Raw genomic sequence first — 57,671 nt, 5'->3', positions numbered from 1 at the left:
CGTTGCTTATCAAGAGCAAATGACCGAGATGCTGATTGCTAATCTGCCCGCTTTGCTGAAAGGCAATCCAACCATGAGCATAGCGCCACTGAGTTGGAAAAATGCCAAAGGCGAAAGTACCTTCACTCTGAACATCGCGCTGACTGATCCGGCACAAGCCAAAGCTGGTAGTGAGCCGATGCTGGCGCAATCAGTGAAAAAAGTCGATGCAACATTGACTATTCCAATGGCTATGGCCACGGAACTAACCACTCAGGCCGCACGCCTGCAAGGTTATAACCAGGAAGAAGCACAAAAACTGGCACAGCAGCAAGTTCAGGGCATTGCGGCCATGGGCCAGATGTTTAAACTGACGACCACTAAAGATGATGTTATTAGCAGCAGCTTCCACTTTGCTGATAACCAGGTCGATTTGAATGGTCAGAAGATGTCACTGCAAGAATTCGTGGGCCTGTTTGGCATGTTCGGTGGCGCACCGGCTGAAGAAGATTCCGGCACGGAATCTGAAGAGGTGCCCGTCGCACCAGCTGCACCAGCGCAATAAATATTGAATCTTAACACCATGAATAAACGGGGCCAGATGGCTCCGTTTTTTTATCTGAAAATAAGTCGTTTCTAACCAATAAGCAGTACATGCTCGTTTTATTAAAGAGAGAGATAACACAATAACTTATGTTATATTTTTCTCCAAGACAAGGCATCGCCTGTGATCCCTCCTAAATCTGGCCTCCCACTTTATAGTGCGAACAACATCAATCTGGAAGAAAATTCTACGGTTTATTTTTCTGTCAGTTCGCAACAAAAAAAATTAGTCAAAAAAATAACTCAGATAACAAACGATCAATTTATAATCGAGTTATATATGAAAATGAGATCTCCTGCCGAGAAACAGGCTAATGTACCCATCGTCAACCACGTAACACTCTCATTTACTTTAAATAAAGACAGTTTTGTTATTGATAGCACCACAAACCTGATAAGAAATACTCTTGCTGCCAATAAGTCTACGGCAAAGAAATCTACCCCTGTGCATTCGAAGAAAAAACACACAAAAAAACCATACACCTGCACTAAGAATATCAGTATAAAACATGAGTATTTTATCAAAGCAATCTGTCGGTACTTTCTTGTTTATAGAAAGAAAAACCATCATGAAATACTTGATATCTTGCTTTAAGATAAAACTATGAATAAGGTTTTATGCATGTTAACCCGCACCAGACAATAGTGGTTCGCCCTAAGTTCAGGCCGACCCTCGGCGGATCAGCACCGGCGGTAATATCACGTTTTGTAATTGCAAATCTACCCCGGCAATACGCTGAAGTAACCGCTGCCCGGCGCTGTAACCAATCTCTCTGGCGGAACTAGTGATAAAGGTCAATGGTGGTTCGGTCAGCTCTGCTGCTGGCACATCACCAAAACCAATCAATGCCACTTGCTGATCGAGATAAGTATCTACTCCCGCACTGCCAATCGTCCTGCCAGTGCGTAAAATACCAAAATAGGCTCCCAGTGCGATGGATGCCTGATGGCAGACAATCGCACTGACATTAGGGTGACGCCGTAATAGCTCTTCTGCTGCATCAGCCGCCGCCTGTTGCTGACCATCACATTCGACCACCCATTCCGAACGAAACGGTAGCCCATACTGCACCAAAGTGGCACAAAAGCCCCCGAGCCGCTCAGCGCGCGTCAGCGAGTGCGAATGCCCCCCCAGATAGGCAATTTGCCGATGACCACGGCCAATCAGAAACTCGGTCGCCATTTTAGCGGCTTGCATATTATCAGGGCGCACCACATCGACACCGTCCAGCACATTGGAACGGGCGGCACAAATCAGTGGAATATCATGCTCAGCCGCCTTTTCTTGTAGCCCCATCTCCCGCTTGGCCCCACCGCCCAGCACCAAACCATCGACGCCTTGGTCGATAAGGGTGTCAAAACAACGCAGCAATCCCTTACCGTCTCGGCCACTTTGCGTCAGGAATAACAGCTTGCCCTCGGCTTCAATCGCCTCACTTAATCCCGCGGTCATTTCCGCATAAAAAGGATCGCCAATATCACGCACAATCAGGCCAATGACACCTGACTCCCCGCCGCGTAACTGTGCCGCCTGGCGGTTACGGACATAGCCTAACTGTTCGATTGCCTGATTAACCCGCTCGGCTGTCGCCGGAGAGATCCGCCCTTTGCCACTGATCGCTAACGAAACAGTCGCCACAGAGACGCCAGCAAATTTAGCTACATCGGTGATTGTCGTTTTTTTAGTTGTCATGCCAAAAAATAAGCCAAGTTAAACGTTTAATCTGATGATTTACTCTAATACAAAAATAGGATCAGTAATTGTGACTTATCACTCATATTATCTGGGTTAAACGTTTTATCTTATTTTACCTCCAGACAGGGAGGCGAAATAGTCGCCATTATCCATCAGCAATGGCGTTTTTAACATCAGGTATGTGCCAGTACAGGAGTCACTATGTCAGCGGCAAAAAAACAAAAAATTACGCTGTGGGAGTTTTTCCAGAGTTTAGGGAAAACCTTCATGCTACCGGTCGCCTTGCTCTCCTTCTGCGGGATCATGCTGGGTATCGGCAGTTCACTTAGCAGTAAAGATGTCATCACCCTATTGCCCTTTATTGGTCACCCGGCCTTCCAGCTATTGTTTACCTGGATGAGTAAGGTTGGTTCATTCGCCTTTAGCTTCTTACCGGTCATGTTCGCCATCGCGATCCCACTGGGTATGGCGCGTGAAAACAAAGGGGTGGCAGCATTCTCCGGTTTCGTTGGTTTTGCCGTACTGAATCTGGCAACTAACTTTTACCTGACCACCAGCGGCGTATTACCGACAACTGACCCACTGGTCCTGAAAACACATAACATTCAGAACATATTGGGCATCCAGTCCATCGATACCGGTATTTTAGGCGCGGTGATCGTGGGGATAATTGTTTATTTACTGCATGAACGTTTCAATACCATTCGCTTACCTGATGCATTAGCCTTCTTTGGTGGTACCCGTTTCGTGCCGATCGTCACCACCGTGGTGCTCGGCTTGGTGGGTTTGTTGATCCCACTGATCTGGCCTTGGTTTGCACTAGGCATCAATGGCTTAGGCCGTTTGATTAACGGCGCTGGTATGTTCGGGCCGATGATTTTCGGCAGCGGCGAGCGCTTATTGTTGCCATTCGGCCTGCATCATATCTTAGTGGCATTGATCCGCTTCACCGAAGCGGGCGGCACGATGGATGTGTGCGGTCATAGTGTTAGCGGCGCGTTAACTATTTTCCAGGCGCAATTATCTTGCCCTACCACCACCGGTTTCTCTGAAAGTGCCACTCGCTTCCTGTCGCAAGGTAAAATGCCCGCGTTTCTCGGCGGCCTGCCAGGTGCAGCACTGGCAATGTATCATTGTGCTAAGCCAGAAAATCGCCATAAAATTAAAGGGTTGTTGATTTCGGGTGTCGTTGCTTGTGTTATCGGCGGCACCACAGAACCCATTGAGTTCCTGTTCCTGTTTGTTGCCCCGTTCCTGTATTTGATCCATGCCATCCTGACTGGGCTGGGCTTTACTGTGATGGCACTATTAGGGGTGACCATCGGTAATACTGACGGTAATATCATTGATTTCGTGGTATTTGGCATTCTGCATGGTACCGCAACCAAATGGTACTGGGTGCCTGTCGTTGCCGGGATCTGGTTTGTGGCTTACTACTGTATTTTCCGTTTTGCTATTCAGCACTTCAATATCAAAACACCGGGTCGTGAGAATGAAACCACCGCCAGCAGCAATGCAGAAAAAGCAGCCAGTGGCGCTGTTAGTGGTAAATCCGGCTATAACTCCCCTGCTATCTTGGCTGCTCTGGGTGGTGCCGATAATATCGTCTCATTGGATAACTGTATTACGCGCTTACGCATGTCGGTTAAGGATATGAATTTAGTAGATAAAGAGGCATTGAAAGCCAATCGTGCCATTGGTGTCATTCAGCTCAATGACCACAACCTTCAAGTTGTTATCGGCCCACAAGTGCAATCAGTGAAAGATGAATTAGACTCACTGATAGGGAATGGTCAATTTGCCATGTCATAAGAAGCCAAACTCAGTGAGTGAAGGGTTGACCGCACCTCGGGGCGCTCCGGCGACTGCGTCGCTACGACCCCAACGGCACGTTTCCCCTTCATTTAACTTTCTATAAATAGGTTTGTCATTAACTGCCACGGGGTACTCTGATACCCCGTTTTTTCATAAGCGAGATGCTGATGTTTGATTTCTCCACCCCCGTCGATCGCCACGGCACCTGGTGTACCCAGTGGGACTATATTGCTGACCGCTTTGGTGCTGCGGATTTGCTGCCCTTCACTATCTCAGATATGGATTTCCCTACCGCTCCGGTTATTTTGCAAGCACTCAATCAGCGCATCGGACACGGTGTGCTGGGGTACAGTCGCTGGCAACATGAAGATTTTCTCGGCGCAATCCGCCACTGGTATCTGCAACGTTTTCATTGTCATATTGATACATCAATGGCGGTCTATGGGCCGTCGGTCATCTATATGGTGGCCCAACTGATTCGCTGCTGGTCGGCACCCGGTGATTTCGTCGTCACCCACACCCCCGCTTATGATGCTTTTTACAAAGTGATCCTCGGCAATCAGCGCCAATTACTCAGTTGCCCGCTGCATAAAGTCGATAATCAGTGGCAGTGTGATATGGCACATCTGGAAGCATTACTGGCGCGCCCGCAAACCAAAATATTGTTACTGTGCAGCCCGCATAACCCAACTGGCAAGGTCTGGACAGCAGCAGAACTCACCCAAATGGCCGAGTTATGTGAGCGCCATCAGGTCAAGGTTATCAGTGATGAGATTCACATGGATATGACGTGGGGTAATCAAGCGCATACGCCATGGAGTCAGGTGGGGCTAACACCCTGGGCCTTACTGACTTCGGGTTCCAAGACATTTAATATTCCGGCGCTCACGGGGGCTTACGGTTTTATCAGTGATACTGAAACTCGTGAAACCTATAGCCAAATGTTAAAGGGCCGTGATGGCCTCTCTTCTCCTGCTGTTTTAGCTATCGTGGCGCACATTGCGGCCTACCGCCAGGCTGAACCCTGGTTGGACGAATTACGCAATTATCTGCAAGCCAATCTGGCTTATGTTGCTCAGCGATTGAATGAAGCATTTCCCACATTAAACTGGCAGCCACCGCAGGCAACCTATTTGGCGTGGATAGATTTGCGACCATTAAATATTGACGATAATCAATTGCAGAGCGTGCTAATCGAGCAACAGAAAGTCGCCATTATGCCCGGCTTTACTTACGGTGAAGAAGGCCGTGGCTTCCTACGCTTTAATGTCGGTTGTTCGCGCAGTAAAGTTGCAGCCGGAATGGATAAACTCATTAATGGGATCCGGTTTTTACAGGGCGAATAGCAAGTTTGCGTCGGTTATAACTGGTTGTTAATCTGGCGAATAAATATAAGAATGTGGCTCCCCAGTGGAATGGCCGCATTCATTTATTTATAGGAAACAAGGACTTGTACCTAGAATAACAACCATGAATTTTATAACTGCTCGTTATGGTGAGTTCATTTTTCATCGACTGGATTCTTCGATCGACGATCATGATTTCATTATAATTTTCTCTGAGGCTGTCATTATTGATGAAGGAGGAAGAGGATATGCAATCAAAACACCTCGATTTTATGATACTGCAGCGTAAAAAAGAAGGAATGAAACGCGCCAAAGCTGCGTTTGTTGCAGCGGAGAAAAATGGAACATTACAAGTGTTGAAATCGCCTTTCTCTCCACAGTAATACGATTTACAGGCACCTTTTGCAGGATAAAAAGGTGCTAAAATGAGAGTTTCATCACTTTTTTATGTAACGCGGTGGATATTTTCACTGATTTGTTTTTATAATGTTCTGCACTTAATCCATAATAATCCAGTGAGTGCACATATGATTGACCCCCGCCTTCCTTTGACTGACATTCATCGCCACCTTGACGGCAATATTCGTGCGCAAACTATTTTGGATCTGGGACGTCAGTTCAATCTGTCGCTGCCTGCTGATGAGTTAGAGGCTCTGCGCCCGCATGTTCAAATCACTAAAACCGAACCTGATTTAATTAGCTTCCTGCAGAAACTGGATTGGGGCGTCGCTGTTTTAGGCTCTTTGGAAGCCTGTCGCCGCGTGGCTTATGAGAACGTCGAAGATGCCGCCAATGCGGGCTTACATTATGCCGAGCTGCGTTTCTCTCCGTTTTATATGGCGATGAAGCATCAGCTACCCGTCGCCGGTGTAGTTGAAGCCGTTATTGATGGCATTCAATCTGGTTGTCGTGATTTTGATATGGATATTCGTCTCATTGGTATTCTTAGCCGCACTTTTGGTGAGCAAGCCTGTCTGCAAGAGTTGGATGGTTTGCTGGCGCATCGTGATGCTATTACTGCGCTGGATCTGGCGGGTGATGAGCTGGGTTTCCCTGGTGGGCTATTCCGCAGTCACTTTAACCGCGCACGCGATGCCGGTTTGCGGATTACCGTCCATGCCGGTGAAGCCGCTGGCCCTGAGAGCATCTGGCAGGCTATTCGCGAGTTAGGGGCGGAACGTATCGGTCACGGTGTTAAAGCTGTAGAAGATATCAAACTGATGGATTATTTGGCTGAGCATAATATTGGGATTGAATCCTGTCTGACATCCAATATCCAAACCAGCACCGTGGCATCACTGGCCACTCACCCATTAGCCACCTTCTTGCGCCATGGCGTATTAGCCTCTATCAACACTGATGATCCTGCGGTTCAAGGAGTTGAAATAGCTAATGAGTATCATGTTGCCGCACCAGCCGCTGGCCTGACGCCACAAGAAATTCGTCAGGCGCAAGAAAATGGCCTGACAATGGCCTTTATCAGTGAGCAAGAAAAGCAGGCCTTGCGCGACAAAGTTCGCAACTAAACAGCAGGATATAAAAAAGCGCGTATCACTAAAAAGTTCTACGCGCTTCGAGTCACTAACAAAGCCAAATGAAGGGGAAACGTGCCGTTGGGGTCGTAGTGGCGTGAGCCACCGGAGCGCCTCTGGCTACGGTTACCCCTTCGATAACTGAAGTTGGCCAGTTACAATGTCTCGTGTGTTTTCGCAGTGAGCATTTCCGCATTCTCTCTGGCGACCCGTTTGGCGTAGCGCTGCGCCAATACCGCACAAACCATCAATTGAACCTGATGGAATATCATCAACGGCAATACCATAACCCCCACGACCGAGGCAGGAAACAGCACATTAGCCATCGGAATTCCATTAGCCAGACTTTTCTTCGAGCCGCAGAACACAATGGTAATTTCATCAGCAGTGTTGAAGCCCAACCAACGGGCAGCCAACGTATTGACGACCAACACCAATGTCAGCAAAACCATTGAACAAACCAATATTGCCAGCAAAGACCAGCCGTCGATTTGGTGCCAAATCCCCTGCACTACCGCCTCACTGAAAGCAACATAAACCACCAATAAAATTGATGACCGGTCAGTGATATTAACCAGTTTCTTATGACGCTCAACCCATTTAGCAATCAGTGGACGTGATAAGTGACCGACAATAAACGGCACCATCAATTGCATGATGATAGATCCGATAGCATGCAAAGTATCAGTATCGCCCCCCTGGGTATGCATCAGCATTCCCACCAGAATCGGTGATAAAAACACACCGAGAATACTGGACGCCGATGCACTACATATGGCAGCGGCTACATTGCCCCCGGCTACTGAGGTATAGGCGATGGCCGATTGCACCGTCGCTGGCAATGCACACAGATAGAGGAACCCCAGATACAGCGTTGGCGTTAGCACCCCAGGAACCAACACATTCATCCCCAATCCCAGTAGCGGAAACAGAGCGAACGTGCTGAGGAATACCACCAAATGCAGTTTCCAATGCCCCATGCCGGAGACTATCGCTGCGCGGGACAGCTTGGCACCGTGCATAAAGAACAGTAATGCGATAGCTGCCGTCGTCAGGTGCTCAAACCATACTTTGACCTCACCCTCACAAGGGAAAATCGAGGCAATTATAACGACCAGTATGAGTACCAATAAGAACTTATCGATTCGTAAGCGTTGTAACCAAGACATGCAAAAGTATTCCTTCAATATACCCTTCGCTCTAGAAGCTGCGGGGGTGTTAGCTACGCTTACTCACCCGAATCACTTACTGATGTAAGCTCATCGGGATTTGTTCGCTTGCTGCCTACCCGCAACTCCAATAGCTTTGGGTATAGTTTAAAAAAAACGCAGAGGTCTAACTCAATTTGCCGTGACAACTGGCAGCGTTTTTTTCTGTTGATCAGAGGCAATGCCCAACTCAATCAACTCCATCACCGTAATCGCTTCAGATGCTGGCACCGGATTGGCTGCCGTGCCCAAGATGGCTTCACGGATCCCAGCATAGTAAGCAGGATAGTTACCCGGTATTGTCAGCAAAGGTTTCTCGGCCAGCACACCATTATGTGACAGTGTCACGATACCATCGCGCATGTCATAGCCCCAGTCAGCCTGCGGTAAACGCTCGCCAGCTTTTAGTCGGTCTTCCTGTGGGTCTAAACCAAATTTAATGTAGCTGCCTTGCATACCGTGGACGATATAACGCGCAGTTTCTGCCGCCGCCAAAACCGTGCCATGTAACACCACACGTTGATCCGGATAGCTGAGAATGGCATGGAAGTAGTCAACCGACTGCGCCCCTGGACGTAGCATTCCTAAATCCACATTTAAGCTGTCTGGCAAACCAAAGAGTTGCAGCGCTTGATCCAGTAAATGCGGCCCCAGATCGTACCAAATACCGCTGCCAGCACCACCATCCTCACGCCAGCGCTGGCGGATTTCAGGACGATAACGGTCAAAGTGAGATTCAAAATAGACGACTTTCCCCAGCGAACCTTCCGCCAGTAGTGTTTTTAATGTCAGAAAATCACTGTCCCAGCGGCGATTGTGGAATACGGATAATAGCAGCCCGGCTTCGTCAGCCTGTTGCTTCAGATCTCGCGCTTGTGACAGTGTAATGGTAAACGGTTTATCGACCACCACATGTTTACCGGCTGCCAGAGCCTGTTGAGCCAAAGGGAAATGGGTATCATTGGGGGTTGGAATAACGATGAGATCAATTGAAGAGTCATTAAATAAGACTTGCGGGTCAGCAACGACAGTCATTGACGGCCAATCTGCATGAACTTTACTGGCATCACTGCTAGAAACCCCCGCCAGTTCCAGCCCAGGCGTCCCAACTATCAGTGGAGCATGGAATGTTTTACTGGCGTAGCCATAACCCAGTAAACCCACTTTTATATTTTCAGCCATCACATATTTCCTCTTGCCCGGTATCACTCGATACAATCGATTTGACACTATGATGATTCCCGCGACAAGAGGTAATTTTTTGCTTCACAGGATAAGCGGTATTAAACCCGTACCATGCCCTCGGCATTCTCGCGCCATTCGGGATGGCGTAAGCTGCGTTGTGGGTAATTGGTTTCAATGCTGCGACGCCTGAAATCACTGGGGCTAACCCCCACACGTTTGCGGAATACTCGGGAAAAGTAAAGCTGGTCGTCATACCCCACCACTCGACCAATAGTCGCGATCGGCTCTTGCGTGGTTTGCAGTAATAATTTAGCGCGGATCACCCGCTGGTCTTCGCGCCAGCGCAAGATATTAATCCCCACTTGCTCGCGAAACAGGTGCGCCAAGCGTGACGGTGACAAACAGACATGGCGGGCAACTTCATCAATGCGCAACTCACCGGCTAAATTGCCGGTGATAAATTGGCAGGCCTCGATCACCCGCGGATCCATAATACGTTGCGGGCTGAGAGGATCTTCTTCCATTGCACGCAGCAACAGCCGCTCCAGCAAGTTCATCCCTAACTCTTCACCAAAGCGCCGCCCAGATTTTTGCGTCTGTTCTATATTGGCAAACAGGCGATCAAATTCCAGCAGCAAGTTATTGTTGGGTAAGGATAAACGCCCTACTTCATGGGTTTTACTGTGCCACTCCAACCAATCTGCCCAATAGGCCCGAGGCCGGAAATAGACCCAGCGATGATACCAACAATCACTGTTCGGTGAGCGGCCATAATAATGTGCCACTTTAGGCGGAAAGAGCAGCAAATCACCGGGATTACTGTAAAAGGTGTTTTCACCATCAAAAATCTTGCCCTGACCCTTAATGGTCAGATTCAAGATATAACCTTTCATGCCGCCGGGCCGGTCGATGAAAAAATCGAGTGGTCCATCAGCCAGAATCGGGGTTAATCCAGCCACCAGATAAGCGTTAAAGGTGTAGCCTGGCAGCAAGGGATTAGGTTGCGGTTCCTGAACCATTCGATGGTACATTGAGTCTCCTTGGTGTCATTTCCTAATTGGTATTCGCCTATACCCATTTATATTTGAGTTTATCGGGCAGATTTCAAATCTGCCCGATAGTGATCACAGAATTGTGAGCCACGGTGGATTTTTATGGACTTTCCTGTCATCCGTGCGTTTATACCGTCCGTTTAGCTAGCTGTTTGTAACGGTCGAAGATAACCGCTGCCAGCAGGATCAAGCCACGCACCACATATTGTGAGAACGGAGAAATATTCAGTAGGTTCATGGCATTTTCCACTGTCCCCAGAATCAAAATACCGGCGATAACATAGGAGATTTTGCCAATCCCACCTTTGAGCGAGACCCCACCGAGCACACAAGCGGAGATGACTATCAACTCATAACCAATTGAGGTCATCGGCTGACCACTGGTCATACGTGACGCCAGAATGATCCCCGCAGCGGCGGATACCAAACCAGACAACACAAAGATAATGATTTTGGTGCGTACCACCGGCACACCCGCTAAGCGCGCAGCATCTTCATTGCCGCCGATCGCCAGTGTATTGCGGCCAAAGGTGGTTTTATTCAACAAGAAACCGAACAGCGCCAGACAAGCAATAGTGATCCAGATCGGAGCGGGCAAACCCAGCCAGTTGGTGTAACCGAGCGCGAAGAAACGCTCATCTTCGATACCCACCGCTTTACCATCAGAAATGATGTAAGCCAGGCCACGAACAATCTGCATGGTCGCCAGCGTGGTGATTAGGGCGTTGATTTTTAAGCGGGCAATGACAAAGCCGTTGATCAGACCACACAGTGCGCCCAGTAACAAACCCGCCCCCACCCCCAGCCATAAGCTTTCGGTCATATTGATGACCACCGCGGTGGTGACCCCCGCACAAGCAATAACCGAGGCGACGGATAAGTCAAAATCACCGGATGCCAGGCAAAACAGCATGCCACACGCCACCATTCCGGACATCGAGATAGCCAGCCCCAACCCTTTCATGTTGATAAAGGAGCCAAAGTTAGGCACAAAGATGACACAGCCAATAAACACCACGGCGAACACCACCAGCATGCCGTAGCTATCCCAAATACGAGACAGACCCAATCCCCCTTTAGCCGGGGCCTCTTGCGGTGGCTGAGGTGATGCTGGGGTTTTCTTATCTGAACTTAACGTCACGCTGGACATGGATGTATTCATTATATTCTCCTTCACAATCAGGCCACCGCAGGTGCGGTATCCGTCGCCATATTTGGGGTACGTAGCATCGCCAGACTGAGCGCTTGCTCTTCAGTGGCATAACCGTGATCTAACTCTCCGGAGATGGCCCCTTCACGCATCACCACAATTCGGTCTGCCAGCCCAAGAACCTCTGGCAAATCACTTGACGCAAACAGCACAGCAATGCCCTGTTTCGCCAGTTCATAAATCACGTTATAGATTTCATGCTTGGCCCCAACGTCAATACCGCGTGTCGGTTCATCCAACAGGATCACTTTCATATCCTCAGATAACCAGCGGCCCAAAATGGCTTTCTGCTGATTTCCTCCGGAGAGATTCATAATCAACTGCTGAGGGCCAGGGGTTTTGATATTCAAGGACTGAATGCGTAGTGCGGCGTTCTCTTGTTCCCAGCGATTGTTAATCAGGCAGCCGGCGGTCAGTGTTTTGCGGCGGGCGCTGATATTGATATTGTCCTGCACCGAATGCACTGGAATGATACCGTCGGCTTTGCGATCTTCCGGGCACAGCATGACGCCGGCGGTAATGGCATCAATCGGGGAGCGAATAGTAAGCGGCTTGCCATCCAGTAACACCTGCCCACTGGTCAGTTTGGTGCCACCAAATAGCCCTTTAAGTAATTCGCTGCGCCCGGCACCGACCAGGCCAAACAAACCAACAATCTCACCCTGATGCACGGTTAAGCTAATAGGCGATTTCACGCCGATGGCTTTTACATCTTGCAATGTCAATCGTTCAGGGCCGATTTCACGCGGCTGGTAACCATAAATATCCCCCAGATTGCGCCCAACCATGGCTTGTACCAGCGAATCATTATTCACCTGCGCCATATCAGCAAAAGTGCGCACGTAGCGGCCATCTTTAAACACGGTAATGGCATCACTCAGCGCAAAGATCTCCTCCATGCGGTGAGAGACATACAAGATGACGCGCCCTTCAGCACGTAACTCACGGATCACCCGAAACAGTTGCTCGATTTCCCGTGCAGAAAGCGAACTGGTCGGCTCATCAAAGGCGATGATTTTGGCATTACGCGCCAGCGCCTTGGCAATTTCCACCATCTGCCATTGGCCGATGGAGAGATATTTGAGTGGAGTATCGGGGTCAATATCCAGCCCCAAATGTTTGAGTTGTAAGCTGGATTCATAACGTAGCAATTTACGGTCAACCATGCCCATCTTGGTGGGCAATTGGCCCAAATAGATATTTTCTGCCACCGTCATTTCCGGAACCAAATGCAGTTCCTGATAAATGATGGCCACTCCCGCATCCAGCGCTTCGGTGGTATTGGTAAAATGAACCGCTTTACCTTTAATGTGAATCTCCCCTTGAGTCGGGGTGTAATTGCCGCTGAGAATTTTTAGCAGGGTCGATTTTCCTGCGCCATTCTCCCCCATCAGGGCATGGATTTGACCGGCCTGACAGGTAAAGCTGATATCATCCAGCGCTTGCACACCGGGGAAACTTTTTCCGATGCCACAAAAAGCCAGATAAGGTGACTGTTCGGCTTCCAGCTCGGCTTGTAACGCAGAATGGAGTGCTGACATGATGGCTTCCTTGATAAAGTTTGGGTTGCACCGGGGCTAAATTTCAAACGGCCCCAGTGCGCCATAGCGTGCAGTGGAATTACATCAAGCCTTTCTTCTCTAACTCGGTTTTGAAGTTATCGCGGGTGATCAGCACCACATCAGTTACTTCAGTAAATTTCGCTGGCTCAACATCTTTGGTCACCCAGTCATGCAGCATCTGAATACTCTTGTAGCCATGGATATCAGGGCTTGGTAACAGAGAGCCATAGAAGCCCGTCGCCTGACCTTTGGACAGTTCGCTGACCGCATCAACCCCATTGATACCAATGCCGATCACATTCGGAGCCTTAAAGCCCTGACCTTCAGTAGCACGCACCCCACCCAATACGGTGTTGTCGTTCATCCCGACAATCAGCCAGTTTTTCACTTCAGGATGCTGCACTAACATCGAGTTAGCGGCATCGAATGCCCCTGGGATATCATTGGATTTGGTGGGAACTTTGTAGATCTGTTTTTCCGGGAAGCCCGCAGCTTTCAGTGCGTCCATTGAGCCAGAAGTGCGACGACGTGCAGTGTCCAGCTCATCAGAGGTAATCGCCATAACAGCAGTTTCCCCCGGTTGCCAGCCACGATTGTTCATCTCTTTCCACAGTTCCTGACCCTGACGTTCACCAATTTTGGTCGCCGCCATCATCACCAATGGTACGCTCTCCATGGGTTTGCCTTTGGCATTAACGAATTGATCGTCAACCGCGATCACTTTCAGGTTATAACTGCGAGCCTTAGCTTCAATGGCTGGCCCCAGTTTTGGATCTGGAGTACAGATAACAAAACCCTTCGCACCACTGGCGGCCAGGCTGTCGATGGCATTCAGGGTTTTTTCGCCATCAGGCACGGCAATTTTTATCACTTCAAAACCTAAATCTTTGCCCGCTTTATCGGCGAACTTCCATTCGGTCTGGAACCAGGGCTCTTCAGGCTGCTTGACCAAAAAGCCTAACTTCATGCTCTCGGCAATAGCTGAATGTGACATAACTGCCGCTAACCCAACCACTGCCAGCGCCTTAGTTAATTTATGCATAGTGTTCTCCGGTCTTTTTTTGTAGGAACAGACGTTTTTTGTGTGTTTACTCGTCAACCACCACAATCAATCGATTTTTAGTGGAAACGTTATCAGTCGTGTTTTTTAACTTCTGAGCGGTTATATGCGTTATTTAAAGCCACCTAACCTCATCACACCCGGTAAGACGGTGACAGTATTAACGTTAATTACGTGTCAGAATGTAGAGCGCTATCACATCCAGGGATTACAGTTTATTTATCCATGTATTCAGCAAATTTAACCTATTTCTAACTTTTGACTGACATCACAAAAACGCTATAGGAAGCAGAAAAGTACATACTTCCAGCTATTGGCTCCTCACCTGTTGCTACCACTCACTCCTATCTTTGTTAGCAATTTAATGAGTCAGGAGCAACTACCATGGCAGGCGACGTTATATCGGCAGACCGCCCTTTATCAGCAAAAGAGGCTATCTCGCTCGGGTTGGATTTTGGCAGCGATTCCGTCCGGGTATTGGCGGTGAATTGTCAGGATGGCACCGAGATAGATACTGAAGTTGTTTACTATCCGCGCTGGCAGCAAGGCCTCTACAGCCACGCGGCGCAAAACCAGTTCCGCCACCATCCCCTCGACTATATCGAAGCCATGGAGCAAGCTATTTGCCAAGTGGTGAGCCGCCTGTCAGTAGAACAACGCCAACAGATTATCGGTATCGGTGTGGATACCACCGGTTCCACCCCCGCACCGATAGATGCACAAGGTCAGATATTGGCATTGCGCCCTGATTTTGCTGACAACCCCAACGCCATGTTCGTATTATGGAAAGATCACACCGCCATAGAAGAAGCTGAGGAAATCAACCGGTTATGTCGCAGTGGCGAATTTGAGGATTATTCGCGCTATATCGGTGGGGTTTACTCTTCGGAATGGTTTTGGGCGAAAATTTTGCATGTCACACGCGCCGATAAAGCGGTGCGAGATGCTGCGGTGTCATGGATTGAGCTATGCGACTGGGTTCCCGCACTACTTTCAGGCACCACTGCCCCGAAAGATATTCAGCGTGGTCGGTGCGCTGCGGGGCATAAAAGCTTGTGGCACCCATCGTGGGGAGGATTACCACCGCGTGAATTCCTGGCCGCACTTGATAGTCGCCTTATCGAAAACCTCCAATATCCAATGTTCACTGATACCTATACCGCTGAACGTCCGGTCGGCCTGATTACTACTGAATGGGCCGAGCGTTTGGGGCTGCCTGCGACGGTGGTTATCTCCGGTGGTGCATTCGATTGTCATATGGGTGCCGTCGGTGCCGGTGCTCAACCTTATACTTTAGTTAAAGTTATCGGTACATCCACTTGTGATATTTTGATTGCTGATAAAGAGTTAGTCGGTGAGCGGGCTGTCGCCGGGATTTGTGGACAAGTAGAGGGTAGCGTGGTTCCCGGTTGGATTGGTATGGAAGCGGGCCAATCAGCATTTGGTGATATGTATGCCTGGTTCAGCCGTTTATTGAGCTGGCCTCTGCATCAAGCCGCACTGGCGCAGCCAGAATTACAACCACAGCTCAAACAGATTGAATCTACCCTGCTGGCTTCACTGACGGCTGAATGGGCTAAAAACCCCTCACTTGATAATCTGCCAGTGGTATTGGATTGGTTTAATGGCCGCCGCACCCCGAATGCCAATCAGCGCCTAAAAGGCGTTATCACTGATCTCAATCTGGGAACTGATGCTCCCACGCTGTTTGGCGGGTTTATCGCCGCCACCGCATTTGGTGCCCGCGCGATTATGGAATGCTTCGAACAGCAAAATATTCCGGTGGAAAACGTGCTGGCATTAGGCGGCATTGCGCGCAAATCGCCGGTTATCATGCAGGTTTGTGCTGATGTTATGAACCGACCGATCCAGATTGTGGCATCTGATCAATGTTGTGCCTTGGGGGCGGCGATTTTTGCCGCTGTTGCCGCTGGTGTGTTTGCTGATGTGCCAACGGCGCAACAGCATATGGCGTGTCAGATTGAACGTACCCTGACGCCCAATGCCGCACAAGTTGCCCGCTATCAACAGCTTTATCAACGCTATCAACAGTGGTGTCTATCTGCTGAACCACACTACGCACCGGTAACCGAAGCGTGATTAACCGGCTGATTTATCACTTTATGTTGTATAAAAATTGATTAAATGGAGTATCCGATGGACGTATTCAAGCAATCAGAAGTGTGGTTTGTGATAGGCAGTCAAAACCTGTATGGCCCTAAAACCCTGCAACAAGTGATGGATAATGCCCATCATGTCGTCAATAGCCTCAATAGCGAAGCGGGCTTGCCGGTCAAACTGGTGCTTAAACCTTTGGTGACCACGCCAGATGAAATTACCGCGTTGTGTCGTGAGGCCAACTACGCTACCGCCTGTATTGGTGTCATGACCTGGCTGCATACCTTCTCACCGGCCAAAATGTGGATTGGCGGGCTGAGCATTCTGAATAAACCGTTGCTGCAATTCCATACTCAGTTTAATGCTCAGATCCCATGGGAAACCATGGATATGGACTTTATGAACTTGAACCAAACGGCTCATGGTGGCCGTGAGTTTGGTTTTATCGGCGCACGTATGCGCCAGCAACACAGTGTTATTACCGGCCATTGGCAAGATAAAGCAGCTCATCAACGAATTGGTCAGTGGATGCGCGTGGCGGCTGCCAAACAGGAAAGCCAACAACTGAAAGTTGCCCGTTTCGGCGATAATATGCGCGAAGTGGCGGTGACTGAAGGGGATAAAGTTGCCGCACAGATCCAGTTTGGTTACTCGGTGAATGCCTATGGCATCGGTGATTTGGTCACCGTAGTGGATGCGGTCAGCAAAGGTGACATTGATACCTTGGTTGAAGAGTATGAAGCCACTTACCGGCTAACAGATGCCGTGCAACTGAATGGCAATAAACGCGAAAATCTACTCGATGCCGCGCGTATTGAATTGGGTATGAAGCGTTTTCTGGAACAAGGTGGTTTTAAGGCTTTCACCACTAACTTTGAAAATCTATATGGATTAAAACAGTTACCGGGCTTGGCGGTGCAACGCCTGATGCAACAAGGTTACGGTTTTGGTGGCGAAGGCGATTGGAAAACCGCCGCATTATTACGCATTCTGAAAGTCATGGGTACCGGTCTAAAAGGTGGTACCTCCTTTATGGAGGATTACACCTATAACTTCCAGCCGGGTCATGATCTGGTGGTGGGTTCCCATATGCTGGAAGTCTGCCCATCTATCGCCAAAGAAGAAAAACCGCTGTTGGACGTACAGCATTTAGGTATTGGCGGTAAAGCCGACCCCGCCCGGTTGATCTTCTCAACTCCGGCAGGCCCGGCACTGAATGCCAGCTTAATCGATATGGGGAACCGCTTCCGCTTGTTGGTCAATGTGGTTGATACCGTCGAGCAACCGCATCCATTGCCAAAACTGCCGGTAGCCCGCGCTATTTGGCAAGCTCAACCTTCACTGGCAACCGCCGCCGAGGCCTGGATTATCGCCGGTGGCGCACACCATACCGTGTTCTCACAAGCTATTGGGGTGGATGAATTGCGTTTGTATGCTGAAATGCACGGTATTGAATTCCTGCTGATTGATAACGACACCACATTGCCAGCATTCAAAAATGAAATTCGCTGGAATGAAGTCTATTACCACCTGAATCGCTGAGGAGATTTAACAACCTCTTTGTGACCACTGGCATAGCCAAATGAAGGGGAATCGTGCCGTGGGGGTCGTAACGGCGTAAGCCGTCGGAGTGCCCCTAGGTGCGGTAAACCCTTCACTCACTGAACTATCAGCAGCTTTGTGTCAACCACCCAGGGGCTTAACCGCCCCTTTATTTACTCGGTCTGTAAGCGCCACAAACGCGCATAGGTACCGGACTGATTCAACAACTCTTGATGGTTACCCTGCTCTAAGACCTGCCCCTCTTTTAACACCAAAATACGATGACATTGGCGCAAGGTGTTTAAACGATGTGCGATGCATATGACTGTGCGATTACGGGTGATTTCCGGCAACTGGCGCATAATCGCCGCCTCAGATTCATAATCCAGCGCACTGGTTGCTTCATCAAGAATCAGTATTTTGGGATCCGCCATCAGTGCTCTGGCTAACGCTACCCGCTGCCGCTGCCCACCCGATAACAAACTGCCGCGTTCACCGACTGGCGTGTGATAACCCTGTGGTAATGCGACAATAAAGTCATGTGCACCGGCTAAGCGGGCAATCTGCTCAACGTGAGTATCATCAGCATTTGGCCGGCATTGACATATGTTGTCACGTATCGATCCGGAAAATAGTACGCTCTCCTGCAACACCACACTCATCTGACAGCGCAAGGTGGTGGCATCCGTAATAGCTAAATCCTGCCCATCGACCAGAATTTGCCCGTGTTGCGGCGTATATAATCGTTGAAGTAACTTGGTTAATGTGGATTTTCCGCAGCCAGACGGGCCGGTAATACCAATAAACTCACCACCAGCAATATCTAAATTAAGATTTTGTATCACTTCGGCGGTATCGGGTCGGTAACGGAAACGTACCTGTTTAAAAACCAGCCCCCCTGGGCTATTCGAACTGGATAACAACCCAGCACTACCCGGTTCAGTGGGGTAATCCAGAATAGTGCCAATCCGTTTTAGCGCCACCTGGGTATGCTGAAAATCTTGCCAGATTTGCGCCAACCGCAAGATAGGTTGAGTGACATAACCCGAAAATAACGTAAACGCGATAAACTGGCCGGGGCTAAGCTCTCCGGCCAAGACCAACGTGACGCCAACCCACAACAAAATCGCCGAGGTCACTTTATTAATTAAACTGATACCTTGCTCAGCAATATTGGCGGCTCTGGCACAAGCAAATGAGGCACGGACATAGTTTGCCAATGAATGCCGCCAACGCCGATTAAACTGGTGTTCGGTGGCAGACGTCTTGATGGTTTCCAATCCACTAATAGCTTCGGTGAGAAATGCCGTATTCTGTGCACTGGTTTCATATTGGCGTTCCACCCGCTTGCGCAACATTCCGCCCGCAGCCCACCAAAACAGCAGATAACAAACGAGGGAGAACAAGACTATCCATGTCAGCGGTTGGCTATAGCAAAACATCACGGCGATAAAGGTAGTGACAAAAACCAAATCCAGCAGCATGGTTAAAGCAGAACCGGTCAGAAAGCTGCGAATTTGCTCCATTTCTCGCACTTTAGCGATGGTTTGACCGGTTTGTTGTGAAGCGAAGTAACCCAGTGGCAACCCCATTAAATGACGATAAAGCCCGGTATTAAGCTCGGCCCCCACTCGGCTGGATAGATGTGAAAACAACCACCCGCGTAAAAAGGTATAACAGGGTTCAACAATCGCCAGCGCAATCATGGCAATACCCAGCACCATCAAGCTGCCCATCCCACGGCTCACCAACACTTTGTCGATGACAGTTTCAAATAGCATCGGCGTCACCAGCAAAATGCCCTGCAATAGCAATGATACCAAAATGATATTACGCAACTGATGGCGATATTTGGTGATAACCGGAATAAACCAGCTAAAACCAAAGGGTATTTTCTTTTGCTCTTGCGGTTCAGCTTTCGCCAATAATATGGCCTCGCCACACCACAAGCTGGCAAGTTCCTGCCGGCTTATCTGTTGTTGCTGACCATCAGCACCACAATAAACTCTTGCCCCCTGTTCATTCAGGGCCAATAACACGTACCACTGAGCATCACAACTGAATAGAAGAGGCAGCGTCAGATTGTCCAGACGCGAAAAGGGATAGCTCACCGCTCTGGCCCGTAAGCCAATCCAATTTGCACAGCGGCATAGGGCAATATTATCGATATCTTGGGGCGCTAATCCGACTTTGTGTGCCAGGTGTGAAGATTCGACAGCCAAATCAAAGCATGCCGCAGCACGGGCCAGCGCCTCCAACGGTTGATTAACCTGAGTCGTGGTTGAATTCATCATTATCAACGCTCCCTCATGGCTTCAGCTTGGTACTGTTGCAATGGACTGAGTAAATAATCGATAACGCGACGGCGACCCGTTTTAATCTCTGCGCTGACAGCCATACCTGCCGATAAACGCACTGGTTTCCCCTCGACGATCAAGGTGTCGCTATTGAGCCGAATACGTGCCGGAAACACCAAGCCTTGCTGCTGATCTTCCATGGCATCACGGGAAATATGTTTGACTTCACCAGAAAGTGTGCCGAATCGGGTATAGGGGAAGCTGTCTATTTTGACTTCCACCGTCTGACCGGGTAGTACAAAACCGATATCTTTATTGAGGATCATCACATCCAGTTCTAGCTGATGACTTTCCGGAACCAAGACCATGAGCGGTTGAGCGCTGGTGACGACACCGCCCAGAGTATGTACGGTGGATTGCTGTATCACACCGGCAACGGGTGCACGTAAGGTTTGTTGCCGCTGTTTTTCCATTAACTTCACCAACTCTTGCTTTAGTTGGTTGATAACTTCGTGAGCCTTATTCAACTGCTCCTGATAACTTCGTTTCTTCTCAGCTAAATAGTGCAATCGGACTTGTGCCAGATTGCGCATTTTAGCGCGCAGAACCGCTTGCTCACTCTCTAAACGATTGGCCTCCGCGTTCGCATTTAGCCACTCCCGTTCTTGTATCAATACCTCTGTTTCAGCAATTGCCTTGGACTTCACCAGAGTTCGTAATGCCTGCAATCTTTGATGAATATTGTTCATCAAAGCCTGGTGATGAGTAATATTGCTACTTCCAGCCTGAATATAAGCCTGATTAACCGCTCGCTCGCTGTCTTGACGTGCCAGCTCGGCGTTAACTTCGTCATATTCTTTCGCCAACAAGGATTTAGCCGTCATGACTAAATTCTCAGGGCTATTATCGGGATAAATGAAATGCGTCAGAGGGTTATCAGTGAGCAGCGCCGACATGCGCGCGGCCTCCAGCGAACGATGCATTAATTGTTGATTGATATTATTAACTTCTGCATCGACGCCAATGGGATTGAGTTCTAACAGCACCTGACCGGCAACCACCCTGTCACCATCATGAACGTTGATGGCCACCACAACACCAGGCTCAAGTGACTGAATAACCTTGGAATGCTCAGCAACAATCACTTTGCCATTGGCTGAGGCATGAATATCCAACCTTCCGGCAATCGACCAAACCAGCACCAATATCAATGTCAGTGCTAAAAACCAGGCAGTACGCCGTGCCAATGGCGCTGCCGGGCGTTCTACAATATCCAGATAAGCCGGAAGAAAGTCATATTCGTCGCGGGTTCGTTGCGCTGCGTGATGGCGTTGCCAGCGTTTTTTTATACCGTCGAACATGGCTAATTTAGCCAAAAATTGCATCAACTTCATTTTGATTCCTCATGGCTAAAGTCGGCTTGCTGTTGCCAGAGTTGGGCATAGATACCGTTTTGTGCCAGCAGTTGATCATGATTTGCCAGCTCGGCCACCCAGCCTTGTTTTATGACAGCAATACGATGACAGTGCCGTACCGTCGAAAGGCGGTGAGCAATAGTGATAACAGTACGGTTAGCGACGATACGGGCCATATTTTTCTGAATTTCAGCCTGCGACTCATCATCCAGAGCACTGGTTGCCTCATCAAAAATCAACACGCGGGGATTGGCCAGTAGAGTACGGGCAATCGCAATACGTTGGCGCTGCCCTCCGGAGAGGGATGCCCCACCTTCAGACAGCACGGTGTCATACCCGAGCGGCAAGGCCAGAATAAAAGCGTTTGCCCCCGCCAGACAGGCCGCATCAACGACGTCACTCAGTGAAGCGGTTGGCCGAGAATAGGCAATGTTTTCACGGACAGTGCGGTTAAACAGGTAATTTTCTTGCATGACGACACCGACTTGACGGCGTAGATATTCAGGAGAGAAATGGCCTATAGGGTAGCCATCAATATTAATCACCCCCTGTTCAGCGATATACAGGCGCTGTAACAGCCGCGCGACGGTACTTTTGCCTGAACCTGACGGGCCGACCAGCCCGATATGCTCTCCCGCGCGCAGTGATAATGAGAAATGACGCAATACGGGATCCAGATCCGGGCGATAACGGAAAACCACCTTGTCCAGGGTGATATCTCCGTCAATTTGGCGATGAGAAGGTGCGACACCCGTGGCTTGCTCCACCGGCAAACTTAAAATGTCGGATATCAGCATCAGCCCAACTTTCGCCCGTATACTCTGCTGCCATAAATCAACCAACTTACTCATTGGCATTAATGCTTGTACCGCCAGCATGTTGAAGGCAATTAATTGCCCGATACTGAGTTGTACAGACATGACTTGATATGCCCCAACAACAATAACCAGTGTCCCCGCCAGTTTTTGTAGCAATTGAGCGCACTGGCTGCTGAAGTTTTGCAGGTTTTGTACCTGAAAATTGGCTTGAGCATAATCCCGCGTTTGCGTCTCCCAGCGCTGCTGCATTTGCGGCTCTAACGCCAGGCTTTTAACGGTTTCAACCCCTGAGACAGTTTCGGTTAAAAATGCGCCATTCTGAGCCGCGCAACAGCACAACACTTCGACTTTCTTTTGCAAGGGACGGGTGGTTAATGCCGCTAATAACAGATATAGCGGCAGTGTAGCCAGGATGATTAATGTCAGAAGTGGTGAAATACACCACATAACAATAAATAAGATCAGGGTAAAAACAACATCAACACATAGGGTAAGCGCTGAACCAGTAATAAACTCACGGATATTATCCAATTCACTGACTCGCGCCACAATATTCCCCACATGGCGTTGCTTAAAATAACTTAACGGCAATTTAATTAAGTGATTAAATAGCTTGCCACCCAATAAAATATCCACGCGTGTTGTGGTATGACTAAAAATATATTCACGTAAAAACTTCAATACGACCTCATAAACTCCTGCCACCAATAATACGATAATTAATACGTCGAGAGTCGTTAATGCATTATGCACCAGGACCTTATCCATGATGACCTGAAAGAAAAGCGGAGATATCAAGGCCAGAAACTGCAACAACATTGATAATACCAAAACCTGAAGCAGTGGTTTGCGGTGACGCAGTAAAACCGGAATAAACCAGCGGATATCAAAGCGCGAATGACTACAATAGAGTATAACACCGCCCCAGATACAACTAAGCTCTTGATAATTTATTATTTTCGGCTTATCACTGTCAGGGTATTGCAGCAATGCCTGGTTATCGTTCAAGCGGGCCAATAGAATAAACCTGCCCTGAACGTCCCGAAATGCCAGTGGTAATTGCGTTGGTTTTATTTTATTTAATGATTGTTTTTTTACTTTAAAATGAGTCGATGTTACGCGCGATAATTGCGCGACAGACACTTTTAGGGCGTCAAACGTGACCCTTGTTGAGATATCAGTGACCGTATTCCTGCCAAACATCTCAACGGATTCTGCATTTATTCCCGCTAACCGAATTAATCGCGCCGCACACACTAAAGCAGAATGAATATGATTTCCCATAAATTACACTACCTATAATTTTACTGTCAAAAACAAATAATTGTTTATGAAGCCATAGAATATAACCACGGGATTGTAGGGTTTCCTTTATACACCACCACTATAAAGTAAGAATCTATAATAAAATTCATCTCAAAAATTCTTTAAATTCATTTAAAAAAATAGAATTAACAAAATTAAAACCTAAAAAGCCCCGCCAATATGGCGGTTACAGCGTAAATATTAAACACACGGGTATTATTGTCAGTCGGTCGCTCACATTTATTGATTTGTATCGCCAATTTCTTAGCGCTTTGTGTGATAATTTCGCCGTGATTTAATCATCGAAAACAGGAACTTTCGCACCATGACACCGACACTGTCTTCATCTGCCGATGCTCTCCCTTCGCTATCAAATATGAGTTCTGAAACAGATTTGCTCCCCATTCAGCAAATTGCACAACAATTAGGCCTGAGCGCCGATGATTTAATCCCCTATGGGCATCACATGGCGAAAGTCGATATCCGTGCATTACGGCACGGCGGCCCACAAGGCAAACTGATTCTGGTTTCCAGTATTACGCCGACGCCGCTGGGAGAAGGTAAAACTGTCACAACCATTGGTTTAAGTCAGGGAATCAATCAGTTAGGCTACCGTGGGGTGGCTTGTATCCGTCAACCGAGTCTTGGCCCGGTTTTTGGTGTTAAAGGAGGCGCGGCAGGCGGTGGTGCAGCACAAGTGCTACCCATGGAGAAATTGAACCTGCATCTGACCGGTGATATCCATGCTATTAGCGCAGCACATAATCTGGCAGCGGCGGCGCTGGATGCACGTCTGTATCATGAACAGCGCTTGGGCTTGGCTTTTAGTCAACAAACCGGTATGCCACGGCTTAATATTGATGCTCAACAGATCCTCTGGCCGCGAGTGGTTGACCATAATGATCGGGCGCTGCGCCATATTCAGGTCGGTGTGGGCGGCGGCACTCACGGTGTAGAGCGGTACGATCATGTGGAAATTACGGCGGCATCAGAACTTATGGCTATTCTGGCGTTGTCAGAAAGCTTGCATGACATGCGCCAACGTATTGGCCGAATAATTTTGGCCTACAGCACTGGCGGTCAAGCCATTACGGCTGATGATTTGGGGGTGGCGGGTGCCATGACGGCGCTAATGAAAGAGACCATCCACCCAACCCTGATGCAAACCAGTGAACAGACACCGGTGCTGATTCACGCCGGGCCATTTGCCAACATTGCCCACGGGAATTCTTCAGTGCTGGCTGACCGTCTGGGATTGCAGTTAGCAGACTATGTGGTGACAGAAGCGGGTTTTGGATCGGATATGGGCATGGAGAAGTTCTTCAATATCAAGTATCGCCAATCTGGTATTGCGCCATCCTGTGTGGTTCTGGTCGCCACATTACGCAGCCTGAAAGCCAATAGTGGCGTTTTTGATATCAAACCGGGCCAACCTCTGCCTGCTGAAATTATCAATACCAACATTCCTTTATTAAGCCAGGGTTGCGCCAATCTAAAATGGCATATTAATAATGCCCAAAGCTATGGCTTACCGGTGGTGGTAGCCGTCAATTGCTTCCCTGACGACAGCGCAGAAGAACTGACCTTTTTAGCCGACTATGCACTATCTGCTGGCGCAGTTGCCTGTGAAATCAGTGAGGCTTTTGCTAAAGGTGGCGCGGGCACCACCGCCTTGGCTCAGCGGGTTATCGATGCTTGCGCTCATGCATCTTCCCCGGCACTGGCGTACCCTGACAGTGCCTCATTGGAGCAGAAAATAGAGGTTCTGGCACAGCGCTATGGCGCTAGTGAAGTCACTTTCACCCCACAAGCACGTCAGCAGCTTGACTCAATAACTGAAGCCGGTTTTGGTCATTTACCGTTGTGTATCGCCAAAACACCGTTGTCCCTCAGCGCAGATGCCAGCTTGAAGAATGTTCCACATGACTTCGTATTACCGGTTACAGCCTGTGCGGTGTCAGCCGGTGCTGGATTTGTGCGCATTTATGCTGGGGATATTATGACCATGCCGGGGCTGGGAACACAGCCTGCGTATTATCATATTGATATAGATGACGAAGGGTGTATTCGCGGGTTAAGCTAGACTGATACCAGAAAGTTAATAGATCAATAAGGCTTATTATGTCCCAACCTAATGAATATCAACGTATTGGCGGCTGGTTACTGGCCCCGCTGGCTTATTTGATTGTGACATTGCTCAGTGCCAGCTTAATGTTGGCACTCTATGCTATGGCGATTTTCACGCCAGAATCCAGAGAGTATCTGGTGACCAATTCACAGGCATTTACCCTGCAATGGTATTTCTCCGTGGTCACCACGCTCGTAATGTGGATTTATACCTTATGGGTCATCTGGCTGTTCTGTAGCCGCTCACAACGTTTCCCTAAATGGTTTATTCTCTGGCTATTACTGACTGTATTATTGGCATTAAAAGCTTTTGCTTTCTCACCTATCAGTGATGATATCGCCTTACGCACCTTGGGTTGGCCCCTGCTGGCAGCGGCGGTTTTTGTGCCTTACATGAAACGTTCGCAGCGAGTGAAGCATACTTTTATTGAGCATTAAGCCAATTGCGCACCTTTTCTTCCTACGATAGCGGATAAAAAGGTAATAACCTTGCTCTTCATCTGTTGTTCTTAAGCCGCCAATTTTGGATAATAGGCGGCTTTACTTTTTTTAGGCCCCGTAATGACTTTTAGGCTCCGCAATGACTGAATACCTACTGCTGTTTGTCGGTACTGTTTTGGTAAACAACTTCGTTCTGGTCAAATTTCTTGGCCTGTGCCCTTTCATGGGTGTCTCCAAAAAACTGGAGACCGCCATTGGTATGGGGCTGGCGACCACTTTCGTACTGACATTGGCCTCAGTTTGCGCCTGGATGGTCAACAGCTTTATTTTGCTGCCACTTGGGTTGGTCTATTTACGGACACTGGCCTTTATTTTAGTCATCGCGGTGGTGGTACAATTTACTGAGTTGGTGGTGCGCAAAACCAGCCCGGCGCTTTACCGCTTGCTGGGGATCTTTTTGCCGCTCATCACCACAAACTGTGCGGTGTTAGGTGTGGCCTTGCTCAATGTCAATCAATCACACAATTTTATGCAATCGGCAGTCTATGGCTTCAGTGCCGCGGCCGGTTTCTCTTTAGTCATGGTGCTATTCGCGGCTATCCGCGAACGGCTGGCTGTTGCTGACGTTCCCGCCCCCTTCCGTGGCTCGTCCATTGCCCTGATAACCGCAGGGTTGATGTCATTGGCCTTTATGGGCTTTACCGGATTGGTGAAGTTCTAATGATGTCGTTATGGATTGCCATTGGTGCATTAAGTACATTGGCGCTGATTTCCGGCGCAGTGCTTGGTTTTGCTGCCCGCCGTTTTCAGGTTGATCAAGACCCGGTTGTCGAGCAGGTCGATGCCATTTTACCGCAAAGCCAATGCGGCCAATGTGGCTACCCCGGCTGTCGCCCGTATGCCGAAGCGGTTTCTGCTGGCGGTGAGAAAATAAACAAATGCGCTCCGGGTGGCGAGCAAGTGATGCTCAAGCTGGCCGAGTTACTGGCTGTAGAGCCACAACCGTTGGATGGTGACGAAGCTGCCGCCCACCCGCAGCGCAAAGTGGCTTTTATTGATGAAGCAAACTGTATTGGTTGCACCAAATGCATTCAGGCCTGCCCGGTTGATGCCATTGTTGGCGCGACCCGTGCAATGCATACGGTTTTGCCGGACCTCTGCACCGGTTGTGACCTGTGTGTTTCGCCGTGTCCGACCGACTGTATTGAAATGATCCCGGTTGCTACCACCACCGCCAACTGGAAGTGGGATTTAAGCACCATCCCAGTTAAGAACCTTCCAACTCAATTAGCTGCCTCGCAGATGATTCCGGTGAAAATGATAGATGTGGAGCAACATGTTTAAGCTGTTTACTGCCCGCAAACACGACAATATCTGGGATTTCGATGGCGGCATCCATCCGCCAGAAATGAAGCTGCAATCAAGTCGGGTTCCGATGCGTATCGCATCGTTGCCGGAGCAGTTAATCGTTCCTTTACAACAACATCTGGGGCCAGAAGGCGAACTGCGCGTCAGCACCGGTGAGCGGGTGTTAAAGGGCCAACCTCTGACGGTAGGTCGTGGCCGTACGGTACCAGTGCATGCCCCCACCTCCGGTGTCATCACAGCAATTGCCCCACATACTACCGCCCATCCCTCAGGTCTGGCAGAGCTGTGCGTACACATAACTCCCGATGGTGAAGACCGCTGGCGCGAGCAACAGCCGTGGGCCGATTACTCGCAGCGGGATAAAACTGCCCTGTTGGAGAGGATCCATCAGGCGGGTATCGCCGGTTTAGGGGGCGCGGGGTTCCCTACCGCCAGCAAATTACAGGGCGGTTTGAACAGTGTAACCACCCTCATTATTAACGCCGCTGAGTGTGAACCTTATATCACTGCCGATGATCGCCTGATGCAAGAACATGCCTCAGAAGTGGTCGTGGGGACACAGATTTTAATGTACTTGTTGCAGCCGCAGCAGGTGCTGATTGGCATTGAAGATAATAAACCTGAAGCTATCGCTGCCCTAAAACAGGCATTACGCGGTCAGGATAAAATACAACTGCGGGTGATACCCACTAAATATCCGTCAGGTGGGGCCAAGCAACTCACCAAGATCCTGACAGGTAAAGAAGTGCCTTTCGGGAAACACTCGTCATCCATTGGCGTATTAATGCAAAACGTCGGGACGGTGGTGGCCATTAAGCGAGCGATTATCGACGACGAGCCATTAATCGAACGCGTGGTGACATTAACCGGCGATGCATTATCAAAACCAGGTAATTTCTGGGCCAGAATTGGCACGCCCGTGCTGCATTTGTTGAAACTGGCCGGTTTTACACCGCAAAACCAGCCGATGGTGATTATGGGCGGCCCATTGATGGGCTTTACTCTACCCAGTCTGGATGTGCCGATTGTTAAGATCAGTAACTGCATTTTGGCTCCCACGGAAGCTGAAATGGGGCTATCTGAACCTGAACAGTCGTGTATTCGCTGCGGTTTATGTGTCGATGCCTGTCCGGCGGGCTTATTGCCTCAGCAACTCTATTGGTTTAGTCGTGGCGAAGAGCATGAGAAAGCGCGCAATCATAATTTATTTGATTGTATCGAATGCGGTGCCTGCGCCTATGTTTGCCCAAGTAATATTCCTTTGGTGCAATATTATCGTCAGGAAAAGGCCGAAATACGCACACTTGATCAAGAGGCCGAACGTGCTGCACAAGCGAAAGCACGTTTTGAAGCCAAACAAGCACGCCTTGAGCGGGAAAAAATCGCGCGCGAATTGCGTCACAAACAAGCCGCTGTCAAGCTGACAGAGGTAGACCAACAGACGGTTGAAGCGGCAGTCAGTCGTTTAGCGCGTGAATCTAATAATACAGATTTAACTATCAATGTGACCCTTGGGCAAACACCCGATAATAGTGCCGCTATTGCTGCGCGTGAGGCTCGCAAAGAACAAGCCCGAGCACGCCAGGCAGAGAAAAAACTGGTGGTCACCGAACCAGAAACTGATGCTATTGACCCACGTCAGGCCGCAGTTGCCGCTGCCATTGCCCGCGTGAAAGCTAAAAAAGCAGCACAAGCACAGCTTGAGTCAGAACCGGTGAACAGCGCAAGTGCAGTGCCAGAGGAAGATCCGCGCAAAGCTGCCGTCGCGGCAGCCATTGCTCGCGTGAAAGCTAAAAAAGCGGCGCAAGCACAGCTTGAGTCAGAACCGGTGAACAGCGCAAGTGCAGTGCCAGAGGAAGATCCGCGCAAAGCTGCCGTCGCAGCAGCCATTGCCCGCGTGAAAGCTAAAAAGGCGGCACAAGCCACATCAGCCGTTAATCCGGACTAGATCAAAACTGACGCCCTGCCTGCCGGCAGTTGAGCGTCAGTTCACTGACATCAGGTAAGTATAAGTAGATGAAATGTCGCGCAGTTTAGATTCAGCATGGCAGCTATCAACTTCAATCACTTCCATTTCTACACCACCGCCAAATTCATCACGCAGTTTAGGCAGCACTTCGTTAAACAAATATATTGAGAACTTTATGCATTCTTTGACACTGCCCTGATGGGAAATCGATAAGAACTCTCCCGCCGGGATTGAAAGTGCATCGACCTCGCGGTGTCCTTGAATTTCATTTCGTTTTTCTTTATCAATTGCCGTCGAGTAATACATACTTTTCTGCCCTTGCTGGCCCTTATTGGCAGAAAATAGGGAGTATACCCGCTGACAAGAGAAGTTAACTTCCTTGAAGAAATCGAGCAAAATTTCATCTTTCATTGCCATGCAAGAGGAATGCTGCCCACTACAATGGTTGTGTTCATCAAAATCCAATTGCCGTGTAAAACCAACTAATTCTTTCTCTGGTAACGATATTCGCTTGATTTCCGGCGTGTAGTTCTCATAGAAATTGAATCGTGAAAGCATTCCCTGCACATCCCAATGCTGCATCTGACGGAAACTATTGGGGGTAACACCAAAGCGCTTCTTAAAGGTGCGCGTGAAGGTCTGTTGTGAGTCGAAACCCAACTCATCAGAAATCTCAATGATTGGCCGACGTGAGATGCGCAGAGCAACAGCCGCGCGCGTCAGCACCCGCCCCCGTATATAGGAAGCTAATTGTAACCCAACAATACTTTTAAATTTCCGTTGTAAGTGCCATTTCGAATATCCGGAAATCTTCGCCACATCATCCAGTGTGGGCCGTTTTTCTAAATTAATTTCAATCCATTCAATTAATTCATCTATAAACAATATGTCTTCGTTTACCATTTCATTGTTCTTTAAATATATAATTATATTGCATACTACATTAATCTATCATTATGCCAACGCTTTTCTCAAATCTAATTTTTACCGTTAATAAAACGTTAATTTACAATTAATTACAAGAAAAAATCTTTACAGCTGATTATTATTATCGCGATCTGCCGCCCTGCCTGTCGCTTAAGTCTAATTACACCTACAGGTAATAATCCTGCTTTCACTATTTGCTTGTAACTACCCTGATATAAATTGCAAGTTAATTCTTTTGATTAGCCATATTTATTAACCCGCCTATTTACTTAATAGGTCAGCAAATGATGAATAATAACCCTATCATTAAGGCGTATTACACTTTGTCTGAATAGGGTAGAATACGGCACCAATATTATCCCCCTGACGGCTGAGTGTATTGACGCCCGCAAGCATTGACTTGCCCGCGCGACGCCTGCGTTTGATAATCCTGATAAGTATTTGACATATGGTTGCAATTTCATGAAATTCAGGCCTGTAACATCGACCCAGAACAAAGGGTTGCAGATAGCCAGTTCCCCTTTTACGCATAATCAACGTAGCACCCGCAGTATTATGCTGCTGGTAATTTTAGCCTGCATTCCGGGGATTATCGCCCAGACCTGGTTCTTTGGCTATGGCAGCCTGATTCAAGTCGCACTCGCCATGGCAACTGCCGTGCTGGCCGAAGGTGCTGTTTTGCATTTACGTCAACAGCCGGTGCTGACACGATTACAGGATAACTCTGCCCTGCTCACTGGCTTATTGTTAGGCATCAGTCTGCCGCCACTTGCCCCCTGGTGGATGATTGTGCTGGGTACTGCATTTGCCATTATCATTGCCAAACAACTTTACGGCGGTTTAGGTCAGAATCCGTTTAATCCTGCGATGGTCGGCTATGTTGTACTGCTGATTTCATTCCCGGTACAAATGACCAGTTGGCTTCCTCCTCTGCCATTACAAGGAACGCCGGTTGGATTCTATGACAGCTTATTCACCATCTTTACCGGATTCACTCAAAGTGGTGCTGATATTCATCAACTGCAGATTGGCTATGATGGGATAAGTCAGGCCACACCTCTCGATAGCTTTAAAACGGCACTGCGTTCCCAACCCGTGGAACAGGTTCTACAACAACCGATCTTTGCTGGGGGGCTGGCGGGCATTGGTTGGCAATGGATTAACCTCGGTTTCCTGGCGGGCGGCCTGTTGCTACTATGGCGCAAAGCCATTCACTGGCATATTCCGCTAAGTTTCCTGCTGGCGTTGGCAGGCTGCGCCGCTATCAGTTGGATGATTGCGCCACAGAGCTTCGCGCCCCCTATGTTGCATCTGTTTTCCGGTGCCACCATGTTAGGTGCTTTCTTTATTGCCACCGATCCGGTCAGCGCCTCGACCACACCCCGCGGTCGGCTGATTTTCGGGGCTTTGATCGGTATTTTGGTGTGGCTGATTCGCGTTTACGGCGGTTATCCCGATGGGGTAGCATTTGCCGTGCTGTTGGCCAACATCTGTGTTCCGCTGATTGATCACTACACTCAACCACGCGTTTATGGTCATCACCGTAAGCAGAAATAAGGAGCCGTTATGCTAAATACCATGAAGCGTCACGGTATCACTCTGGCATTGTTTGCCGCAGGTGCCACCGGATTGACTGCAGTGGTTAATTCGTTAACCGAATCTACCATCGCCCATCAGGCGGCACTACAGCAGAAAGCCTTATTGGATCAGGTCGTTCCGGCTGAGAATTATGATAATGACATGCAAGCTGAATGTTACGTTGTCACTGATTCCGCCCTCGGTAATATGTCCCCTCACCGCCTTTATCTGGCGCGCAAAGAGGGTCAGCCGGTTGCTGCCGCCATCGAAACTACCGCGCCAGATGGCTATTCCGGCGCGATCCAACTCTTGGTCGGAGCGGATTTTGACGGTAACGTGCTGGGTAGCCGGGTGATTGAACATCACGAAACCCCTGGCCTTGGTGATAAAATTGATATTCGTATCTCTGATTGGATCAGTCATTTCAGCGGCCAACATGTGGATGGTGAACAAGATAAGCGTTGGGCAGTGAAAAAAGACGGCGGCGACTTTGATCAGTTTACCGGTGCGACCATTACGCCAAGAGCGGTGGTTCGGGCGGTGAAAAATACGGCGCTATTTTTAGAAACTCTGCCGGCAAAACTTGATAGCTTGCCCGTCTGTGGAGAAACACAATGAGTGAAGCAAAAGACTTATTAGCCCAAGGGCTATGGAAAAATAACTCGGCTTTAGTGCAACTGCTGGGCCTGTGCCCACTGTTAGCCGTTTCATCGACGGCAACCAATGCGCTCGGCCTGGGTTTAGCCACCACGCTGGTCTTGGTGTGTACCAACACCGCCGTATCGGCGCTACGCCGCTGGGTGCCGAATGAAATCCGTATTCCTATCTATGTGATGATCATTGCTTCCGTGGTCAGCACGGTGCAAATGCTGATTAACGCCTATGCATTTGGCTTATATCAGTCTCTTGGGATATTCATTCCATTGATTGTGACCAACTGTATCGTGATTGGTCGAGCGGAGGCGTATGCGGCGAGAAATCCCGTCGGGTTATCGGCGCTGGATGGCCTAGCAATGGGGCTGGGGGCAACATGCGCATTATTTGTCTTGGGTTCACTGCGTGAAATTTTGGGCAACGGTACCCTGTTTGATGGCGCAGATATGCTACTCGGTCATTGGGCAAAAGTGCTGCGCATTGAAGTCTTGCATCTGGACAGCCCATTCCTGTTAGCCATGTTGCCACCGGGTGCGTTTATCGGCCTGGGTCTGCTGTTAGCCGGGAAATATGTCATTGATGAGAAAATGAAAGCGCGCAAAGCCAGAGCCTTGGCTATCACACCGCAACTTCAGGATGGAGTGGCAGAGAAAGCCTTATGAATCAAGAGAAACGTGTTGCTATTTTGACCCGCCTGCGGGATAACGATCCACATCCAACGACGGAGTTGGTTTACAGCACGCCGTTTGAGTTGTTGATTTCCGTACTTTTGTCGGCGCAAGCAACCGATGTCAGTGTCAATAAAGCCACAGCGAAGCTCTATCCAGTGGCTAATACTCCGCAGGCCATACTGGATCTGGGGGTTGATGGTCTCAAGTCATACATCAAAACTATAGGTTTGTTTAACACCAAAGCTGAGAACGTGATTAAAACCTGCCGGATATTGCTGGAAAAACATCACGGCGAAGTGCCAGAAGATCGCGCAGCACTGGAAGCACTACCGGGTGTTGGCCGTAAGACCGCCAATGTAGTGCTAAATACCGCCTTTGGTTGGCCGACGATTGCCGTTGATACACATATATTTCGTGTATGTAACCGCACCGGCTTTGCCCCAGGTAGCAATGTTGATCAGGTTGAGGCCAAGTTACTCAAAGTGGTTCCCGCTGAATTTAAACTGGACTGCCACCACTGGCTGATTTTACATGGCCGCTACACCTGTATTGCCCGCAAACCCCGCTGCGGTTCGTGCATTATTGAAGATTTGTGCGAGTTTAAAGAAAAAGTCTATCCTGAACATTGATGACTAAATCTGATTGAATTACGCCAAAAGCGTGCCAGTGATCACCATAGAAATGGCTAAAGCAGCGAATCGTTTTTTGAAAGGAGCGGCAATGTTGTTTTGTTATCTTTCCTATAAATTATTATAGGAGCAACATTTAATGGCAACATTCAGTATTCAAAAGACAGCCTGCTTTTTTCAAAAATTGGTAGAAAGTGGTAATAAGGTACACAAGAATCTAATTAGGGGATTTTCCCAACAAATTGTCAAGATTACTCAATCATCCGGAAAGCGTGAATTACCTAACTTGCAGGGAAAACGCGCCTCGGTTGAGCAACATTCCTCATCCCTCTCACTTTCTCCTATGCCCCAAAATCAGTCCTCGCCGCTATCTCGGGATATAGCTTTACAACAGCAGAATGCGCCGAAGCAACCGGCATGCTCTCTGGCTGATGCTCTTGCGGTAGTCAAGCTGAAGAGTTCGAAAGCAGATATTGTGCCAAAAGGTCCAGAAGATAAAAATGTGCAAAACACCCTACTCCAGGAACTGAAAACAAAATTTGCTACGGATAAAGGTAAAACAGATCAAGTTACCGATGATATCTCAGATAAGCCGTTAGATTGGATTCAACAGGAAATCGCCCAGCTAACAGCAGAATACAATCGCGATGAACCTATACGACGAGAAGCTGAAGCAGCGGTGGATGCCAAAGTTGCCAAGGCGCTCGAAGCAGAGGCGCAGGAGGCAGCAAATAAAGCCAAAGCTGCGATGGAGCTTGTGCCAAAAAACGTTGTTTTCAAGCCTGGCGATAATGGCGCACCGCCTCCTCCACCGCCTCTCCCACCGTCTTCATTTTTGACTCCATCGCGGGGTATTGAACTGAAGCCGCAGGATAAAAGCAAGCAGCAAACTAGCACCTTAGTTAAGGCACTCCCTAATGACCTGATGCAGGAATTGAAAGCAAAATTAGCCAAAACTCGAGATCAAAGCGATGATATTCCCAATCGCAGTCCCAATAAGAAACAACAGGAAGTTCGAGATGAGATGGCTAAGGGGAGAGAAGCATACAACCGTGAGGAGCCTAACCGATTAGCAGCAGAAGCCAAAGTGGATGCCAAAGTTGCCGAGGCGCGAGCAAATGAGTTGACCCAGCAGGCTGGAAATAAAACCAGCACCGAGGCTGAGCAGTTTAAAGTTGATCTCAAATTTGATGCAAACGGCGTTCCGACTGCCGCGCCGCCACTTCCTCCTTCATTTTAACGCCCGCTCTTTAGTGGCGGAATGTTAAAAATTTTGTGTCGTTCCAGCAACATACAATCAGCAAGGAATGACACAAAATTATGAATGCGCTCTGTTTGATTAATGAGTAATCATTCTTGTGATAAGCCCGCTCTATGCCGCGATTGTGGTATTCGATTAGACGCCAATGCCCCACCCCACTAGACTTGTGACAAAATAGAATCAAACAGTTAATTATTTTGTTACCTGTTTGAAACAAAAAACACCTGCGGCGTATCATCATGAAATTTAAATCAGCCATAAAACCCTACACCGGCGCTGCTGGTGGCTGGGGTTCTCTTGAAGCCACCACGCGCTTTGTTCTGGACAGCAAGCAAGCACTAAAGAATATTCGCAACTTGCTGCGCGTTAACCAAGTCAAAGGCTTCGACTGCCCAGGTTGTGCCTGGGGAGATGACAACCACAGCACCTTCAGTTTTTGCGAAAATGGCGCTAAAGCAGTCAGTTGGGAAGCCACCCGCAAGGCGGTGGAACCGGCGTTTTTTGCGGAACACAGCCTGACCACTCTGCGCCAACAGAGTGACTATTTCCTTGAATATCAAGGGCGAATTACCCACCCCATGCGCTATAACTCCCAGACTGACCGTTATCAACCCATCAGTTGGGAAAGTGCTCTTGAGTTAATTGCCAAGCATATTAATGGATTGGATAACCCAAATCAGTTGGAGCTATATACTTCAGGCCGGGCCAGTAATGAAGCCTCCTACCTTTATCAGCTGTTCGGCCGTATGTTGGGAACCAATAATTTTCCAGATTGTTCAAATATGTGCCATGAAGCCAGTGGTACCGGGCTGAAACAGAGTATTGGTGTCGGTAAAGGCACCATTCGTATGCAGGATTTTGAACTGGCTGACGCCATTTTTGTCTTCGGACAGAATCCGGGCACTAATCATCCGAGGATGTTGCACAGCTTACGCCATGCCAAAGATCGCGGCGCACGAATCGTCAGCTTCAATACCTTGCGTGAACGTGGATTGGAGCGCTTTGCTGACCCACAAAACCCGATTGAAATGTTGACACCTAAATCATCCCCCATCAGCTCTGCCTATTTTCAACCCAATCTTGGCGGTGATATGGCAGCGGTGCGCGGTATGGTGAAAGCCCTGCTGGAAACCCATCGTCAGCAACTGGCACAAGGGTTACCCGGTTTATTGGATGAAGCGTTTATTGCCGCGCACACTCAAGGAATTGATGATTATCTGGCGGCGGTTGATAAGACGTCATGGGCGCAGATTACCCAGCAATCGGGCTTAACCGAGGCACAAATACGTCACGCAGCAGATATCTATCAGCATGCAGAGCGCGTTATCCTGACGTGGGCAATGGGTATCACACAGCATAAACATTCGGTGATAACCGTCAGGGAACTGACCAACCTGCAACTGCTGTTTGGTCAGTTAGGCAAACCCGGTGCGGGGTTATGCCCAGTGCGTGGTCACAGTAATGTGCAAGGCAACCGCACCATGGGCATTGATGAAAAACCCTCTGCTGCCATGTTGACGCGCTTAGGCGAACATTTTGGTTTTACCCCGCCGCAAGCCGCCGGACATAATACCGTGGAAGCGCTTGAAGCCATGCTGCGCGGCGAAGTCAAAGTGTTGATTGCTCTTGGTGGTAATCTGGCAGCAGCGGCTCCCGATACCGAGCGCACCGCGCAAGCACTGCGCAGTTGTGAGCTAACAGTGCATATCAGCACCAAATTGAATCGCAGCCACCTGATAACCGGAACCGAAGCCTTGATTCTTCCGACGCTGGGCCGTACTGAACGTGATATGCAAGCTACTGGCTCACAATTTATTACTGTTGAAGATTCATTTAGTATGGTGCACGCCTCGGAAGGGGTGGGGAAACCGCTGGCCGATACTCAACACTCTGAGACAGCCATTGTCTGCGGCATTGCCAATGCTGTTTTTGCTCAGCAGCCTGCCGAGGGGAACACGCTGGATTGGCTGGCATTAGCCGACGATTACAACTTGATTCGTGACCATATTGCGGCCACCACTCCCGGTTTTGATGACTTTAACGCCCGTTGCGAACAACCCGGTGGTTTCTATCTGGGCAGTGCCGCTGCCGCAATGCAATTTGCCACTCCCAGTGGTAAAGCCGAGTTCTGTGCAGCAATGCTTCCTGATAGCCTGGTTCCGCAGACTGCCGGTGAGCAGGCGCCGTTTGTGCTGCAAACTTTGCGTTCACACGATCAATACAACACCACTATTTATGGCCTCGATGACCGCTATCGCGGAGTGTATGGTCAACGGGAAGTGCTGTTTATTAACCCGCAAGATTTGGCCGCACTGGCATTAGAAGATGGCGATTTAGTTGAAATTGAAACGCTGTGGAATGACGGGATCACACGAAAAGTCAGTGGCTTCAAGCTGGTAAGTTACGATATTCCCCGTGGAAATCTGGCTGCTTATTACCCTGAAACCAATCCGCTGGTGCCGTTATCCAGTTTTGGTGATGAAACCCACACGCCAACCTCAAAATCCGTGCCAGTGACAGTGCGCCGCTGGCAACAACCACAAACATTGCGTATTGCTTGAATACCGTCATGAAACTGGCCCTGATTCGTCGGGGCCAATTATTGTGGATCACGGCTGACAAAAAGCACCAGACATACCCATGTCTCAGACTGCTGACAACCCCCGACAACTCGACCTTGCAAGGTGGGAACAGGTAGAAGAGTAAAGCGTCCGCGCCAAGGACGGCGCGGTTCGAGCCCCCAGGGAGGGGTTTACGGCGTCTTTACGATCTGCCTGTTTTCACCGTTACGGGCACTTTGTCATTAACCTCAGACATACCCCTGCCTTTAATAGGGAATTCCTCTGCAAAATGATATGCCGCTTGCCCGATGGGGCTGATTCGCGTAAAACTGTCAGCCGGATTAACCCCACTCACTACACCATTCACTGGACGATATGTTTCAAGATAACCCGCTGCTGGCGCAGCTAAAACAGCAACTTCACACTCAGACTCCACGCGTCGAAGGCGTAGTTAAAGGTACTGAGAAAGGCTTTGGCTTTCTTGAGGTAGACGGGCAGAAAAGTTACTTTATTCCGCCACCACAGATGAAAAAAGTTATGCATGGCGATCGTATTGTTGCCACCCTTCACACCGATAAAGATCGTGAAATTGCTGAGCCGGAAACTCTGGTTGAGCCATTTTTATCTCGCTTTGTCGGCCGTGTGCAACGAAAAGATGACCGCCTGTCTATTGTTCCTGACCATCCTCTGCTGCGTGATGCCATTCAATGTCGTCCAGTGCGCGAACTGACTCACGATTTTCAGACCGGTGATTGGGCGGTGGCGGAAATGCGCCGCCATCCATTAAAAGGCGATCGCGCCTTTAATGCTGATCTGACTGCTTTTATTACGGATAGTGAAGATCACTTCGTGCCATGGTGGGTGACATTGGCGCGCCATAATCTGGAGCGTGAAGCGCCAGCCATGGTTGAATCAGCACTGCACGATACCAACCTGCAACGTGAAGATTTGACTGCGCTTAATTTTGTCACTATCGACAGCGCCAGCACCGAAGATATGGATGACGCCTTGCATGTGCAAGACAACGGTGACGGCTCGCTGTTGTTGACCATTGCTATTGCTGACCCTACTGCTTATGTCGATGAAAACAGTGAGTTGGACTTAATTGCCCGTAAACGCGCATTTACCAACTATTTGCCGGGCTTTAACATCCCGATGCTACCACGGGATTTATCCGATAATCTCTGCTCACTGCGACCCAATGAGCGCCGCCCGGTATTGGTGTGCCGCGTCACTATCGCTGCTGATGGCACGCTCGGTGATGACATTCATTTCTCTGCCGCCTGGGTTGAGTCGAAAGCCAAACTGGTTTATGACGAAGTTTCTGACTGGTTGGAAGGCTGTGGTGACTGGCAGCCGCAAAATGCCGAAATTGCCGAACAAATCACCTTATTAAAACGCGTTTGTGATGCCCGAAGCCAATGGCGTCAGGCGCATGCACTGGTATTTAAAGACCGGCCAGACTACCGCTTCGTGTTGGGTGAAAAAGGCGAAGTGCTGGATATCATTGTTGAGCACCGCCGCATTGCTAACCGTATTGTAGAAGAGTGCATGATTGCCGCTAACGTCTGCGCCGCTATTGCGCTGCGTGATAATCTTGGTTTTGGCATATATAACGTGCATACCGGTTTCGATCCGGCGCTGGTTGAGCAAGCCGCGAATGTGTTGCAGGCCAATGGCGTGGAAGCCGATCCGCAAGCGCTGCTGACCTTACCTGGTTTCTGTGAATTGCGCCGTCATCTGGATGCATTGCCAACCCAGTTCCTCGACAGCCGCATTCGCCGGTTCCAGACATTCGCTGAAATCAGCACGGTTCCCGGCCCACATTTCGGTTTGGGGCTTGAAGCTTATGCCACCTGGACCTCGCCAATTCGTAAATATGGCGATATGGTCAACCATCGTCTACTTAAAGCCATCATTACCGGCCAGCAAGCGGAAAAACCACAGGACGACATCACGGTTCAATTGGCCGAACGCCGCCGTTTGAATCGCATGGCTGAACGTGATGTCGGTGATTGGTTGTATGCCCGTTACCTGCAACCGATGGCCGGCACGGATACACGCTTCCCGGCGGAAATCATTGATGTCACGCGCGGTGGCCTGCGGGTGCGCTTACTGGATAACGGCGCAGTCGCCTTTATTCCCGCGCCATTTATTCATGCGGTGCGTGATGAAATGGTGTGCAGCCAGGAAACCGGCACCGTCCAAATCAAAGGTGAAACGGTTTACAGCCAGAGTGATAAAATCGAAGTGCGCATTGCCGAAGTGCGGATGGAAACACGTAACGTGGTGGCCCGCCCTGTGGTTTGATGTTTAGAATCAATATATTATTAATTATATCCTAAATAATTCGAGTTGCAGGTAGGCGGCAACGGAATGAACACAAGGAGTTGAGATAACTCAATGACTTGGGTAAGTGAAGGCAGCCAACGCACATGCAGCTTGAAGTATGACGGGTAAAGCCGTGGTGATGCACAACATCCCACGGCTTTTTTATGCCCCAACCTCATTATGTTACCTACCGCGCTTCCCAGTCGGATAGCCGTCACAATATGTAAGAAAATAATTCTAATAGTGAGCAAAAAACATTTCGCTCATCACAGTTCTCACTTTCGCTACTTTTCTTTCACATTAAAGCTCCTATGTTAACTAACGGTTTGCATCTTTTTTCCCAAACGGGTGCTGATTGCCGTTAAATTCCCCCCATAACAAGGAGTCGTTACCCATGAAAAACGTCAAGACTGTCGTCATCTGGCTGACCGTCGCGTTAATAGGTGCATTCGCGTTTGCCATGCTGGCATTGAGCCGAGGCGAACATGTCAATGCTATCTGGCTGGTGATTGCCTCAGTAGCCTGTTACAGCATCGCCTACCGCTTTTATAGTCTGTTTATTGCCAAGAATGTCTTTGAGCTGGATGACCGCCGGTTAACCCCTGCTGAACGACGTAATGATGGTCTGGATTATGTTCCGACTAATAAATGGGTACTCTTCGGCCACCACTTCGCCGCTATTGCCGGAGCCGGGCCGCTAGTTGGGCCGATTTTGGCCGCCCAAATGGGCTTCTTACCCGGCACTATCTGGATTCTGGTGGGTGTGATGATGGCCGGTGCGGTACAGGACTTCCTTATCCTGTTTATCTCAACCCGCCGTGATGGCCGCTCATTGGGGGAAATGGCGAAACAAGAATTAGGGGCATTTGCTGGTGTCATCACCATGCTGGGTGCTTTAGGAGTGATGATCATCATCTTGTCCGCTCTGGCATTGGTGGTGGTTAAAGCTCTGGCAGACAGCCCGTGGGGCTTGTTTACCATTGCAGCCACCATCCCCATTGCGCTATTTATGGGCGTCTACATGCGCTTTCTGCGCCCCGGTAAAATCGCCGAAGTATCATTGATTGGTTTTGTGTTAATGATGGCGGCAATTATTTATGGTGGGAATATTGCCGCTCACCCTTACTGGGGGCCGTTCTTCACCTTGCACGGCACCACCCTGACCTGGGTGTTGGTCATTTATGGTTTTATCGCCTCCGTACTGCCGGTATGGCTGCTGTTGGCGCCCCGTGACTATTTATCAACCTTCCTGAAAATTGGCGTCATTATCGGTTTGGCAATTGGTATTGTGTTCGCCATGCCAGAAATGAAAATGCCTGCCGTCTCGCGCTTTATTGATGGCAGTGGCCCGGTCTTCTCCGGCAGCCTGTTCCCATTCCTGTTTATCACTATCGCCTGTGGTGCTATTTCGGGCTTCCATGCGCTGGTTGCCAGTGGTACTACACCAAAACTGGTGGAACGCGAAAGCCATACCCGCTTTATCGGATACGGTGCGATGCTGATGGAATCATTCGTCGCCATTATGGCGCTGATTTGTGCATCGGTTATCGATCCGGGCGTGTACTTTGCCATGAACTCACCGGCAGCACTGATTGGCACCACGGTAGAAAGTGCCTCGCAAGCTATCAACAGTTGGGGATTTGTCGTCACACCTGAAATCCTGACCATGATTGCCAAAGATGTCGGCGAGAACTCAATCTTATCTCGTGCCGGTGGCGCACCGACCTTCGCGGTTGGGATGGCGCATATCATCAGTGAAGTCTTTAATAGCCGCAATATGATGGCGTTCTGGTATCACTTTGCCATTCTGTTTGAAGCGATGTTTATTCTGACCGCTGTTGATGCCGGTACCCGTGCCTGCCGCTTTATGGTGCAGGATTTGGTCGGCGTGGTAGTGCCCAGTTTGGCGAATAACCGTTCATGGTTTGGCAACCTATCCGGCACCACGGTCGCGGTAGCTTGTTGGGGCTTCTTTGTTTATCAAGGAGTGGTCGATCCGCTGGGTGGCATTAATACCTTATGGCCACTATTCGGTATCGGTAACCAGATGCTGGCATCAATGGCGCTAATTTTAGGGACGGTGGTGCTGTTTAAAATGAAGAAGCAGCGCTATGCTTGGGTAACCATCCTGCCAACAATTTGGCTGTTTATTACCTCAATGACGGCGGGCTGGCAGAAGATTTTCCACGAAAAACCGAGTATTGGTTTCCTGGCTCAGGCGAAGAAATTCTCGGCTGGTGTCGAGCAAGGGGTATTGATTGCCCCAGCCAAGAGCATTAAGGACATGGAAACCATTGTGTTTAACAACCAGATCAATGCCGCTTTGTGTGCCTTCTTTATGCTGGTGGCAGTGACCATGTTGATTTCATCTTTCTTCGTGATTCGGCGCGCGCTGAAATCCAGCAAACCGACTACGCATGAGACTGAAATTGTATTGCGTGAGGAGACTGTTCGTGGCTAATGCCGGTATCCCACTGCGCAGGCAGCAAAACCATCTGTTGCAACGGCCATTTCCAGCAGGGCCGCGTCAGATTACGCGCTGCGTACCGCTGCTGGTACCCGTCGTCGCTCACCCGACCACCTGGTGGGCTTGGGTACGTTTGATTGCGCACCGGGTAGCTCAGAGTTTTCGTCTGATGGTGGGGGTGCAGGATTATGGCAATTATGTGAATCATATGCGCCGTCACCACCCTGATACGCCGCCGATGACTGAACGTGACTTCCATCGTTACTGTCTGGAAGCCCGCTTTCCCAGCAAAGGTGGTAAATTGGGAAAATGCCCTTGCTAGGATAAAAACCAGACCTTTGACCAGGTTGATTCGCGGGGAAATGTGCCGCATGGGTCGTAGCAGCGTAAGCTGCCGGAGCGCCCATCGGTGCAATCGCCCCGCCAGTCATCGTGCTAAAAATAGCTTTGCCAGCACCCGCAAAACTTCATAAGAGTGCTTACTCAACAAGTGACAACGTAACGCCCGTTTAATGTCTAAACGGGCGTTTTTGTATGCTTTAGTCCATGAATGAAACACTAGCTCAAGATTGCTGAGCCAAATGCGCCCTGCCAGTCATGCTCAAACTGCTCTACAGCGGCTTTAACCGCTGGAGTGCTGATAAACTGCTCGGCGACATCCACGGGAATGGTCACGGACTGACAACCCGCCAGCAGGCAATCCAATACCTGCCGAGGTGTCCGGAAGCTGGCTGCCAGCACTTTAGCGCCCGGCGCATGTAAGGTCAGCAATTGCTGTAACTCCCGTACCATCGCGATGCCATCGCCACCCTGCGCATCTAGCCGGTTAACATAGGGAGCAACATATTCAGCTCCGGCTAATGCCGATAATAGCCCTTGCCCGGCACCGTATACCGCGGTACCCAATGTCGGAATTGACATCGTTTTCAATTTCTTAATTGCTGCTAACCCTTCTGCGGTGGCTGGCACTTTGATCACCAAACCAGGAACGCGTTGGGACAGTAATACCGCCTCCGACACCATCAGTTCGCTGTCGCTGGCCAACACTTGGGCGAAAAGTTTACCGGTTCCCCCCAAAGCATCGCGCAGCGCAGGGAGCACTTCCCAAATAGGTTTGCCCGCTTTTGCCAGAATACTGGGATTGGTCGTAACACCCTGCAAAGGCAGAACTCGCGCCAGACGTTTAACTGCGGCCACATCTGCTGTGTCGAGATAAAGCTCCATAACAACCTCCAAGTTGGATTATTAAGCGGTCATACTGATTAACCAAATGACCAGAACGGCAAATAAAATAACGAAAAATCATTAGCTGCAATCATAGTTGAACCATTAATCAATAATGTGATCTTTATCAAGTATCTTTCATTCGAAAGTGAATTATACTTCAAATGAAAGTTTATTTATTTGGCAAAGCTATGATGAACCCAAGACAGCAAACGATTTTGCAACAGGTGAATGACAACAAACGCGTGAGTGTCAGGGAGTTGTCGCAAGCGACCCATGTATCAGAAGTCACTATTCGACAAGATCTCAATCTGCTGGAGAAACGGGGCTTAATTAAGCGCGTGCATGGCTTCGCTGTTGCCCTGGAAAGTGATGATATTGATGTGCGTATGATGCGCCATTTCTCAACGAAGCAAAAACTGGCCAATCACGCCGCCTCGCTGGTTAACGACGGTGAGACAATATTTATTGAAAGTGGCAGCAGTAACGCCCTATTGGCCCACCAACTGGCAAAGCGGCCTGGCATCACACTGGTGACGGTAAGCGGCTACATTGCCCGGCAATTAAAAGACTCAGCTTGCGAAGTGATTCTATTGGGCGGGATTTATCAGAAGAAAAGTGACAGCATGGTTGGCCCACTGACACTACTGTGCTTACGTCATGTGAACTTCAGCAAAGCATTTATTGGTATTGATGGCTATCACACCAATACCGGATTCACCGGGCGCGATGTGCTGCGGGCCGAGGTGATTAACAGTGTGTTGGCTAAAGGCGCAGAGAATATTATTCTGGCGGATGCATCAAAATTTGGTCAGATCCATCAGAACCTGTTGACCCCTATCTCTGCCGTCAACAGAGTCATCACGGATAATCGCCTGCCCACCAGCTATCAACAACAGTTAGCGACCCATGGAATTCAAGTCGATATTCTAAGTGAATAAATCGGAGCAGCAATGGCAGACATCACCTTCACCCGCGACCAAACCCAACGCATGACATACAAACTGCAGCGTTATCTGGAGCAAGAGCACAATATTGAGTTGGAAGATTTTGACGCCGAATTTTTACTGCAATTTATCAGTCGCGAATTGGGTGCACATTTTTACAATCAGGGAATCAATGATGCTATCGCGCAAATCGAGGCAAAAATGCTCGATATCAGCGACTCGATATTATGGTTAGAAAAACCCGTGCAAGACTAAACACGGGCGGCAGCCAAACTCAGTTTTTATTGCCCATAATAGGCATTTTTCCCGTGCTTGCGCAGGTAGTGTTTATCCAGCAATTGTGGCTGCATTTCCCCCAACTGCGGGTTCAACTGGCGTGAGAAAATCCCCATATAAGCCAGTTCTTCTAACACGACCGCATTGTGTACAGCATTATCAGCATCAGTTCCCCAGGCAAATGGCCCGTGTGAATTCACCAGAACGGCGGGCACATCTTCTGGTTTAATGCCCCGATCAACAAATGTCTCGACAATGACATTACCGGTTTCCCACTCATAACGGCCGGCAATCTCTTCTGGTGTCATCAGGCGGGTACAGGGGATTGCGCCATAGAAATAATCCGCATGCGTGGTGCCCCAGGCGGGTAAATCCAACCCCGCCTGCGCCCAGATGGTGGCGTGGCGTGAGTGCGTATGCACGATGCCGCCGATTTGAGGGAAATTAAGGTAAAGCACCCGATGCGTGTCGGTGTCCGACGAAGGCTTCTTACTGCCCTCCACCACTTTGCCGGTTTCCAACTCGACGACCACCATGTCATCCACTGTCATCACGTCATACTCAACGCCAGAAGGTTTAATCACCAGCAGGCCGCTTTGCCGATCAACAGCACTGACATTTCCCCAGGTGAAAGTGACCAGATTATGGCGTGGCAGTGCCAGGTTAGCAGCAAGCACCTGCTGCTTCAGTTCGTTGAGCATCGTCGTATCCTGAATAACTGAATTTGTCTCATTTTCAGCGCCACAGGTGAGAACCGGTATGGGATAAATAGCTATAAACTGCGTACAGATCGGCTGGAAAGTGCAGTCTGAGAGATACACGACCGGTGATGAAGGTTTTTTGAGTACAGACAAGGGGTTAATTGTGTTTTCGACCTAAGATAATCCTTAATTCCCTACCTTATGCGTTCAAATTAGGACTATTTACCTATTAAATGAATTATGGGTAATTATACTAGATTCTATTGATGAAGAAACCAGTTCTCAATATTAATTCCAAATTTAAATCAAAATGGCGTTTTTTATTCTAAGTACAAATGGAATGAGCTGACGCTTAATATTAATATAATGCCTATACTGAGTAAGGTAAGTTTGATTCAGTATGGATTCATACTCAGCCAACGTGAGGAGAATAATTATGATGATCAATAAGAGATTTGCGACTGCCGCATTGGCACTAACGCTGGCCCTATCACTATCTGCATGTTCCAACATGTCAAAACGTGACCGTAATACCGCCATCGGTGCCGGTGTCGGGGCTGTTGGGGGCGCGGTGCTGACTGATAGCACATTGGGTACTCTGGGTGGTGCGGCTATTGGTGGGGTTATTGGCCATCAGGTTGGCAAATAACTTTATCCTTCGTTCTTGAAACTGTAGCGTTGTTGGCGGCTCTCATGCACCCGAATCACTGACATAAGTCAGCTCATCGGGATTTATTCGTTTGCCGCCTAGCTACAGTCCCAATAACTTTGGATAAAATTTTGTGTTGTTGAACCTATAGCGATAACAAAGTTGATTGACGGGGAAATGTGCCGCATGGGTCGTAGCAGCGTAAGCTGCCGGAGCGCCCATCGGGGCAGTCACCCCGTCAAACGACAAACAATAAAGCAAAATATTGTCATTCCTTTCAACCCCCTGCCAGTTTGACTTTCATCCCTTTGGCTTCGAGCAGTTGCTTAAGAAGATCGCGTTTATCCCCTTGAATTTCAATGATGCCGTCTTTAATCGAACCACCGCAACCGCACTTCTTCTTCAATTCTGCGGCCAGTTTTTCCAGCATTTCGTCACTGCCATCAATACCGGTAATCAAACACACGCCCTTGCCTTTGCGACCACTGGTTTGACGCTGGATACGGACAATACCATCGCCTTTAGGCCGCTGCGGTTTGACTTCAGGCTCAGTGATGCGGCCAGTGTCGGTTGAATAAACCAAGCGGCTATTATCATGACTCATTATGCCACCTTAACCAGAGAGGCCAGAATATCGGTCAGAGCTTTTTCAGGATCGGGAGATTGGGTGATCGGGCGTCCTATCACCATATAATCCACCCCCGCCGCTACCGCTTGTTCTGGTGTCATGATACGGCGCTGATCGCCAGTGTCACTGCCTGCTGGGCGTATACCCGGTGTCACCAGTTTGAAATCTTCACCACACACCTGCTTTAAGCGCACCGCTTCATGGGCAGAACACACGACACCATCTAAACCGCAATCCCAGGTTAATTTCGCCAACCGCTCGGCATGTTCGGCTGGGGTGATATTAATACCAATATCACGTAAATCTTCGCCATCCATGCTGGTAAGCACCGTCACGGCAATGAGTAATGGTGCTTGCTGACCAAAGGGTAATAACGCTTCTTTGGCTGCGGTCATCATGCGCATCCCCCCGGTGGCATGGACATTCACCATCCACACGCCCAATTCCGCCGCCGCCGCAACCGCACGGGCGGTGGTGTTAGGAATATCGTGGAATTTCAAATCCAGAAAGACTTCAAAGCCACGCTGATGCAAGTCTCGAACAAGTTGCGGGCCATATAACGTGAACATCTCTTTGCCTACTTTTAGCCGGCAATCCCGTGGGTTAACACGATCAGCAAAGGCTAACGCCGCGTCTTTATTGGCATAATCCAGTGCGACAACGATCGGAGAAGATATTGAGCCACTGTTATTAGTTTTAGTTGCAGACGTCATTTTCAAGCCTTTTTCAGTCAGTTAGTCATGATAACAGCAACATTCTACAGGGTGTGTCACTGAAATTACAGCAGTCGGCAGTGTGAGTTTAGCCACCCTTTGTCAGGCTTTTTCTGGTTACGTAGATTTATGCAAAAGCAGGCGTACTTCTTATACCCGCAGTTAAGTAAAAAAGTTTCAAGAAACGTAAAATGTCATTCGAATTTTTTGATGATAAAAATCAATTTTTTGTGATTTTATTTAAACAACCCTGCGCTATGATGCACTCCATCGCCAGACAGTGATTGTCTATATCATGATTTAAATAATAATTTGTTATTTAAATGGTAAATAAGTAACAGGAGTTCTACATGAAAAATATTAAATATATCATCCCTGCATTGGCCCTTTCTTTCGCTTCATTTGCCAGTGTTGCTGCCACACAGATCCAGCATGCCCCGGCAACAGGCTTGAGTGAGATTGGCATCGTTGCCGCCAGCAATGCCGGAACATTAACTGAATTAGAAAACGCACTGGCGAAAAAAGCAGATGAAGCCGGCGCAACCTCATATCTGATCACCTCTGCGACTGGTAATAACAAATTGCACGGTACGGCGATCATTTACCGCTAATAAGTGACGAAGGGGAAAGGTGGTTTCAGCCACTTTTCCCCGCGAGTAAAATTCTGTTCCCCAGAACGGAAACAAACTCAACTTTTCCCGGCGCCATGTGCCGTTTTGCGCGTCGGGAGGTTGAGGATCAGATGTGTGATTATCCCCCCGATCAGCCCCCAAAACGCGGAACCGACCCCCAACAATGTCACGCCGGATGCGGTTATCAAAAACGTGATAATTGCTGCATCACGCTGACATTCATTTTCCAGCGCACGATACAAACTACCGGCAATAGTGCCAAGCAAGGCCAGACCAGCAATAGTGTGGATGAGCGCGACCGGCAGTGCAGTAAACACCATACCGATTGAGCCACCAAATACACCGGCGATCAGATAGAAAAACCCGGCAGCGACCGCCGCCATATAACGTTTTTTCGCATCAGGATGGATATCCTGCCCCATGCAGATCGCCGCCGTAATCGCCGCGATACAGACGGTAAACCCACCAAACGGTGCTAAAACCAGCGCGGTCAGTGCTGTCCATGAAATCAGGGGGGAAACCGGTAGATTGTAACCATGCGCTTTCAGCGTAGCGATGCCCGGCGCATTTTGTGAGGCCATTGTCACCACGAAAAACGGAACACCGATGCCGAGAAGGGTTGAGATTGTGAAGTGCGGCATGACAAAGACGGGGGTGGCAAAGATCAACGTCTGGCCGTGCAGCGCAATATTGCCCTGTAATCCGGCCACCACCAGCCCGGCGACCAGCGCGAGAACAATCGCATAGCGCGAAAAGGTTCGTTTTGCCAATAGATACACCAGACACATGGTGCCAGCTAGCGCGAAGTTACTTTGTAACGAGGTAAAAGCGTCCAAGCCAAACCGCAACAAAATCCCGCCTAACATCGCCGCCGACAGTGCCTGAGGAATATAATGCATCAATCTGGCGAATAAGCCGGTCACGCCACACAGCAAAATAAGTCCGGTGGCAAACACAAACACCCCAATGGCTTCATTGACCGATGTACCGGGCAAACTGGTCACCAATAGCGCAGCACCCGGTGTTGACCAGGCGGTGAGCACTGGCGTGCGATAATACAGCGATAAACCTATGCTGGTGACCCCCATTCCCAGCCCAAGCATACTCAGCCAACCACCGATTTGTGCCACACTGGCCCCTGCTGCTTCCGCTGCCTGAAAAATTATTGCTGCGGAGCTGGTATAGCCGACCAGAACAGCGACAAAACCGGCGATAACCGCAGAAAAAGTTAAATCTTGCAAACGGAAACGCGATGCCATTGGGGAAAGTCCTTCTGATTAGCGAATGCCAGCGGTATGCTGTCGTGCGTTATAACGTACATCTATTGCACTCAACATATCATCGTGCGCTATAACGCACAATTGTGTTCAATAAAGAAATGTGTTCGCTAAAGAGTCGCGCCAGAGGAGCCAAAAATGAAGCAGCTTACCCACCATATTGGCAGCCAACTGAAAACTGTTCGCCACGAACGGGGTTGGAGTTTGAGCCAGACGGCGGAAAAAACCGGTGTCAGTAAAGCGATGCTGGGGCAAATTGAACGCGGCGAATCCAGCCCGACAGTGGCGACGCTGTGGAAAATCGCCAGTGGCCTGAACGTCTCTTTCTCACAATTTCTCGAAACACCGCCTGCGCAATCTGCTGCACTGCACCGTCATGGCTTACTCACCACATTCAATAGCGAAACATCGGGAATGCGCGTCGTGCCATTGTTTCCCTATGACGCCACACTGCGCATGGATATGTTTGTTATCGACCTCGCACCGGGTGGATGCAGTGAGTCAACGCCACACGAAGCCGGCGTGATTGAACATGTGATTGTTATTGAAGGGGAACTGATACTCACTGTCGATGGCGTGACCCGAGCTCTGACCACCGGTGAGGCGCTACGATTTGCGGCTGATTGCCCACACAGCTATCGCAATGAAAGCGGCCATTCTGTGCGCTTCCACGACCTGATACATTATCCACACAGTCGCCCGTAACCTGCATATTTCTCCGGCGTAACTGGCTTTACCCGTCGGTTACGCCAAACCATAATCCTCCATCACTTCAGATCACCTAACCTGCTGCGCATTGTCTATTTCTGAAACCGCCAAATGTGAATTTTTTGTGACAGTTATGTTATCCACTGGACAGTTTCATTTTCCTCGCTTAGCTTGGTATTTTCCCCTAAGTTGAAGGTTATATGATGAGCGAAATATCTACCTTAACCATTAAAATCCCTCTGGAATTAAAAGAGAAAATCAAAGCTGCCGCCTTAGAAAAACAGTTTTCCCTCAGTACCGAAGTCTGCGAAAGATTAGAAAAAAGTTTTACGGTCGATGTTAAAAACGCTAAGAGCAGCCGCAAAGATGCCAAATTGCATCACAGCGAGATTGATAACCAAGGTGTGGAAGAAATTTCAGAACAGCCGTTGAGCCAGAAGGAATTGAAGAAACTGCGACAACTGCTAAAAGCACCACAGAAGAAAAAATAGATCATTTCACGACTTGCCCATCGGGTGATTCAGTTCACCCGACATCGCTAATTTATTGACCATCCAACCCTCTGATTGGCTTAACAGACGCCCAGGCACGACAAGACGGGCAATGCCAATAGAGTGAGTGCGCGGTAAAACCACACTTGTGGCAACGATAACGCGGTTTGGTGCGGATTTGCTCGCCAACCATATCGCGCAACAACAGTAAGCTCTCTTTGGCGCGCCCTTCTTCAGCATCTGCCAAGTGGTAGTCCATCAACCGATAGAAAACGCGCATGGTTGGATGGCGTTGCAATTGGCGATTAATATAGGTTTGCGCCACATCGCGGCCTTCATGCTGTTCCAGAATTTCCGCCAACATTAACTCAGCCGTCGCGCCAGTATTATCTTCAACACAGCGTTTCAGGAAATTAGCCCAGGCTTCGGGTTGTTGTAAGTGTTGATAGCATTCACTCAGCATCGGCAATGCTTCGCTGACCACTTCTTTATCTTGCTCCAACACGCGCTCCAGCGCTTCCACGCCCTTCGCATACTCACCCTTGGCCAGATACACCCGACCTTGCATGATAGACACTCTGGCGCACTGTTTGTCTGCTGAGGCCGCTTTTTTCAACAGGCCCATGGCCTTGTCAAGATCATCACTTCCCATGGCTTGCAATGCCAATTCGCAATAAAAGTGAGCAATTTCCAATCGCTGATTATCTTTCCCCATCTTGACCAGTTTTTCCGCCACTTCGATGGCATTGTTCCAATCACTGGTCGCCTGATGGATAACTAATAACTGCTGTAATGCGCCAAGGCGGAAATCTTGCTCCTCAACCAATTGGTTGAACATATCCTCCGCCCTGTCATATAAACCAGCCGCCATATAATCGCGGCCCAATTGCTGGATAGCCAACAAACGCTGTTCAAAAGTCAGGGAGGCACTTTCCATCAAGGCTTGATGAATGCGGATAGCGCGGTCAACTTCACCACGGGAGCGGAACAAATTACCTAACGTCAGATGTGCTTCAACTGTTGAACTGTCTTCTTTCAGCATTTCAAGAAACAGATCAACCGCTTTGTCTTGCTGGTTTGAGAGAAGGAAGTTAACCCCGGCCACATATTCACGAGACAGGCGATTCGCATCCTGCTGCTTATCCTGCTGAGCACTTCTGCGCCCCATATACCAACCATAGGCGGCAGCGACTGGTAACAGCAGAAACAGCATTTCTAACATAGAAAATTATTCCTTGCTGACGGCAGGTGTGGATGCAGTCGCACTGGGTTCAATCGGTAGCTCTTGCTGCGATTCAAGGCGTTTAATTTTCCGCTCTGCACGACCCAATGAAATTCGAACCCGCAGATAAAAAAGCCCACAAATAATCCATCCCAGCACTAAACCGGCGGCAAACAGCGTGGCCAACAAGGTAGAGATGCGATATTCGCCCTGAGCCAATAAATAATTGAAGGTAACGACCTGATCGTTATTTGCTCCGAGCGTGACTGATATCACGAAAATGACGAGCACTAACAAAAAAATCAGCAAATATTTCACGTTTTTTCCTAAAGGCCGAATCAACCTGATGAATTATGCCAAAAATGTGGCGTCCTTACTTAACAAATTAGCACTTCCTCACCCCGCAAAGAAACCCTGTACCAAGATAAAGCACCGAACGGATGCTCGATAGAGATTATTTTAAGCAACTTTATTGCAAATACTTAATTGTTAATAAGAAGTAATTGCCTCATTTTAGTCATGATCGCGCTTTTCAATCTCATGCTGTTCCTGCGGGGGAATATTCAACGGGCCGAACCATCGCTGCACCAAACTGCATACCATCGCGACTAACAAACCGCTAATTATCGTGGCCGCCATTAAATCGCCTGGCCAATGCATACCTAATACCAGACGGCTCATCATCACGCCCTGCGCCCAGATCATCAGGAAAATAACCGTTTTATAGTGTCGCCGGGGCCATAACAATCCGACGGCCAATAATGCCCAACTGGCAGCAAAAACCGTGTGGCCGGAAGGAAAGGCAAAGCCAGTTTCAAACTGCCAGTGACTGCTCAACCACGATGGGATCGCAGATTGATTCTGCAATTGTTGTTTAATCAACTTACTGCGCTCGGAACGCGGTAAAGAATAGAAAAAATGATTATCAATATGATGCTCGGCCTCAAGCCACACCACAAACGGCCGAGGTTCCTGCACATGCTCTTTAATCAGCGATTTCAACCCCTGCCCCACAACAATAACCAGACTCAGTATAACCAACAAGCCAATAGCCGGTTTGAGTCGAAAACGCAGACACCATAAAAACCAGCCACCGAATAATATGCTGGTAACGATGCCCCACGGCGCAGTCACCGTCTCTGTCACCCAAAACAGCCCTTTTAACCAACTTTCACCGCCACCCGGTTGCCACTGCCAACCGGAAAGCCAAATGACAAAGGTTGGCAGCAGTAAAATAAGCGCTCCCACGGTGATTCGTTTTGCTATATTCCACATCTGCGGCCCTTTCTTTCTGGCAATATCCACAACATATTACCTGTGGTGATAGCACGATTTATATAAGTGCTATATCGATAAAATATAAGTCTCTCTATCCATTGATAACATACACAAATTTTTATCATTACTGAAATAAGTCTTAGATAGACATTCTCGCCAGCCTTATTGCTGCTTTGTTGAACAGCGGCATGTCAAAAGTTATGGCAATATAGCTAATAATGATCGCAGAAAAATTTTATTTAACCTTATGCCCTAGCCAACAGGGTATAGCAGGCATTCACGGTAGGGTATGCGACAACCTATCTAAGGGTATGAAGTTATAATATGAACAGCAAAATGCAGCTAAAACGTGTAGCAGAAGCCAAATTACCGACCCCTTGGGGTGACTTCCTGATGGTCGGTTTCGAAGAGTTAGCCACCGGTCATGACCATCTGGCATTAATATTTGGCGATATTAGCACTGACGAGCCGGTGCTCTCCCGTGTTCACTCTGAGTGTCTGACGGGTGATGCTCTCTTTAGCCTGCGTTGCGATTGTGGTTTCCAGTTAGAAGCTGCATTGGCACATATCGCCGAAGAAGGCCGTGGTGTACTGATTTATCATCGTCAGGAAGGCCGTAATATTGGTTTACTGAATAAAATCCGCGCTTATGCTTTGCAAGACTTAGGTGCCGACACCGTTGAAGCTAATCATCAACTCGGTTTTGCTGCCGATGAACGCGATTTCACGCTGTGTTCTGATATGTATAAGTTATTGGGTGTCAAAGCCGTGCGCTTGCTGACCAATAACCCGAAGAAGGTCGAAATTCTCTCCGAGGCCGGGATCAATATCGTTGAACGCGTGCCATTGATTGTGGGGCAGAATCCTAAGAACGAACACTATATGGCCACCAAAGCCGCCAAAATGGGCCATTTGTTGACCAAATAATGGCCTGGCCCTTCCGATTGCTGACAACGTCAAATGAAGGGGCATCGTGCCGTTGGGGTCGTAGCGACGTAAGTCGCCGAAGTGCCCCCAGGCGCGGTAACCCCTTCACTCACCAAATCGTGACACTGTCACGTAACTATCGGTTTATTACAACATTTTGCGGATCACATAATGCAGGATGCCGCCATTTTCGAAATAAACCAATTCATTGCCAGTATCTATGCGACAGCGGGTATCAACCTTTTGTTGCCGTCCATCCACATAAGTGATGGTGACAGGGACTGTTTGCCCTGGAGCCAAACTTTGTAACCCACTGATACTAATAGATTCATCACCGGTCAGGCCCAATGTTTTACGATTAACACCCTGTGGAAACTCCAGCGGCAGAATTCCCATTCCGATTAAATTCGAACGGTGAATACGTTCGAATGATTCCGCGATAACAACGCGCACGCCCAGCAACCTCGGCCCCTTAGCTGCCCAGTCACGGCTAGAACCGGAGCCATATTCCTTACCGGCAATCACTGCCAGCGGCACATTCTCTTGCTGGTAACGCATCGCCGCATCATAGATAGCCATTTGATTTTGAGATGGAATATGGCGAGTGATCCCCCCCTCGACACCGGGTACCATTTCATTGCGGATACGAATATTGGCAAAGGTTCCGCGCATCATCACTTCATGGTTACCGCGGCGAGAGCCGTAGGAGTTAAATTCTCTAATCTCCACGCCGCGATCACGCAGATAGCGGCCTGCTGGGCTATCCAGCTTGATATTACCTGCCGGTGAAATGTGGTCGGTGGTAACGGAATCGGCCAAAATAGCCAGAATACGGGCATGATGGATATCCCGCACCGGTTCCGGTAATGCTTTCATATCACTGAAGAAAGGCGGCAAACGAATATAGGTGGAGTCACTCTGCCAATCATAAGTTGGCGTGCTATCGACTTGAATGCCCTGCCACTCTTCATCGCCATCAAACACCGCAGAATACTCTTTGCGGAACATATCCGTTTTCACTTCTTCAACCGCGTTGGCGATCTCAAGGCCAGTCGGCCAGATATCTTGCAGATAGACTGGATTGCCTTGCGGATCGTTGCCCAACGGGTCTTGCGTCAAATTGACATTCATATTGCCAGCCAAAGCATAAGCAACCACCAGCGGTGGCGAGGCCAGCCAGTTAGTTTTGACCAAGGGATGAATGCGCCCTTCAAAGTTGCGATTGCCGGACAGCACAGCACCTACCGTTAAATCACCCTCTTTGATAGCCTTTTCTATTGGTTCTGGTAATGGGCCGGAGTTACCGATACATGTGGTGCAACCATAGCCCACCAGATTAAAGCCCAAATTATCCAGATAAGGCGTTAAACCGGCTGACTTAAGATATTCAGTGACGACTTTCGAACCGGGAGCTAATGACGTTTTCACCCAGGGTTTGGTTTTAAGCCCTTTTTCTGCGGCTTTTTTAGCCAATAAGCCGGCCGCCATCAATACACTGGGGTTGGAGGTATTAGTACAGGAGGTAATGGCCGCGATGACCACAGCACCTTGTTCCAACTCATGGGTTTTGCCGTCCAGAGTGAAGGATACATGACTCACTTTGTCTTTTTTGCTATTAACTTCCAGTTCTTCAAAAGCATTAAACGCCAAAGGGACTTTCGGCAAAGCAACTCGGTCTTGCGGGCGTTTTGGCCCCGCCAGACTGGACTCAACCGTACTCAGATCAAGTGATAACTGGCTGGTAAACACCGGCTCATCCCCCGGATGGCGCCATAACCCTTGAGCTTTGCTGTAGGTTTCCACCAGCGCTATCTGTTCATCACTACGGCCACTTAAACGCATATAGCCCAAAGTGACATCATCAACCGGGAAGAAGCCGCAGGTGGCACCATATTCCGGTGCCATATTGGCAATAGTGGCGCGATCTGCCAGGGGTAAATCCGCCAGACCATCACCGTAAAACTCGACAAACTTACCCACTACACCATGTTTTCTCAGCATCTGCGTTACTGTCAGCACTAAGTCAGTAGCGGTGATCCCTTCCCGCATCTTGCCGGTCATTTTGAAACCAACGACATCAGGAATAAGCATGGATACCGGCTGACCCAACATCGCAGCTTCGGCTTCAATACCGCCCACGCCCCAGCCCAGGATCCCCAGACCGTTAATCATGGTGGTATGAGAGTCGGTTCCTACCAGAGTATCCGGGTAAGCCACCTCCTTGCCGCTCTGCTGTTCATGCCAGACGGTTTGCCCCAGATACTCCAAATTCACCTGATGGCAAATCCCGGTGCCCGGCGGCACTACGCGAAAACGGCTAAAAGCTTTTTGTCCCCAGCGCAGGAAGATATAGCGTTCGTGGTTACGTTCCATTTCCAGGCGAACGTTTTCACCAAATGCCGCTTTATCCCCAAACTCATCGACGGTGACCGAGTGGTCGATCACCAAGTCAACTGGTGATAACGGGTTAACCTGTGCCACATCACCGCCAAGACGTTGCACCGCTTCGCGCATCGCGGCTAAATCCACTACCGCCGGGACACCGGTAAAATCTTGCATTAAGACGCGTGCGGGTCGATAAGCGATCTCTTTGTCTGCATGGCCAGTCTGTTGCCACGCCACAATAGCTTTAAGGTCATCCTCTTGAACCTGCTCACCGTCCAGATGGCGGAGCAAATTTTCTAACAACACTTTCAGTGATTTAGGTAATCGGTCGATATCCCCCAGCACTGCCGCCAATTGCGGCAGGCTGTAATAGTGATATTCGTGATTGAGGGCGACCAACCTGGCCATACTCGTTTTTCGCAAATCCAACGACATAGCGCCTCCATTGTTTCTTATCGTGTTCTAAGCCACATTCATCATCACAAGGCTATTCCCTTGAAATTATGAGGTCTGCATTAAATATAACACAAAGAAACATTAACATTTTGGCAACAATGGCGATTAATTGCAGCGATAGGTGTAAACAGTGGTATTGTGTTAATTGATTGGATTTGTATTATCCACCAGAAACAACATCGTCCCATTCTAAATCATCTTTGGGACGATGCTCAAATTCATCATTTATTTCTTTAAAATCGAAAGCGAATTTAATTTTATCATTTTCTATTTGTTCAAGATCCGTATTGTCATTATCTATATCTTTATTAATATCTTCAGATAATTTCATTGCCATTTTTTCAAAATTATTAACAGTACACTCATCCAATTCTTGCACTATATGATCATCTAACGAATCAAGCATATTAAAAACTGGTTTAAATGATTG

General features: G+C 49.0%; 49 protein-coding genes (1 of these 49 running past the window's edge). 28 read left to right on the top strand and 21 right to left on the bottom strand.

Annotation, left to right across the window (positions count from 1 at the left end; translation table 11 throughout):
* On the top strand, positions 1-544 hold the end of the coding sequence (locus tag HU019_RS11735) for a YdgA family protein (protein WP_174849556.1). Its footprint begins 986 nt before the window's first position; 544 of the gene's 1,530 nt are visible here — the last part of the coding sequence; the start codon falls outside the window, past its left edge; the stop codon is at positions 542-544.
* A gap of 699 nt (positions 545-1,243) precedes the next feature.
* Here the strand turns inward: HU019_RS11735 and malI are convergent.
* Positions 1,244-2,275: a Mal regulon transcriptional regulator MalI gene (malI, locus tag HU019_RS11730; protein ID WP_174849557.1), complete on the bottom strand. Its 1,032-nt coding sequence runs from the start codon at positions 2,273-2,275 to the stop codon at positions 1,244-1,246.
* A gap of 204 nt (positions 2,276-2,479) precedes the next feature.
* Here malI and malX point away from each other — a divergent pair, with 204 nt between their 5' ends.
* From malX to add, 4 genes are all read left to right on the top strand, one after another.
* Positions 2,480-4,090 (top strand): maltose/glucose-specific PTS transporter subunit IIBC, encoded by a 1,611-nt coding sequence (gene malX, locus HU019_RS11725; protein ID WP_174849558.1) that lies wholly within the window; start codon positions 2,480-2,482, stop codon positions 4,088-4,090.
* A 170-nt stretch (positions 4,091-4,260) separates the two neighbouring features.
* Positions 4,261-5,439, top strand: a complete 1,179-nt coding sequence (locus HU019_RS11720; protein WP_174849559.1) for a MalY/PatB family protein — start codon at positions 4,261-4,263, stop codon at positions 5,437-5,439.
* Between the two features lie 248 nt (positions 5,440-5,687).
* A complete protein-coding gene (locus tag HU019_RS20395; RefSeq protein ID WP_265101917.1) occupies positions 5,688-5,822 on the top strand; it encodes a hypothetical protein in 135 nt (44 codons plus the stop codon).
* 144 nt (positions 5,823-5,966) lie between these two features.
* Positions 5,967-6,965, top strand: a complete 999-nt coding sequence (add, locus tag HU019_RS11715) for an adenosine deaminase (RefSeq protein ID WP_174849560.1) — start codon at positions 5,967-5,969, stop codon at positions 6,963-6,965.
* Positions 6,966-7,126: 161 nt separating this feature from the next.
* On the opposite strand, the gene HU019_RS11710 is transcribed toward add, so the two are convergent.
* The 6 genes from HU019_RS11710 to HU019_RS11685 all read right to left on the bottom strand — a co-directional run bounded on the left by HU019_RS11710 (position 7,127) and on the right by HU019_RS11685 (position 14,230).
* Complete coding sequence (locus HU019_RS11710; RefSeq protein ID WP_174849561.1) at positions 7,127-8,140, bottom strand: bile acid:sodium symporter family protein; 1,014 nt, start codon at positions 8,138-8,140, stop codon at positions 7,127-7,129.
* 171 nt (positions 8,141-8,311) lie between these two features.
* Positions 8,312-9,361, bottom strand: a complete 1,050-nt coding sequence (locus HU019_RS11705) for an oxidoreductase (RefSeq protein WP_174849562.1) — start codon at positions 9,359-9,361, stop codon at positions 8,312-8,314.
* A 101-nt stretch (positions 9,362-9,462) separates the two neighbouring features.
* Positions 9,463-10,395, bottom strand: a complete 933-nt coding sequence (araC, locus tag HU019_RS11700; protein ID WP_174849563.1) for an arabinose operon transcriptional regulator AraC — start codon at positions 10,393-10,395, stop codon at positions 9,463-9,465.
* 148 nt (positions 10,396-10,543) lie between these two features.
* Positions 10,544-11,566 (bottom strand): L-arabinose ABC transporter permease AraH, encoded by a 1,023-nt coding sequence (gene araH / locus HU019_RS11695; protein ID WP_174849573.1) that lies wholly within the window; start codon positions 11,564-11,566, stop codon positions 10,544-10,546.
* A gap of 29 nt (positions 11,567-11,595) precedes the next feature.
* Positions 11,596-13,167 carry an L-arabinose ABC transporter ATP-binding protein AraG gene (gene araG / locus HU019_RS11690; protein ID WP_174849564.1) on the bottom strand — a complete coding sequence of 524 codons (1,572 nt, stop codon included), beginning with the start codon at positions 13,165-13,167 and terminating at the stop codon, positions 11,596-11,598.
* Positions 13,168-13,246: 79 nt separating this feature from the next.
* Positions 13,247-14,230 (bottom strand): arabinose ABC transporter substrate-binding protein, encoded by a 984-nt coding sequence (locus HU019_RS11685; RefSeq protein WP_004715863.1) that lies wholly within the window; start codon positions 14,228-14,230, stop codon positions 13,247-13,249.
* A 402-nt stretch (positions 14,231-14,632) separates the two neighbouring features.
* On the opposite strand from HU019_RS11685, the gene HU019_RS11680 reads away from it, so the two are divergent.
* Positions 14,633-16,348 (top strand): ribulokinase, encoded by a 1,716-nt coding sequence (locus HU019_RS11680; protein WP_174849565.1) that lies wholly within the window; start codon positions 14,633-14,635, stop codon positions 16,346-16,348.
* Positions 16,349-16,405: 57 nt separating this feature from the next.
* Positions 16,406-17,908 (top strand): L-arabinose isomerase, encoded by a 1,503-nt coding sequence (gene araA / locus HU019_RS11675; protein WP_174849566.1) that lies wholly within the window; start codon positions 16,406-16,408, stop codon positions 17,906-17,908.
* Positions 17,909-18,081: 173 nt separating this feature from the next.
* Here araA and HU019_RS11670 read toward each other — a convergent pair whose 3' ends face one another.
* From HU019_RS11670 to HU019_RS11660, 3 genes are read right to left on the bottom strand one after another with little or no spacing between them, the layout of a single operon-like run.
* On the bottom strand, positions 18,082-20,202 hold the full coding sequence (locus HU019_RS11670) for a type I secretion system permease/ATPase (RefSeq protein ID WP_174849567.1): 2,121 nt from the start codon (positions 20,200-20,202) through the stop codon (positions 18,082-18,084).
* A 2-nt stretch (positions 20,203-20,204) separates the two neighbouring features.
* Positions 20,205-21,599, bottom strand: a complete 1,395-nt coding sequence (locus HU019_RS11665) for an HlyD family type I secretion periplasmic adaptor subunit (RefSeq protein WP_174849568.1) — start codon at positions 21,597-21,599, stop codon at positions 20,205-20,207.
* Complete coding sequence (locus HU019_RS11660; RefSeq protein WP_174849569.1) at positions 21,596-23,722, bottom strand: peptidase domain-containing ABC transporter; 2,127 nt, start codon at positions 23,720-23,722, stop codon at positions 21,596-21,598. Before HU019_RS11660 ends, HU019_RS11665 begins: the two co-directional genes overlap by 4 nt.
* A 346-nt stretch (positions 23,723-24,068) precedes the next feature.
* Here HU019_RS11660 and HU019_RS11655 point away from each other — a divergent pair, with 346 nt between their 5' ends.
* From HU019_RS11655 to rsxC, 5 genes are all read left to right on the top strand, one after another.
* Positions 24,069-25,826 carry a formate--tetrahydrofolate ligase gene (locus HU019_RS11655; protein ID WP_174849570.1) on the top strand — a complete coding sequence of 586 codons (1,758 nt, stop codon included), beginning with the start codon at positions 24,069-24,071 and terminating at the stop codon, positions 25,824-25,826.
* 38 nt (positions 25,827-25,864) lie between these two features.
* Positions 25,865-26,308 carry a DUF2569 domain-containing protein gene (locus tag HU019_RS11650; protein WP_174849571.1) on the top strand — a complete coding sequence of 148 codons (444 nt, stop codon included), beginning with the start codon at positions 25,865-25,867 and terminating at the stop codon, positions 26,306-26,308.
* 142 nt (positions 26,309-26,450) lie between these two features.
* Entirely contained in the window at positions 26,451-27,032 is a 582-nt protein-coding gene (rsxA, locus tag HU019_RS11645) for an electron transport complex subunit RsxA (RefSeq protein WP_013649928.1), read from the top strand.
* Positions 27,032-27,655 (top strand): electron transport complex subunit RsxB, encoded by a 624-nt coding sequence (gene rsxB / locus HU019_RS11640; RefSeq protein WP_174849572.1) that lies wholly within the window; start codon positions 27,032-27,034, stop codon positions 27,653-27,655. Before rsxA ends, rsxB begins: the two co-directional genes overlap by 1 nt.
* The gene (gene rsxC / locus HU019_RS11635) at positions 27,648-29,627 is read left to right on the top strand and encodes an electron transport complex subunit RsxC (protein WP_174850490.1); all 1,980 of its coding nucleotides are present in this window, start codon (positions 27,648-27,650) and stop codon (positions 29,625-29,627) included. The genes rsxB and rsxC overlap by 8 nt, the downstream gene beginning before the upstream one ends.
* 36 nt (positions 29,628-29,663) lie before the next feature.
* Here rsxC and HU019_RS11630 read toward each other — a convergent pair whose 3' ends face one another.
* Positions 29,664-30,551: a helix-turn-helix domain-containing protein gene (locus HU019_RS11630; protein ID WP_174849575.1), complete on the bottom strand. Its 888-nt coding sequence runs from the start codon at positions 30,549-30,551 to the stop codon at positions 29,664-29,666.
* A 486-nt stretch (positions 30,552-31,037) separates the two neighbouring features.
* Between HU019_RS11630 and rsxD the strand changes: the two genes are divergently transcribed.
* The 9 genes from rsxD (at position 31,038) to HU019_RS11585 (ending at position 43,049) form a co-directional block, all read left to right on the top strand.
* On the top strand, positions 31,038-32,132 hold the full coding sequence (gene rsxD / locus HU019_RS11625; RefSeq protein ID WP_174849576.1) for an electron transport complex subunit RsxD: 1,095 nt from the start codon (positions 31,038-31,040) through the stop codon (positions 32,130-32,132).
* A 9-nt stretch (positions 32,133-32,141) separates the two neighbouring features.
* Entirely contained in the window at positions 32,142-32,771 is a 630-nt protein-coding gene (rsxG, locus tag HU019_RS11620) for an electron transport complex subunit RsxG (RefSeq protein WP_174849577.1), read from the top strand.
* Positions 32,768-33,469, top strand: coding sequence for an electron transport complex subunit E (locus tag HU019_RS11615; RefSeq protein WP_174849578.1), 702 nt, complete (start codon positions 32,768-32,770; stop codon positions 33,467-33,469). Before rsxG ends, HU019_RS11615 begins: the two co-directional genes overlap by 4 nt.
* Positions 33,466-34,107: an endonuclease III gene (nth, locus tag HU019_RS11610; protein ID WP_005164815.1), complete on the top strand. Its 642-nt coding sequence runs from the start codon at positions 33,466-33,468 to the stop codon at positions 34,105-34,107. Before HU019_RS11615 ends, nth begins: the two co-directional genes overlap by 4 nt.
* Before the next feature lie 139 nt (positions 34,108-34,246).
* Positions 34,247-35,347 (top strand): hypothetical protein, encoded by a 1,101-nt coding sequence (locus HU019_RS11605; RefSeq protein ID WP_174849579.1) that lies wholly within the window; start codon positions 34,247-34,249, stop codon positions 35,345-35,347.
* A gap of 260 nt (positions 35,348-35,607) precedes the next feature.
* A complete protein-coding gene (locus tag HU019_RS11600) occupies positions 35,608-37,929 on the top strand; it encodes an FdhF/YdeP family oxidoreductase (RefSeq protein ID WP_174849580.1) in 2,322 nt (773 codons plus the stop codon).
* Positions 37,930-38,304: 375 nt separating this feature from the next.
* Positions 38,305-40,239, top strand: a complete 1,935-nt coding sequence (locus tag HU019_RS11595) for an exoribonuclease II (RefSeq protein WP_174849581.1) — start codon at positions 38,305-38,307, stop codon at positions 40,237-40,239.
* A 415-nt stretch (positions 40,240-40,654) separates the two neighbouring features.
* Positions 40,655-42,721 carry a carbon starvation CstA family protein gene (locus HU019_RS11590; protein ID WP_174849582.1) on the top strand — a complete coding sequence of 689 codons (2,067 nt, stop codon included), beginning with the start codon at positions 40,655-40,657 and terminating at the stop codon, positions 42,719-42,721.
* Entirely contained in the window at positions 42,714-43,049 is a 336-nt protein-coding gene (locus HU019_RS11585; protein ID WP_235921285.1) for a YbdD/YjiX family protein, read from the top strand. Before HU019_RS11590 ends, HU019_RS11585 begins: the two co-directional genes overlap by 8 nt.
* 236 nt (positions 43,050-43,285) lie before the next feature.
* Here HU019_RS11585 and fsa read toward each other — a convergent pair whose 3' ends face one another.
* Positions 43,286-43,951, bottom strand: a complete 666-nt coding sequence (fsa, locus tag HU019_RS11580; RefSeq protein WP_005169909.1) for a fructose-6-phosphate aldolase — start codon at positions 43,949-43,951, stop codon at positions 43,286-43,288.
* Positions 43,952-44,145: 194 nt separating this feature from the next.
* Here fsa and HU019_RS11575 point away from each other — a divergent pair, with 194 nt between their 5' ends.
* Complete coding sequence (locus HU019_RS11575; protein ID WP_174849594.1) at positions 44,146-44,892, top strand: DeoR/GlpR family DNA-binding transcription regulator; 747 nt, start codon at positions 44,146-44,148, stop codon at positions 44,890-44,892.
* A gap of 12 nt (positions 44,893-44,904) precedes the next feature.
* On the top strand, positions 44,905-45,153 hold the full coding sequence (locus HU019_RS11570; protein ID WP_174849583.1) for a DUF2164 domain-containing protein: 249 nt from the start codon (positions 44,905-44,907) through the stop codon (positions 45,151-45,153).
* 26 nt (positions 45,154-45,179) lie between these two features.
* Here the strand turns inward: HU019_RS11570 and araD are convergent, their stop codons facing one another.
* Positions 45,180-45,875: an L-ribulose-5-phosphate 4-epimerase gene (gene araD, locus HU019_RS11565; protein WP_174849584.1), complete on the bottom strand. Its 696-nt coding sequence runs from the start codon at positions 45,873-45,875 to the stop codon at positions 45,180-45,182.
* 433 nt (positions 45,876-46,308) lie between these two features.
* On the opposite strand from araD, the gene osmB reads away from it, so the two are divergent.
* Positions 46,309-46,524, top strand: a complete 216-nt coding sequence (gene osmB, locus HU019_RS11560; protein ID WP_174849595.1) for an osmotically-inducible lipoprotein OsmB — start codon at positions 46,309-46,311, stop codon at positions 46,522-46,524.
* A 277-nt stretch (positions 46,525-46,801) separates the two neighbouring features.
* Here the strand turns inward: osmB and yciH are convergent, their stop codons facing one another.
* Positions 46,802-47,128 (bottom strand): stress response translation initiation inhibitor YciH, encoded by a 327-nt coding sequence (gene yciH / locus HU019_RS11555; protein WP_019079480.1) that lies wholly within the window; start codon positions 47,126-47,128, stop codon positions 46,802-46,804.
* Positions 47,128-47,865 carry an orotidine-5'-phosphate decarboxylase gene (gene pyrF, locus HU019_RS11550; RefSeq protein WP_174849585.1) on the bottom strand — a complete coding sequence of 246 codons (738 nt, stop codon included), beginning with the start codon at positions 47,863-47,865 and terminating at the stop codon, positions 47,128-47,130. Before pyrF ends, yciH begins: the two co-directional genes overlap by 1 nt.
* A gap of 350 nt (positions 47,866-48,215) precedes the next feature.
* On the opposite strand from pyrF, the gene bhsA reads away from it, so the two are divergent.
* The gene (gene bhsA, locus HU019_RS11545; protein ID WP_174849586.1) at positions 48,216-48,476 is read left to right on the top strand and encodes a multiple stress resistance protein BhsA; all 261 of its coding nucleotides are present in this window, start codon (positions 48,216-48,218) and stop codon (positions 48,474-48,476) included.
* Positions 48,477-48,553: 77 nt separating this feature from the next.
* On the opposite strand, the gene HU019_RS11540 is transcribed toward bhsA, so the two are convergent.
* Complete coding sequence (locus HU019_RS11540; RefSeq protein WP_174849587.1) at positions 48,554-49,756, bottom strand: benzoate/H(+) symporter BenE family transporter; 1,203 nt, start codon at positions 49,754-49,756, stop codon at positions 48,554-48,556.
* Positions 49,757-49,912: 156 nt separating this feature from the next.
* On the opposite strand from HU019_RS11540, the gene HU019_RS11535 reads away from it, so the two are divergent.
* Together HU019_RS11535 and HU019_RS11530 are read left to right on the top strand one after the other, a co-directional pair.
* A complete protein-coding gene (locus HU019_RS11535) occupies positions 49,913-50,479 on the top strand; it encodes a helix-turn-helix domain-containing protein (RefSeq protein ID WP_174849588.1) in 567 nt (188 codons plus the stop codon).
* Positions 50,480-50,685: 206 nt separating this feature from the next.
* On the top strand, positions 50,686-50,973 hold the full coding sequence (locus HU019_RS11530; protein WP_174849596.1) for a hypothetical protein: 288 nt from the start codon (positions 50,686-50,688) through the stop codon (positions 50,971-50,973).
* 52 nt (positions 50,974-51,025) lie between these two features.
* On the opposite strand, the gene lapB is transcribed toward HU019_RS11530, so the two are convergent.
* From lapB to pgpB, 3 genes are all read right to left on the bottom strand, one after another.
* Positions 51,026-52,195, bottom strand: a complete 1,170-nt coding sequence (lapB, locus tag HU019_RS11525; RefSeq protein WP_174849589.1) for a lipopolysaccharide assembly protein LapB — start codon at positions 52,193-52,195, stop codon at positions 51,026-51,028.
* A gap of 6 nt (positions 52,196-52,201) precedes the next feature.
* Positions 52,202-52,513: a LapA family protein gene (locus tag HU019_RS11520; RefSeq protein WP_174849590.1), complete on the bottom strand. Its 312-nt coding sequence runs from the start codon at positions 52,511-52,513 to the stop codon at positions 52,202-52,204.
* A gap of 195 nt (positions 52,514-52,708) precedes the next feature.
* Complete coding sequence (gene pgpB / locus HU019_RS11515) at positions 52,709-53,470, bottom strand: phosphatidylglycerophosphatase B (RefSeq protein WP_174849597.1); 762 nt, start codon at positions 53,468-53,470, stop codon at positions 52,709-52,711.
* A gap of 339 nt (positions 53,471-53,809) precedes the next feature.
* On the opposite strand from pgpB, the gene ribA reads away from it, so the two are divergent.
* Positions 53,810-54,400 carry a GTP cyclohydrolase II gene (gene ribA, locus HU019_RS11510; protein ID WP_050075620.1) on the top strand — a complete coding sequence of 197 codons (591 nt, stop codon included), beginning with the start codon at positions 53,810-53,812 and terminating at the stop codon, positions 54,398-54,400.
* 147 nt (positions 54,401-54,547) lie between these two features.
* On the opposite strand, the gene acnA is transcribed toward ribA, so the two are convergent.
* Complete coding sequence (acnA, locus tag HU019_RS11505; RefSeq protein ID WP_174849591.1) at positions 54,548-57,220, bottom strand: aconitate hydratase AcnA; 2,673 nt, start codon at positions 57,218-57,220, stop codon at positions 54,548-54,550.
* A gap of 181 nt (positions 57,221-57,401) precedes the next feature.
* On the bottom strand, positions 57,402-57,671 hold a 270-nt coding region (locus HU019_RS11500), incomplete at its 5' end, for a hypothetical protein (RefSeq protein WP_174850489.1).

The organism is Yersinia artesiana, from assembly GCF_902726545.1.
Lineage (GTDB): Bacteria > Pseudomonadota > Gammaproteobacteria > Enterobacterales > Enterobacteriaceae > Yersinia > Yersinia artesiana.
This window is presented reverse-complemented; position numbering and strand designations above follow the sequence as displayed.

Bases quoted from the DNA above. Each gene is read 5' to 3' on its own strand.
- malI (WP_174849557.1), bottom strand. From the start codon at position 2,275: ATGACAACTAAAAAAACGACAATCACCGATGTAGCTAAATTTGCTGGC.
- malX (WP_174849558.1), top strand. From the start codon at position 2,480: ATGTCAGCGGCAAAAAAACAAAAAATTACGCTGTGGGAGTTTTTCCAG.
- HU019_RS11720 (WP_174849559.1), top strand. From the start codon at position 4,261: ATGTTTGATTTCTCCACCCCCGTCGATCGCCACGGCACCTGGTGTACC.
- HU019_RS20395 (WP_265101917.1), top strand. From the start codon at position 5,688: ATGCAATCAAAACACCTCGATTTTATGATACTGCAGCGTAAAAAAGAA.
- add (WP_174849560.1), top strand. From the start codon at position 5,967: ATGATTGACCCCCGCCTTCCTTTGACTGACATTCATCGCCACCTTGAC.
- HU019_RS11710 (WP_174849561.1), bottom strand. From the start codon at position 8,140: ATGTCTTGGTTACAACGCTTACGAATCGATAAGTTCTTATTGGTACTC.
- HU019_RS11705 (WP_174849562.1), bottom strand. From the start codon at position 9,361: ATGGCTGAAAATATAAAAGTGGGTTTACTGGGTTATGGCTACGCCAGT.
- araC (WP_174849563.1), bottom strand. From the start codon at position 10,395: ATGTACCATCGAATGGTTCAGGAACCGCAACCTAATCCCTTGCTGCCA.
- araH (WP_174849573.1), bottom strand. From the start codon at position 11,566: ATGTCCAGCGTGACGTTAAGTTCAGATAAGAAAACCCCAGCATCACCT.
- araG (WP_174849564.1), bottom strand. From the start codon at position 13,167: ATGTCAGCACTCCATTCTGCGTTACAAGCCGAGCTGGAAGCCGAACAG.
- HU019_RS11685 (WP_004715863.1), bottom strand. From the start codon at position 14,230: ATGCATAAATTAACTAAGGCGCTGGCAGTGGTTGGGTTAGCGGCAGTT.
- HU019_RS11680 (WP_174849565.1), top strand. From the start codon at position 14,633: ATGGCAGGCGACGTTATATCGGCAGACCGCCCTTTATCAGCAAAAGAG.
- araA (WP_174849566.1), top strand. From the start codon at position 16,406: ATGGACGTATTCAAGCAATCAGAAGTGTGGTTTGTGATAGGCAGTCAA.
- HU019_RS11670 (WP_174849567.1), bottom strand. From the start codon at position 20,202: ATGATGAATTCAACCACGACTCAGGTTAATCAACCGTTGGAGGCGCTG.
- HU019_RS11665 (WP_174849568.1), bottom strand. From the start codon at position 21,599: ATGAAGTTGATGCAATTTTTGGCTAAATTAGCCATGTTCGACGGTATA.
- HU019_RS11660 (WP_174849569.1), bottom strand. From the start codon at position 23,722: ATGGGAAATCATATTCATTCTGCTTTAGTGTGTGCGGCGCGATTAATT.
- HU019_RS11655 (WP_174849570.1), top strand. From the start codon at position 24,069: ATGACACCGACACTGTCTTCATCTGCCGATGCTCTCCCTTCGCTATCA.
- HU019_RS11650 (WP_174849571.1), top strand. From the start codon at position 25,865: ATGTCCCAACCTAATGAATATCAACGTATTGGCGGCTGGTTACTGGCC.
- rsxA (WP_013649928.1), top strand. From the start codon at position 26,451: ATGACTGAATACCTACTGCTGTTTGTCGGTACTGTTTTGGTAAACAAC.
- rsxB (WP_174849572.1), top strand. From the start codon at position 27,032: ATGATGTCGTTATGGATTGCCATTGGTGCATTAAGTACATTGGCGCTG.
- rsxC (WP_174850490.1), top strand. From the start codon at position 27,648: ATGTTTAAGCTGTTTACTGCCCGCAAACACGACAATATCTGGGATTTC.
- HU019_RS11630 (WP_174849575.1), bottom strand. From the start codon at position 30,551: ATGGTAAACGAAGACATATTGTTTATAGATGAATTAATTGAATGGATT.
- rsxD (WP_174849576.1), top strand. From the start codon at position 31,038: ATGAAATTCAGGCCTGTAACATCGACCCAGAACAAAGGGTTGCAGATA.
- rsxG (WP_174849577.1), top strand. From the start codon at position 32,142: ATGCTAAATACCATGAAGCGTCACGGTATCACTCTGGCATTGTTTGCC.
- HU019_RS11615 (WP_174849578.1), top strand. From the start codon at position 32,768: ATGAGTGAAGCAAAAGACTTATTAGCCCAAGGGCTATGGAAAAATAAC.
- nth (WP_005164815.1), top strand. From the start codon at position 33,466: ATGAATCAAGAGAAACGTGTTGCTATTTTGACCCGCCTGCGGGATAAC.
- HU019_RS11605 (WP_174849579.1), top strand. From the start codon at position 34,247: ATGGCAACATTCAGTATTCAAAAGACAGCCTGCTTTTTTCAAAAATTG.
- HU019_RS11600 (WP_174849580.1), top strand. From the start codon at position 35,608: ATGAAATTTAAATCAGCCATAAAACCCTACACCGGCGCTGCTGGTGGC.
- HU019_RS11595 (WP_174849581.1), top strand. From the start codon at position 38,305: ATGTTTCAAGATAACCCGCTGCTGGCGCAGCTAAAACAGCAACTTCAC.
- HU019_RS11590 (WP_174849582.1), top strand. From the start codon at position 40,655: ATGAAAAACGTCAAGACTGTCGTCATCTGGCTGACCGTCGCGTTAATA.
- fsa (WP_005169909.1), bottom strand. From the start codon at position 43,951: ATGGAGCTTTATCTCGACACAGCAGATGTGGCCGCAGTTAAACGTCTG.
- HU019_RS11575 (WP_174849594.1), top strand. From the start codon at position 44,146: ATGAACCCAAGACAGCAAACGATTTTGCAACAGGTGAATGACAACAAA.
- HU019_RS11570 (WP_174849583.1), top strand. From the start codon at position 44,905: ATGGCAGACATCACCTTCACCCGCGACCAAACCCAACGCATGACATAC.
- araD (WP_174849584.1), bottom strand. From the start codon at position 45,875: ATGCTCAACGAACTGAAGCAGCAGGTGCTTGCTGCTAACCTGGCACTG.
- yciH (WP_019079480.1), bottom strand. From the start codon at position 47,128: ATGAGTCATGATAATAGCCGCTTGGTTTATTCAACCGACACTGGCCGC.
- pyrF (WP_174849585.1), bottom strand. From the start codon at position 47,865: ATGACGTCTGCAACTAAAACTAATAACAGTGGCTCAATATCTTCTCCG.
- bhsA (WP_174849586.1), top strand. From the start codon at position 48,216: ATGAAAAATATTAAATATATCATCCCTGCATTGGCCCTTTCTTTCGCT.
- HU019_RS11540 (WP_174849587.1), bottom strand. From the start codon at position 49,756: ATGGCATCGCGTTTCCGTTTGCAAGATTTAACTTTTTCTGCGGTTATC.
- HU019_RS11535 (WP_174849588.1), top strand. From the start codon at position 49,913: ATGAAGCAGCTTACCCACCATATTGGCAGCCAACTGAAAACTGTTCGC.
- HU019_RS11530 (WP_174849596.1), top strand. From the start codon at position 50,686: ATGAGCGAAATATCTACCTTAACCATTAAAATCCCTCTGGAATTAAAA.
- lapB (WP_174849589.1), bottom strand. From the start codon at position 52,195: ATGTTAGAAATGCTGTTTCTGCTGTTACCAGTCGCTGCCGCCTATGGT.
- pgpB (WP_174849597.1), bottom strand. From the start codon at position 53,470: ATGTGGAATATAGCAAAACGAATCACCGTGGGAGCGCTTATTTTACTG.
- ribA (WP_050075620.1), top strand. From the start codon at position 53,810: ATGCAGCTAAAACGTGTAGCAGAAGCCAAATTACCGACCCCTTGGGGT.
- acnA (WP_174849591.1), bottom strand. From the start codon at position 57,220: ATGTCGTTGGATTTGCGAAAAACGAGTATGGCCAGGTTGGTCGCCCTC.